This is a genomic window from Curtobacterium sp. MCLR17_032 (genome assembly GCF_003234795.2).
Taxonomy (GTDB): Bacteria; Actinomycetota; Actinomycetes; order Actinomycetales; family Microbacteriaceae; genus Curtobacterium.
Genome location: NZ_CP126268.1, coordinates 2,403,468 through 2,461,138 on the forward strand (window position 1 = coordinate 2,403,468; position 57,671 = coordinate 2,461,138).

The following is a 57,671-nucleotide window of genomic DNA, read 5'->3' on the forward strand; positions in this document are numbered from 1 at the left end:
CCTGCGTTCCCCACCGCTCCAGCGACATGCCCTGTCCCTTCCACCGCGCCGTCACCGCGGCGACGTCCGCAGGTACGTCCCCGAGCGAGCCGCGTGTGACGAGGAAGCGCCACTGCGCACCCGGCTCGCCGTTCGACAACCGGCAGTCCTCCGCGTAGTCGGGACCGGTCTCGTGCTGCCACGTGCCGCCCAACGCGGTGGTCACCCGGTCGACAGCCTCAACCATCTGCCGCTGCGCGGTGTCCGCGTCGAGCACCGGTGTCGCCGTCTCGCTCGGTGTCGGTGTGGGTGTCGGAGCGGGCGTTGCACAGCCGACGAGCGTGCCGACGACGAGCACGCCGACCGTGGCTGCGGCCCATCGGCGTGGGATGATCGCGTCAGAGCTCATCGGGGTCCCCGGGGAAGCACCGCGACAGCGCCTGGACTCCGTACTGGTCGTCGGTGACCGAGAGGCTCATCGAGTCGGTCGCCGCACCACCGCGGCCGACGAGGGTCGGATGAGCTGTCGAGCCCCACCGGTCGATGGCCATGCCCTGCCGCTTCCACTGCGCCTCGACCGCGGATAGGTCCTCCGCGACGTTCCCGACCGACGAACGCGTCCGGACGTCCACCCACTGCGCACCCGGCTGTCCGCCCGGCAGGGCGCACGCATCGGCGTAGTCCGGTCCCGTGCCCTGTTCCCAGTCCCCGCCGAGCCGTCCGGTGAGGTCGTCCACCGCACCGACCATCTGCTGCTTCGCGGCCGCAGCCGTCACCGCCGCCGTCGCGAGCGGGGTGGTCGTGACCGACGGGTGCTGCGCACAAGCGGCGACAATCAGTTCGATCGGAACGAGTACCAGTGCGCACACCGCGCTCCGACGCAGGCCGGAACTGCCGGTCATCCGTCAGTCCGGCAGCGCGTTCGTTCAGAGTTGGTCTGCATCACCCGGGAAGCAAAGCGAAACGCTCTGGATGGCGTAGAGCCCAGGCGCGATGGAGAAGCTGATGGAATCGGTGCGATCGCCGCCCCGCCCGATGACTGTCGGCTCCGTCTTCGTGCCCAGGTGTTCGATGGACATTCCCAGGGCCTTCCAACGCGCTTCGACCTTGGCTGAGTCGGCAGAGACGTCGCCGGTCTGCGCGCGGGTGAGGAAGTACGTCCACTTTGCTCCGGTGTCCCCGTCGGGTAATCGGCAGGCTTCTGCATAGTCCGGTCCAGACCGGACTTTCCAGTCACCACCGAGGCTCTCCGTCGCGTCCCTCACGACTTCGACCATTCGTTGCTGCGCGCTCTCGGAATCCACCGCGGGTGTCCTCACTGCTTGCGGTTCAGGGGCAGGACTTTGTGCACAGCCGACAGCCGATCCGCCGAACAGCGCGAGTAGGAGAAGCATCCCGGCCAACCGAACACCACGTGTACGCATCGACATCACTCTCCGCCGTCGGGATCTCTGACGCCCAACAGCCACTGGTCTCGCACGGTCGGAGGAGTCGGATCGAATTCCGTCAATTTGTCTTTCCGTCCGGTCGTCGCCGCGCCCACGTTGTAGAGCGTTTCGGTGTTCTGGTCGAGGTACCCGCCACCATCCGCGTTCAACGGATCGTGGTGCAAGACCGGGTTCGTCGTGGTGCCGTCAGCCGCAGTACCGCCGTTCGCCCCGAACGTCGTCGCACCGAAGCCCGGCTTCGACGGGTCGACGTGATGGCCATGGCTGAAGCTCCGGCCTACCGTCGCCCACTCGTCCCCCTTTCCGCCTTCGTCGAAGAGCACGTTCCGTGCCTGTCCGGCGTAAACCTCGCCGGCGTGGAGGTCGTCCGCCGAATCGACCGCGTCCGGCAGACCAGCGGAGGCCAGGGCAACAAATCTATCGACGTGGATGTCCGACCGGGAGAGCGCGACCCCCGCTGTCGTCGTGCCGTACGAGTGCGCGACGATGTTCGTGGTGGGCATGCCATCAGCCCGGACAGCGTCTAGTCCGTGTACGGACGCCGCCAGCTTCTCGGCACCGGCTTCCGCTTTGTCCATGCCGAGGACAGTCGTCTCTCCGGGGGTCTCGTACCCGATCCAGGAGATGACTGCACGCTCGCCTTCGCCAGCGGCCACGATCTGCTGGTTGTAGATGTTCTGTGCGGCGTTTGTCCACGACGACATGTCAGCCGTCGTGGTGTTCATCCCCGGCACCGCCCAGGTCACGTTGTCCGCCGTGTCGAGGTCACCGATCGAGACGGCTGCAAGCGGCGGGACGTCGTCGGTCAGAGACACCAGGGACCGAGCACCTTCGCCCTTCTTCCCCAGGGTTGCCTCGATGTTGAGCAAGGCCTTCAACTCCTTCTCGAGCGAGGCGATCTGCTGCTGGAACGGCGTGCCGTACTGACCCGACCAGGCGGACCCGGTCTGCGCGGTCGCCAGCTGGCTCTGGACCTGGTCGATGCGGAGACCGAGCACCGATCGGTTGGCCGCGTCTCGTGCCCAGTAGGCAACGCCCTCGAGGTTGCCCAGCTTCTCGAGTACTGACTGCGGTAGAGCGCGGAGTGCCGGCGCATCGGCCTTCGACAGCCCCAGCGCTGCCCACCGCTTCGCGACCTCGGCCGGGGTCAGGCCCTCCGCGAACAACGCATCGAGCACCGGTGGCGTCCGCCCGTTCGTGGCGACGGCGAGCACCATGTCGGGGAGCACTCCGGCGCCCCCTGCCTTCTCGAAGGCGCTGGCGACGTGCTCGCTCCACGTGCAGTCCGACTCGTTGTGCTGCAGGTACTGGCGGAACCCGGAGAGCGCGCTCTGCCCGTCCACGACCGCCCAGCTGCACGATGCCTTGAAGCTCGACCATGCGGTTTGCAGCCGCTGCAGCTCGGTGTCGGCGTCACTGTCGGCCGAGCGGGTGGTGGACACGAAGGTGCGCAGGTGGGTCGGGTCTGCCGAGCTCTTCCCGCTGCCATCGCCGCCGGCCGAGTGCGGACGCTGCCGTGCGTGGAAGGCCGCCGTCAGCGGCTTCGGGGTGATCGGCGTGGTCGAGGGTTCGTGGTCCGTGACGAACTCCCACAGCGGTACTGCCACCCCCACGCCGCCGCCGCCGGACGCCTGGACGAAAGCGTTGCGTTGTGCTTCTCGCTGCTTCCACGCATCGTGGTCGCTGATCCGCTGACGTTCCTCCACGGCCTGGCGACTCACTGCATCGATGTCATCAGCGAAGTCGGCGAGTACCCCGGCGAGCTTGCCCCGGTCCTCGGCCTCGATCACCGCGGCCTCTTGGAACCGCTTCGCGTAGGCCCCGGAGAAGTCCTGCAGACCTGTCGACACCGCCCCGGAACGTTTGCCCGCTTGCCCGCGTAGGACGCCATCCGCGGTACGCAGCGCACTGCTCAGCGATGACGCGTCCCCCGCGTCGTACTCGATGTCGACCATCTGCTCTCCCCAGGCTCCCCCGCAGCCCCCGCTGCGACCACCCACGATAACGCAGCTTGCCGCTCCTGGTCTCCGGATGGGTGCTCCTCAGAGCACGCCACCCCTCAGAGCACGTCGTCCCGCCCGCTGATCTTCAGCGCGTCCACCACACCCTTGACCCGCTGCGCGTTCGCGCTCGTGGTGACGAGCAGCGCGTCCGGGGTGTCGACGACGACGATGTCCTCGACCCCGATCAGCGAGATCAGCCGGTTGCTCTGCGACACGACGATGCCGCTCGCCGAGTCGGCCAGGATGCGGGCGTTGTCGCCGAGCACGGCCAGGTTGTTCTTCCGCCCGCCGGACTGCAGCTTCGCGAGCGAGGCGAAGTCGCCGACGTCGTCCCAGTCGAAGTCGCCGGGCACGACGGCCATGCGTCCGGCGGCGGCGGCCGGTTCGGCGACCGTGTAGTCGATGGCGATCTTCTTCAGCGACGGCCAGATGCGGTCGACGACGATCCCGCGCGCCGAGGTGTCCCACGCCGCGGCGAGTTCCTCGATGCCGGCGAGCAGCTCGGGCTCGTTGCGTCCGATCTCGGCGAGGAGCACGTCGGCGCGGCTGATGAACATGCCGGCGTTCCAGAGGTACGAGCCGTCGGCGACGTACTTCTTCGCGGTCCTCAGGTCGGGCTTCTCGACGAAGGACCGGACGGCGTGCGCGGTGGTCGCACCGTCGACCCCGAGCGCCTCGTCAGCGGCGTGGATGTACCCGAAGCCGATGGCGGGCTCGTTCGGCGTGATGCCGATGGTCGTGATGTAGCCGGCGCGGGCGGCGACGACGGCCTCGCGGACGGACCGGCGGAAGCCGCGGGCGTCGCCGATGACGTGGTCGGCGGCGAACGAGCCGATGACGACGTCGGGCTCGCGGCGGTGCAGGATCGCCGCGGCGAGGCCGATCGCCGCCGTGGAGTCCTTGGGCTCGCTCTCGAGGACGACGTTGTGGTCCTCGACCCCGGGCAGCTGGGACTCGACGGCGATGCGGTGCGCCCGGCCGGTGACGACCATGATGCGGTCGGGGCCGGCGAGCGGCTCGAGTCGGTCCCAGGTCTGCCGGAGCAGCGACGAGCCCGAGCCGGTCAGGTCGTGCAGGAACTTCGGGGCGTCGGCGCGCGAGAGCGGCCAGAGGCGCGATCCGATGCCGCCGGCCGGGATGATCGCGTAGAAGTCGTCGAGTGCGTCCGTCACGCGCCCACCGTACCGGCGCCCCCGTGCAGCGGCTGCACGACGTCTGGACGTGTCGTGGACGGCACCGGGATCCGCGCACGGTCTGTTCACCCCTCGCGCGTACCGCGTTCACGTCGTGCCCCCCGGTCGTCCACGCGTCGGCGTGAGCATGGGCCGTGCCATGAACGCACGCAGCCGCATGGAGCGAGGCACCGAGTCCCCCCGGACCGTCGCCGTCGTGACCGAGAGCTTCCTGCCTACCCTCAACGGCGTCACCACGAGCGTCCTCGCGGTGCTCGAGCACCTGCGGCGCCGCGGACACCAGGCCGTCGTCATCGCCCCGGACACGCCGGGCCTCGCCGCCTGGCGCTCGCGTTCCGAGCAGGAGCGGCACCACGGCTTCGACGTGCACCGGATCCCGGCGGTCGCGTACCGGCAGTTCCCGGTGGCGCTCCCGCACCCGGTCCTCGACACGATCCTCGCCGCCTCCGGGGCCGACGTGCTGCACGCCGCCAGCCCCTTCCTGTTGGGTGGGCGTGCGATCACGGCGGCCGGGAGGCTCGGCATCCCCTCCGTCGCCGTCTTCCAGACCGACGTGGCCGGGTTCGCACGCCGCAACGGCCTGTCCGCGGCGGCTCCGCTCGTCCGCCGGGTCCTCGGGCGCATCCACGCGGGAGCGTCGCTGACGCTGGCACCGTCGTCGGCGACGGCCGCGATGCTCGCCGAGGAGGGCGTCCCGCGGGTGGCCCGGTGGGGCCGCGGCGTCGACACGACCCTCTTCCACCCGGACCGTCGCTCCTCGTCCCACGTGCGGGCCCTGCGACGGCGCATCGCTCCGCGCGGCGAGACCATCGTCGGCTACGTGGGGCGGCTGGCACCGGAGAAGGAGGTCGAGCGGCTCGCAGAACTCGGCGGCATGCCGGGCATCCGGGTCGTGGTCGCCGGAGGGGGACCCTCCCGGGCGTTGCTGGAACGGCGCCTGCGCCACTTGGACGTGACCTTCACCGGCCCGCTGTGTGGCGACGCGTTGGCCGATGCCTACGCGATGCTCGACGTGTTCGTGCACACCGGGGCCGCCGAGACGTTCGGGCAGACCCTGCAGGAGGCGCACGCGGCGGGCCTGCCGGTGGTGGCCCCGGCCTCCGGCGGACCGCTCGACCTGGTGTCCCCGGGTCTCGACGGCGAGCTGTACGACCCGGAAGCACCGCTGGCCCTCCGCGCGGCGGTGGCGCGGCTGCACGCCGACCGTGCGCTGGCCGAGCGGATGGGTTCGGCGGGGCGGCTCCGGGTCGAGGGCACGACGTGGGAGTCGGTGGGCGACGAGCTGCTCGCGCACCACGAGACGGCGCGGACGATCGGCGCTCCGCCGGCCGCGACCCGCACGGCTCGCACCGGGTGGCACGAGAAGGTCGGTGCTCGGACGTAGGATGGTGTCGTTCCACACGAACACGACGGCAACGGCGCGCCGATCGGTGCGCCAGACCTACGGGAAGGCGAGCTCATGGCCGAGCAGACCGCAGGCGGGACGGCGACAGCCACCCCGCAGGTGACCATCGACGGGACGTCGATCGACGCACCTCGGACGCGCGCGCCGCAGGGCACGCTCTACCGCGGCTCGGTCGGGATGTGGTCGTGGGTGCTGCACCGGATCACCGGTGTCGCGATCTACTTCTTCCTGCTCGTGCACATCCTCGACACGGCACTCGTCCGGCTCTCGCCCGAGGCCTACAACGCCGTGATCGGCACGTACAAGACGCCGCTGATGAACCTCGGCGAGATCGCCCTGGTCGCCGCCATCGTGTTCCACGCGTTCAACGGGCTGCGGATCATCCTCATCGACTTCTGGTCGAAGGGGCCGAAGTACCAGCGGGCCATGTTCTGGGTCGTCCTCGTGCTCTGGGCAGTGGCGATCGCGGGCTTCCTGCCGCGTCAGCTCATGAACCTCGTCGCCGACTTCAACTGAACCGAGGGCTGTCATGACCACCGAGACCATCGCCCCGCCCCGCAGCGCCGACGCTGCCCGCCGCACCACCAACTGGGAGAAGTGGGGCTGGATCTACATGCGGGCGTCGGGCGTCCTGCTCGTCGTCCTCATCTTCGGCCACCTGTTCGTCAACATGGTCGCCGGCGAAGGCGTCAAGCAGATCGACTTCGCCTTCGTCGCCGGCAAGTGGGCGAGCCCCTTCTGGCAGATCTGGGACACGCTGATGCTCTGGCTCGCGCTGATCCACGGCTCGAACGGCATGCGCACGATCATCAACGACTACGTCGCGAAGCCCGGCGTCCGGAAGACCCTGCTCGTCGCCGTGCTCGCCGCGTGCGTCCTGCTGATCGTCCTCGGCACGCTCGTTTGTTGGACGTTCGACCCGTGCCCCGCCGGCGCTGCCGCCGCGGACCTGCCCTCGTTCTGCCCGGCGCAGTAGCCGCCGTCCGCGTCATCCCGCGCTGGCGACACGCTCTCGCTCGCTCCGCCTCCTGATCGAAAGACCCCAGTGACCGACATCACCGTGCACCACCACCAGTTCGACATCGTCATCATCGGCGCAGGAGGCGCCGGTATGCGGGCCGCCATCGAAGCCGGCCCGAAGGCGAAGACCGCCGTCATCTCGAAGCTGTACCCGACCCGCTCCCACACCGGTGCGGCGCAGGGCGGCATGGCGGCCGCGCTCGCGAACGTCGAAGAGGACTCGTGGGAGTGGCACACCTTCGACACGATCAAGGGCGGCGACTACCTGGTCGACCAGGACGCCGCCGAGATCCTGGCGAAGGAGGCCATCGACGCGGTCATCGACCTCGAGAACATGGGCCTGCCGTTCAACCGCACGCCCGAGGGCAAGATCGACCAGCGACGCTTCGGCGGCCACACCCGTGACCACGGCAAGGCCCCGGTCCGCCGAGCGTGCTACGCGGCGGACCGCACCGGGCACATGATCCTGCAGACGCTGTTCCAGAACTGCGTGAAGCTCGGCGTGAACTTCTTCAACGAGTTCTACGCGCTCGACCTCATCATGGTCGACGTGGTGGGCGACGACGGCGTCACCCGCAAGCAGCCGGCCGGCGTCGTCGCGTTCGAGCTCTCCACCGGCGAGCTGCACGTGTTCCACGCCAAGGCGATGGTCTTCGCGACCGGTGGCTTCGGCAAGATGTACAAGACGACCTCGAACGCACACACCCTGACCGGTGACGGCGTCGGCATCGTCTGGCGCACCGGCCTGCCGCTCGAGGACATGGAGTTCTTCCAGTTCCACCCGACCGGGCTCGCGGGCCTCGGCATCCTGCTGACCGAGGGTGCCCGCGGTGAGGGCGCCATCCTCCGCAACGCCTCGGGTGAGCGGTTCATGGAGCGCTACGCCCCGACCATCAAGGACCTCGCGCCGCGTGACATCGTCGCCCGCTGCATGGTGCAGGAGGTCGCCGAGGGTCGTGGTGCCGGGCCGAACAAGGACTACGTGCTGCTCGACTGCACGCACCTCGGTGCCGAGGTGCTCGAGACCAAGCTGCCGGACATCACCGAGTTCGCCCGCACGTACCTCGGGGTCGACCCGGTCGTCGAACCGGTGCCGGTGATGCCGACCGCCCACTACGCCATGGGTGGCATCCCGACCAACGTCAAGGCCGAGGTCCTCTCCGACAACGACACCGTCGTCCCGGGCCTCTACGCCGCCGGCGAGTGCGCTTGCGTCTCGGTGCACGGCTCGAACCGCCTCGGTACGAACTCGCTGCTCGACATCAACGTGTTCGGCAAGCGCTCGGGCAACAACGCCGCCGAGTACGTGCAGACGGCGGAGTTCCTGCCGCTGCCCGAGGACCCCGCGGCGAACGTGCGCGGCATGCTCGAGCAGCTCCGGGCCTCCACCGGCACCGAACGGGTCGCCGTGCTCCGCAAGGAGCTGCAGGAGGAGATGGACAAGAACGCGCAGGTGTTCCGCACCGACGAGTCGCTCGCCCGCGTGACCGAGACCATCCACACGCTCCGCAACCGCTTCATGCAGGTGTCGGTGCAGGACAAGGGCAAGCGCTTCAACACCGACCTGCTCGAGGCGGTCGAGCTCGGCTTCCTGCTCGACCTGGCCGAGGTCGTCGTCTACTCCGCACGGAACCGCAAGGAGTCGCGCGGTGGGCACATGCGCGACGACTACCCGAAGCGCGACGACGAGAACTACATGCAGCACACCATGGCGTACCTGACGGGCGATCCGCACTCGTCCCTCGCCGACGACCACATCACGCTCGACTGGAAGCCGGTCGTGATCACCCGGTACCAGCCGATGGAGAGGAAGTACTGAGATGACCGACACCCTGGTCTCCGAGGCACCCCGCACCGACACCGTGCAGGACGCCCCTCCCGGATCGTTCTCCGTCACGCTGATCGTCCGCCGGTTCGACCCGGACGTGGACGACGAGCCGCGCTGGCAGGACTTCGACGTGATGATGCTGCCGACGGACCGCATCCTCGACGCGCTGCACAAGATCAAGTGGGAGCAGGACGGATCCCTGACCTTCCGACGCTCCTGCGCACACGGTGTCTGCGGCTCCGATGCGATGCGCATCAACGGCCGCAACCGCCTGGCGTGCAAGACGCTGATCAAGGACCTCGACATCTCGAAGCCGATCTACGTCGAGGCGATCAAGGGCCTGCCGCTCGAGAAGGACCTGATCGTCGACATGGAGCCGTTCTTCAAGTCGTTCCGCGAGGTCCAGCCGTTCCTGCAGCCGAAGTCCGCGCCGGAGAAGGGCAAGGAGCGCATCCAGTCGGTGGCCGACCGTGCCCGCTTCGACGACACCACCAAGTGCATCCTCTGCGCCGCGTGCACCTCGTCGTGCCCGGTGTTCTGGACGGACGGGCAGTACTTCGGCCCGGCGGCGATCGTCAACGCGCACCGGTTCATCTTCGACTCCCGCGACGACGCGGCCGACGTGCGCCTGGACATCCTCAACGACAAGGAGGGCGTCTGGCGCTGCCGCACGACCTTCAACTGCACCGACGCCTGCCCCCGCGGCATCCAGGTGACGAAGGCGATCTCCGAGGTCAAGCAGGCCGTCATGCGCGGCCGGGCCTAGCACGCCGATGCCGACAGGAACGTCATGGGCGGGCGCGCTAGGCTCCCGCTCATGACGTTCGCGGACACCCGCCCCATCCTGGATCAGCTCGGCTACACGGTCCGGTACGTGCAGCTCCCCGGTGAGACGCTCCACGAGCCGCCGGTGGAGGGTGCGCTGCGCATCATCCCGGCCGACGGGGGCTCCTTCGCGCTGGAGGTCGTCGACTACGGCACGGCCCGTCGCCTGGCCACGGCCGGCAACGAGTCCGACGCCGTCGAGATGCTCCGACGCTTCCTCAACCGGCCGTTCCCGGACGCACGCGACATCCGTCGCAGCGACCTCGACCAGATGCGCGACCGGTCGGCGTCGACCTACCCGCAGCTGGCCCAGCAGGTCGCCTCGACCGGGGACGCCGGTCTGACGATCCAGATCCCCGCCGGCGTGCCCGTGGACCGCATCGGCGGACCGGACGGCTACCTCCTGCACCCGCTCGAGACGCCGCTGCCCGCCCGGTCGCTGCCGCCGCACACCGCCGCATCGCCCGAGGTGCACCGGTACGTCGTCGAGCGCCCGTTCCTCGTCACCGTCCGCTTCGTCCGGCCGTGGTTCGACCAGCCGGGTGGGGCGCTCCGCTTCGAGATCGCGAACCCGACGGCGACCGTCCGCGACCTGGTCGTCGACGGGTCCCTGGCCCGCGTCCGCGTGGTCTGAGCCGAGCCGGACCGTCCCACCACGACGAAGCCCTCCTCCCCCGATCGGGGCAGGAGGGCTTGTCGTGGTGCGGTGCGTCAGCCGCGCTCGGGGCGGTCGAAGCGCTGGCCCTCGGGCTTCGAGGGCATGAGGAACAGCACGAGCACGATGATCGGGCCGACGACCGGGATGAGGACGAGCAGGTAGAACGGCCCGGCGAAGTTCCCGTCATGCAGGCGTCGCCATGCCAGTGCCAAGGACGGCACCAGGATCGCGAGCGACAGCAGTCCGACCAACGAGTACGCGATGAGGTAGAGCGGCGACGGCGACGTCATCACGGACGTGTAGCTGTACCCGGTGCTGACGGTCTGCCGCTCGGACTGGGCGAAGCCGATGCCGACCAGGGTCCAGAGCACCGCGTAGACGACGGTGCTGACCAGGTACCACCACCAGAACTCGCTGCGGCTGGCACGGCCGTCGAACCGGGCGTACTTCTTGAAGAAGCGCTTGGCCGCGTTCGGGAGCGAGATGCCGTACCACGGGGCCCACAGCGGCGGTTCACCGTTCGGGCCGGTCTGGACGCCCTGACCGTAGCCCTGCGGCTGGCCGTACGGCTGCTGGCCGTACTGCTGCTGACCGTACTGCTGCTGGCCGTACTGGTCGGGCTGTCCGTACGGGTTCTGCTGCCCGTGCGGCTGCTGGCCGTCGGGCGTGCCGTACGGCTGCTGCGGGTTGTCGCTCACGGTGTCTCCCTGGTGTCGAGTGGTACTCGGCTCCGAGTCAACCAGGAACCCCGTCCCCCTGGACGACCGTGACCACCCCCGACCGAGGGGCCACTCCCGGAAGCGAACGACGGCCCCACCGCATGGTGGGGCCGTCGCAGGTGGTGGGGTCGCGCGGGCCGGAGCGGTCCGTGCAGCGCCGTCGGTCAGCCGCGCTCGGGCTGGTCGAAGCGGGCGCCCTCGCGGACGGACGGGATGCAACCGATGACGATGGCGAAGAGCGCCCCGATCGGCGGGATGATGAACAGCAGCGCCAGCAGGCCCGAGAAGTTCACGTCGTGCAGGCGTCGCACGGTGAGCGCGATGAAGCCGACGAACGTCGCGAGTGCCCAGAGGCCGCCGACCACGTTCGAGTCGCCGCTGGCACCGCCACCGATGACGGTGTCGATGATGCTGGTGGCGAAGTTGCCGATGACCCACCAGAGCGCCCAGAACCAGAACTCGCTGCGGCTGGCGCGGCCGTCGAAGCGCACGTACTTCTTCCAGAAGCGCGTGAAGGCCTTCGGGAACGGGATGCCGTACCAGGGTGCCCAGAGCGGCGGTTCGCCCTGCGTCGCGGCCTGCTGCCCGTAGGACCCCGGCTGGGCGAACTGCCCCGGCTGCTGTCCGTACTGACCCGGGTGCCCCGGCTGCCCGGGTTGACCCGGCTGCCCGTACGGCGACTGCTGCCCGTACTGACCCGGCTGGCCGCCGTACTGTCCGGACTGGCCGGGCTGGCTGTACGGCGACTGCGCCGGCGGCTGCTGACCGTAGGGCGACTGCGGCTGACCGTACGGCGACTGCGCGGGCGGCTGCTGACCGTACGGCGACTGCGCCGGCGGCTGCTGGGCTGGCGGCTGCTGACCGTACGGTGACTGCGGCTGCCCGTACGGCGACTGCGCCGGCGGCTGCTGGCCGGACGGCGCCCCCTGCGCCGGATCGGGCTCGTCACCCGGCCGCTTGGCGTACGGGTCCTGGGGGTACTGGTCGCTCACGGCGGTTCCTTCCGGGGTGCAGGGTCGGTGTGCCCACGGTGACCTCGGCGGCGGCCCCGGCGGCCGGGACACGTGCCCCGACCATCCTGCTCCCCCGCACGCTGACCCCGCGCGCTGGGACCCAGTGTGCCAGCACCGACGCCGCCGCGACAGCAGCGCCGCGGCAGGACGACGCCGGAGCGGTCAGGGCAGGAGTGCGATCTTCCCGCCCGGGTGCCCCGACTCGAGCAACTCGAGGGCCGCCCGAGCCTCGGCCAGCGGGAACGTCCGTGCGACCGGCACGACGAGCTCGCCGCGTCCGGCAAGGTCGATGAGTCGTGCGCGCACCGAGTCCCGGAACGCGGCACTGTCGGGCTGCGCACCGCCGATCGCGGTGATGCCGGCGTCCTCCGCCCGCCCGAACGCCGCGATCGTGGCGATGCGGCTCCGATCCGCCACCAGGGCCAGCGAGACGTCGACGGCCTCGTCGGACCCGACGCAGTCCAGGGCCACGTCGACTCCGGAGGCGGCGAGGTCACGGACCCGCGCCTCCAGGCCGTCCCCGTAGGCGACCCACGTACCGCCGAAGCCGCGGACGGTGTCGGCGTTGCCCTCGGAGGCGGTGCCGATCGCGTGCGCACCGAGTGCGCGGAGCTGCTGGAGCAGGCTGACGCCGACGGCGCCCGAGGCTCCGTGCACGAGGACGGTGTCGCCCGCCTGCACCGCGGTGACGCGGAGGAGGTCTGCCGCCGTCGTGCCCGCGAGGAGCAGGTTGGCCGCCTCCGGGAACCCGAGCGACGCCGGCTTGGCGAACACGTCCGCGGCGGGCAGCGTGATCTCCTCCGTCCAGCCGCCACGGACGCGGAACGCCAGGACCTCGTCCCCGACGGCGACCGGCCCGGAGGCGATCGTCGTGTCGGGCCCGACGGCGCTGACGACGCCGGCGACCTCGTACCCGATCGGCACCGGGAAGTCGGCTGGGTCGCCACGCTGCGTGTGCTTCGCGTCGGCGGGGTTCATGCCGGCGGCGCGGACACGGACGGTCACCTCACCGGGGCCGGGAACCAGCACCTCGACGTCGACCAGTTCGAACACGTCACTGCCGCCGGGACGCGGTGCCACCCACTGCTTCGTCATGCTCGCGACGGTACTCGCGGCCACGACCGCGGCTTCGAGCCGACCGCCGGACGGACGCCGGACGGACGGACGCCGGACGGACGGGAGGCCCGGTACCAGCTGGTACCGGGCCTCCCGTCCGTCAGGCTGTTGCGTCCGTCAGACGCGCGCCGCGCCGACCCGCCCCGTGAAGGAGGCGTGCAGCGGGTGCTCGCCGCCGAGACCGGTGATCTCGGACGCGATGTCGGCGTCCGAGCGGTCCGAACGCAGCAGCGCCTGCAGCTCGACGCTCTGCTCGTCGTCCGCGACGTCGAACCGCAGTGCGGCGCCCATCGCGTCGAGGAGCGCGGTCGGCTCGGTGCCGTTCTCGGCCAGCGCGGCGGCCGGCGAGACGAAGCGCTCGTCGCGGGACAGCTTCCGCAGCGGCTGGCGGCCGACGCGGGTGACCGTGTCGGGCAGGTGCGGGTTCTCGAAGCGACCGATGATCGCCTCGACGTAGGCGCGGTGCACCTCGGGGTCGAGCTCGTGACGACGGACGAGCAGGTCGCTCGTCTCGCCGAGCACCGACTCGAGCGCGGAGCGCACGGCGGGGATCGCGATCGCGTCGGAGATCTTGTCCGCGCCGGCGAGGAAGCCGTGGTACGCGACGGTGGCGTGCCCGGTGTTCACCGTGAAGAGCTTCCGCTCGATGGACGCGGCGAGGCCGTCGACGTAGTGCGCGCCGGGGATCGCCGGCTCGGTGCCGTGGAACGGCGTCCGGTCGATGGCCCACTCGAAGTAGGTCTCGACGGTGACGTCGAGGCCGCCGCCGGGCGCCTGCGCCGGCACGATGCGGTCGACGGCGGTGTTCGCGAACACGGCCTTCGCGAGGGCGTCCTCACGCTCGTCCGCCGGCAGTGCGTCCACGATGAACTCGCGGAGGCGGTCGGTGGCGTTGATCGCGTTCTCGCAGGCCATCACGGCGAGCGGGGCGGCGTCCGCGGAGCGCTGCTGCAGCCCCTTCGCGATGACCGGGGCGATGAACTTCAGGACGGTCGGTCCGACGGCGCAGGTGACGATGTCGGCGGTCGCGATCTCGGCGACGACACCGGCCTCGTCCTGGGCGCTGTTCACGGCACGGAAGCCGGTGACGACGTGGTCCTGGGCTCCGGCACCGACCTCGTGCACGGTGTACGAGTCGGCGGCGGCCAGCGCGTCGATCAGTGGGGCGGCGACGTCGGCGAAGACGACCTCGTACCCGGCCTGGTGGAGCAGCAGACCGACGAACCCGCGGCCGATGTTGCCCGCACCGAAGTGGACGGCGGTGCTCACTCGTTGACCTCACCGAGGATCGCGAGGATCGCGGCCACGTCGGGTGCGTCGGTCAGCGCCTGGACCTGGTCCTCGTCCGAGAACACGATCGCGATCTTGCTGAGGATGTCGAGGTGCTCGTTGTTCACGCCCGCGATGCCGACGACGAAGCGGACGTCGTTGCCGTCCCAGTCGATCGGGGTGGCGTAGCGGACGAAGGACAGCGCGGAGGCCTTGATGGCGTCCTTCGCGTCGTTCGTGCCGTGCGGGATCGCCAGGGAGTTGCCCATGTACGTCGAGACGCTCTTCTCGCGCTCGAGCATGGCGGGGTAGTAGTCCGCGGTGACCGCGCCGACCTCCTGGAGGATCGCAGCCGCCTCCTTCATCGCCTCCGACTTGGTCGGCGCAGCGTCCTCGGTGTGGATGCGGATCTGGCTCTCCTGCAGGACGGGCATACGGTTCTCCTTGTTCGTGGTGGACGGCGGAAGAGGGGACGGTCGCCCGTCCCCTCCCCCATCGTGCTCTTGTCTTACTGGTTCTTGAGCTGGTCGACGACCTGGTCGTACTGCGGTGCGTTCATGAAGTTACCGACCGACACGTGCTGGGCGTTCGGGTTCTTCTGCTTCGCGCGGTCCGTCAGCTCTTCCTGGGTGATGATGAGGTCCTCGTCACCCGAGAGGTTCGCGATCGCCTTGTTGGTGACCGTGACGTTCTCGATCCCGGCCTTCTTGATCTTGTTGCGGAGGACGCTGGCGCCCATCGCACTCGAACCCATGCCGGCGTCGCACGCGAACACGACGTTCTCGACGCGCGTCGCCGTGGCGGTGCTGGCGGAACCGACACCCCCGAGGGAGGCCTCGGCCTCTTCCTCGTTGGCCGGGGAGTTGTTGCCGAGCAGACCCGAGGTCGCGGAGTTGACGTCGCGGCCCTTGTTCTGCTGCAGCTTCGCCATCGCGGCGCTCATGTCGCCGCCGGTGCCGGAGGCCAGGTCACGCTTGCGGCTGGCGAGGAGGAAGAACGACGCCACCGCGAACGACACCGCTGCGGACAGGACGACCGAGAGGATGACGCCGACGTAGCTGTCCTTCGCCGTCGCGGTGAGGACCGCGATGATCGAACCGGGCGAGGCCGGCGCGACGAGGCCGGACTGGAAGGCGACGTTGGTGGCGACACCGGTCGCGCCACCGAGGATGACGGCGACGAACAGGATCGGCTTCTGCAGCACGTACGGGAAGTAGATCTCGTGGATGCCACCGAAGAACTGGATGAGGATCGCGCCGGGAGCGGTCGAGCGGGCGATGCCGACACCGAAGAAGGTGAAGGCGAGCAGGATGCCGAGGCCGGGGCCGGGGTTCGCCTCGAGGAGGAACAGGATCGACTTGCCGGATTCCTGGACCTGCTGCGCGCCCAGCTGGTCGAGCACGCCGTGGTTGATCGCGTTGTTGAGGAAGAACACCTTCGCCGGCTCGATGATGACGCTGGCGAGCGGCAGCAGCGAGCTGTCGACGAGGAACTTCACCGCGGCACCGAGACCCTCGGCGATGAGCTTGAAGAGCGGGGCCAGCCAGAAGAAGCCGACCAACGCGAGCAGGAACCCGAGGATGCCGGCCGCGTAGTTGTTGACGAGCATCTCGAAGCCGGGCTTGATCTTGCCGTCCCAGATCTTGTCGATCTGCTTGATGAGGTACGCACCGAGCGGACCACAGATCATCGCGCCGAGGATCATGATCGTGCCGTTGGCACCGATGATGACGCCCATGGCCATCACGGAACCGACGACGGCGCCGCGGGTCTCGTACACCATGCGGCCGCCCTGGAAGGCGATCGCGAGCGGGATGAGGTAGGTCAGGATCGGGCTGACGAGGCCGATGTTGGCGACGCCGTTGGTCTCCCCGAAGCCACCGAGGACGCCGACCGGCGTCCACCCGGTCTCGATGAAGAACGCGGTGATGAGGCCCCACGCGATGAAGATCGCGATGTTGGGCATCACCATGCCGGACAGGAACGTGCCGAACTTCTGGACGGCGACGCGAGCGCCACCCCGCGACTTGTCGCGGGTGTCTGGCGCTGCAACGGACGACGTTGTCATGTGCGTTGACTCTCTGTGTGGGGTGCTGCTGCAGGGATCGGGTGGGGTGCTGTGGGGCGTGGTGCGGGCTCAGACGGCGTGCGCTGCGGCCGCAGCGGACCTGGCGGTCGCTGCCGTGCTCGCGGCGAGTGCCGCCTGGGCCATCTCGCGGGCTTCGTCGAGGGTGTGCTTGCCGAGTTCGGCACGCACGTCGGCGAGGGCCGCGGGGGTCATCGAGAGGGTGGTGGCGCCGAGGCCGACGAGGACGACGGCGAGCAGCGGGTCGGCCGCGGCCTCACCGCAGATGCCGACCGCCTTGCCGGCGTCCGCTCCGGCCGCGCCGAGCTGGGCGACGAGGCGGAGTACGGCGGGGTGCCACGGGTCCTGGTAGTGCGCGACGGTGCCGAGCATGCGGTCGGCGGCCAACGTGTACTGGGTCAGGTCGTTCGTGCCGATGGACACGAAGTCGGCGGAGCGCAGGACCTGTTCGGCCATCAGCGCCAGGGAGGGCACCTCGGCCATCACGCCGGCGGTGCGGATCCCGAGTTCACGGGCGAGGTCGACGAAGTACTCGGTCTCCTCGGCGTCGGCGACCATCGGGGCCATCACCCAGAGGTCGGCCTCGGTCGCGGCGTCGGCCTGGGCCAGCGCGGTCAGCTGGTCGCGGAGGACCTGCTCGTGGTTCCGGAGCGCCCGGAGTCCACGACGGCCGAGCGCCGGGTTCTCCTCGTCCTTGTCCGTGAGGAACGGCAGCGGCTTGTCGGCACCGGCGTCGAGCGCACGGACGACGACCTTCTTGCCGGGGAACGCGGCGAGGAGCTGCTCGTAGGACGCCTGCTGGGACGCGACGGTCGGAGCGGTGGGCGAGTCGAGGAACAGGAACTCGGTGCGGAACAGGCCGACACCCTCGGCGCCGAGGTCGACGGCGGCCTGGGCGTCGGCGGGGCTGCCGAGGTTCGCGAGCAGGGGCACGACGTGTCCGTCGGCGAGGGCGCCGGCGGTGAGCGGTGCGGCCAGGGCGGCACGGCGGTCGGCGATGCGCTGCTCGACGTCGGCGACGAGCTCGTCGCTCGGCTCGGTGACGACGGTGCCCGCGCCCGCGTCGACGACCACGTGCTGGCCCTCGGCGAGGTCGTCCGCACCGGTGACGCCGACGATCGCGGTGATGCCCTTGGCGCGGGCCAGGATGGCGGTGTGCGAGGTCGGTCCGCCGTCACGGGTGACGAGGGCCAGGACCTTGTCGAGGTCGAGCAGGGCGGTGTCAGCCGGTGCGAGGTCGCGGGCGACGAGCACGAACGGGGTCGCCGACTCCGGCACGCCCGGGGCCGGGACACCGCGGAGCTTCGCGACGATGCGCTGGGCGACGTCGTCGAGGTCGGCGGCACGCTCCCCCATGTAGCCGCCCATGCCGACGAGCAGGTCGCGGAACTGGGCGAACGCCTCGTACACGGCGCGCTCGGCGTTCGTGCCGCCGTCGATGCGGGCGTGCACGTCGTCCAGGAGGGTCGGGTCCTGGGCCATCAGCGCCTGCGCCTCGAGCACGGCCTGGGCGTCGCCGCCGGCGAGCCGCCCGCGCTCGTTCAGTTCTTCGGCCACCGCGGCGAGCGCGGTGTGCACGGCCTGCTTGGCGTCGTCGGCCGAGCCCTCGAGCGGTGCGGTCGAGGGGGCTCCCAGCGGGTCCGCCATCCGGAGCACGGGGCCGTGGGCAACGCCGCGGCCGACGCCGGTTCCGAGCAGATCGGACATGGGGAGACTCCTTCATCTCACGCGCAGCAGCGGTGGGTGGTTCGGGGGCGGTGCGGTGTCCGGCGCGTGCTGCGTCCGGACGACTCTGCAGCACCATACATCGCGTCGCGTTGACAAACAAACACATCCGGGGATAAAAATGCAGAAACAGATGCCCGTTTGCGTTTGCCGTCCAGGACTGCAGCGGGCCGACCGGTCGGAACGTGCCCGAGCATGTCCGTTCCGCTCCACATCGCCCTCCCCGACCTGGTGCACAGCCCGGACGGACAGCCCCGACGCACAGCCCGACCCGAGCGATCCGCTCACCAGATGAGGCCCCATGTACGCACCAGAACGCCACCAGCGCATCGTCGAGCAGGCGCGCGCCCACGGCCGGGTCGACGTCAAGGACCTCGCCGAGCTGCTCGCCGTCACGCCCGAGACGATCCGCCGTGACCTGACGAGCCTCGAGCGTCGCGGGCTCGTCCGCCGCGCCCACGGCGGGGCGATCCCGGTCGAGCGGATCACCCTGCACCCGGGGGTCGGCGACCGTGGCGGCATCAACCAGACCGAGAAGATGGTGATCGCCGAGGCCGCTCTCGCCGAACTGCCGGAGAACGGCTCGGTGATGATCGACGCCGGTACCTCGACGATCTGCCTGGCCGAGATGCTGCCCACCGACCGGGGCCTGACCGTCGTCACGCACTCGCTGCCGGTGGCGATGGCCGTCGCGAACCGCCCGGGCATCGACCTGCACCTGCTGGGCGGCAACATCCGGAGCGACTCGCTCGCCGGGGTCGGCACGTGGACGCACCAGCTCATCGGCATGGTCAGCGTCGACGTCGCCTTCGTCAGCATCAACGGCATCACCCCGGAGCGTGGCCTGACGACGCACAACATGGCCGAGGCCGCCGTGAAGAGCGCCATGATCAAGTCCGCGCGCCGGAGCATCCTGCTCGCCGACCACACCAAGTTCGGACGCGAGGAGTTCGGCCGCGTCGCCCCGCTCGCCGCGATCGACACGATCATCACGGACCCCGGTGTCAACCTGGACCTGGTCCGCGAGGTCGAGGCCGCCGGCACCGAGGTCTTCTGGCCCGGCCGCGACTGACGCCCCGACCGCCGGACACGAACCACCAGACCCACCCCACAGGCGCTCGCTACCATGAGCGCACCACCCGTCGACAGGAGCCCATCGATGTCCGAAGCCACCCGCACCGTCACCGTCGCCAGCGCCTCCGGCCTGCACGCACGGCCCGCGTCGCTGTTCGTCCAGACCGTCACCGCGTCCGGCCACCAGGTCACCATCGCCAAGGGCGAGAAGTCGGCCAACGCCGGCAGCATCCTCGGCCTCCTCGGCCTCGGCGTCGAGAACGGCGACCAGGTCACGCTGACCGTGTCCGGCGACGACGCCGAGACCACCGCGGACAGCCTGGTCGACTTCCTGCAGACGGACCACGACGCGGCCTGACGCGCGCCGGTCGCTGCGCGACCACCTGACGGACGGGAGGCCCGGTACCAGCTGGTACCGGGCCTCCCGTCCGTCGTCGGGACCGTCGGGCGCCGCCGATAGGCTGGACCGCATGACACGCCTGCGCCTCGCGACCGTCAACGTCAACGGCATCCGTGCCGCGTTCCGGAAGGGGATGGGCGAATGGCTCGCCGACCGCGACGTCGACGTGCTCGCCCTCCAAGAGGTGCGCGCCTCCACCGAGGACCTGACCGGCCTGCTCGGCGACGAGTGGGACGTCGTGCACGACCCCGCGTCGGCGAAGGGCCGCGCCGGCGTCGCCATCGCCTCCCGCCACCGGGCACAGCTGCACCGCGTCGAACTCGGGGCCGCGGACTTCGACTCCGCCGGTCGCTGGATCGAGGCCGACTACGAGATCGGCGGACGCACCGTCACGGTCGTCTCCACGTACGTGCACTCGGGCGAGGTCGACACCCCCAAGCAGGACGAGAAGTGGAAGTTCCTCGACGCGATGACCGAGCGCCTGCCCGCCCTCCGCGAGCACAACCCGCTCGCCGTCGTCGTCGGCGACCTCAACGTCGGCCACGACCAGCGGGACATCAAGAACTGGAAGGGCAACGTCAAGCGCGCCGGGTTCCTGCCGCGTGAGCGTGCGTACTTCAGCCGCTTCTTCGGTGCCGACGGCGAACCGGTCGAGGGTGCCGACGGCAGCACCGGCCCCGGTCTCGGCTGGGTCGACGTCGGACGTGCGCAGGCCGGCGACGTCGACGGGCCGTACACCTGGTGGTCCTGGCGCGGGCAGGCCTTCGACAACGACTCGGGCTGGCGCATCGACTACCAGGTCGCGACGCCGGAGCTCGCCGCCACGGTGACCTCGTACACCGTCGACCGGGCCGCCGCCTACGACCAGCGATGGTCCGACCACGCCCCCGTGGTCGTCGACTACGAACTCTGATCCCCCACTCGCTCACGAGCACCAGGACTCCCGCATGACCAGCACGCGCATCTTCTCCGGCATCCAGCCCTCGGCCGGGTCCCTCCACCTCGGCAACTACATCGGCGCACTCATGCAGTGGCGCGACCTGCAGGACGACCACGACGCGATCTACTGCGTGGTCGACATGCATGCGATCACCTCCCCGCAGGACCCCGCCGAACTCCGGGCCAGCACGCGTGCCACGGCGGCGCAGTACATCGCGTCCGGCATCGACCCGTCGCGGTCGACGCTGTTCGTGCAGTCGCACGTCCCCGCGCACGCCGAGCTCGCCTGGGTGCTGAACACCCTGACCGGCTTCGGCGAGGCCAGCCGGATGACCCAGTTCAAGGACAAGTCCGCGCGTCAGGGCGCCGAGGCCGCCTCGGTCGGGCTGTTCACCTACCCGGTCCTGATGGCCGCCGACATCCTGCTCTACGACACGGCGGTCGTGCCCGTCGGCGACGACCAGCGCCAGCACGTCGAACTGACGCGCGACCTCGCGGGCCGCTTCAACTCGCGGTTCGGCGACACGTTCGTCGTGCCCGAGGCCCGGATCGGCGCCGAGACCGCGCGCATCTACGACCTGCAGGACCCCACGAGCAAGATGAGCAAGTCGGCGGCGTCCGACAGCGGCCTCATCCGCCTGCTCGACGACCCGAAGCGCACGGCCAAGAAGATCCGGTCGGCCGTGACGGACACCGAGCGGGAGATCCGCGCCGACCGGCAGGCGAAGCCGGGCGTGACGAACCTGCTCGCGATCCTGTCCGCGTTCACGCACACCCCGGTCGCCGACCTCGAGGCGTCGTTCGTCGGCAAGGGGTACGGCGATCTCAAGGGCGAGGTGGCGGACGCCGTCGTCGCCGAGCTCGAGCCGGTCCGCGCCCGCACGCTGGAGCTCCTCGACGACCCGGCCGAGCTGGACCGGCTGCTCGCCGTCGGCGCCGACCGTGCCGAGACGATCGCGAACGCCACCCTCGCCCGCGTGTACGACGCCATCGGCTTCGTCCCGCGCGCCCGCTGACCGACCGTGCTCCCCGTCACGCTCGAGTCGGCACGGGTCCGGCTCGACCTGCCGACGCGCGCGGACACGGTCGCGATCACCGAGGCCTGCCAGGACCCGGAGATCGCCCGCTGGACGACGATCCCGCAGCCCTACCGGGCGAAGGACGCGCAGGCGTTCGTCGACGCGCTCGTCGGCCCCGGGTGGGCGTCCGACCGTGAGTACACCTGGGCGATCCGGCGGCAGGGGTCGACCTGGCTCGACGGCGTGATCAGCTACCGGACCGCCCGCCGGGACCTCGGGTTCTGGTTGGCCCCGAGCGCTCGTGGTGCGGGCCTGGTGTCCGACGCCGTGGAGCTCGTGGTGGGCTGGGCCTTCGCACAGGGTGCCCCGGACGTGTACTGGGAGTGCTACGTCGGCAACACGGCCTCGGCCGCCGTCGCCCGTCGTGCTGGCTTCGCGTACACCGGCAGCGGGGACGCCCTCGTGCCGAACCGCGACGGCTCCCCCGCACCCGCGTGGAAGGGCCTGCGGCGCGCGGACGGGACGCCCGCGTCGGACCTGCCCTGGCCTCCCGGATCGAAGTCGGGGCCCGCCGGTAGTCTCGCTCCGTGAGCCACACCGCACCCGACACGACCCCGGCACCGTCCGGTCCGCCCGCCAGCGAAGCAGAGGTCCGGGCGATGCGCCGTGCCCTCGAACTCGCGGCCCGCGGCCCCGTCGTCGGTGACCACGCCCGGGTCGGTGCCGTCGTGCTCTCCCCCGACGGCCAGGTGCTCGGTGAGGGCTGGCACCGGGGTGCCGGCACCCCGCACGCCGAGGTCGACGCGATGGCGAAGGTCGACCCGGCGCACCTCCGTGGCGCGACCGCCGTGGTGACCCTCGAGCCCTGCGACCACGTCGGCCGCACCGGGCCGTGCTCCGTCGCGCTCATCGACGCCGGTGTCGCCCGGGTCGTGTACGCCGTCGACGACCCCGGCCCGGCCGCCCACGGCGGTGCAGACCGGCTGCGAGCCGCCGGCGTCGACGTCGTGCCGGACGTGCTCGCCGACCAGGCCGAGGCGTTCCTCGAGCGCTGGCTGCTCTCGGTCCGGCTCGGCCGCCCCTGGGTGACCGTGAAGTGGGCCGCCAGCCTGGACGGTCGTGCAGCGGCGGCCGACGGCACCAGCCAGTGGATCACCGGTGCCGCGGCCCGGCAGCACGTGCACGAGCAGCGTGCCGCGCACGACGCCGTCCTCGTCGGCACCGGCACCGCCCTGGCCGACGACCCGAGCCTGACGGCCCGCGGCGACGCCGGGGAGTTCCTCGCCGACCAGCCGCTGCCCGTCGTCCTCGGCGACCGGCCGTTGCCGGCCGACGCGGCCCTGCACCGCCATCCCCGCGGGGTCGTCACCATCCCCGGCCACGACCTCGACGCCGCCCTCCGCTCGCTCCGCCAGCGGGGCGTCCACAGTGTCCTCGTCGAGGGCGGACCGACCGTCGCGTCGGCGTTCATCGCGGCCGGACTGGCCGACGAACTGCTCGTCTACCTGGCCCCGGTGCTCCTCGGCGGACCCCGCGTCGCACTCGGCGACATCGGGGTGGGAAGTATCCACGCAGCGCGGATGTTGCGTGTAATGTCAACGTCCAGCCTCGGCCCCGACCTGCTGGTCCGCGCCCGCACGGTCCCGCAGCGGCCCGACGGCGCGGTCGACGGGGCCCCCACCGACCGGAGCACCACATGACCGACGCACTCACCTCCGCCACCCCCGGGAGCCCGGTCTCGTTCGAAGTCTCCACGAACGTCCCCACCACGCACGGGCTCTTCGAGATGCGCGCCTACCGGGACCTCGTGACGAGCGCCGAGCACGTCGCCGTGATCGCGAAGACCCCCGACGGGCAGGCCCCCTCGGACGGCGCCCTCGTCCGCGTGCACTCGGAGTGTCTGACCGGCGAGGCCTTCGGGTCGCTGAAGTGCGAGTGCGGCCCGCAGCTCGACGCCGCGCTCGACACCATCGCGGCCGAAGGCGGGGTCGTCGTCTACCTGCGGGGACACGAGGGTCGCGGCATCGGCCTCATCAACAAGCTCAAGGCGTACCGCCTGCAAGAGGACGGCCTGGACACGCTCGACGCCAACCTGGCGCTCGGCCTGCCCGCCGACTCCCGCGAGTACGGCGGCGCCGCCGGCATCCTCGCCGACCTCGGCATCACCCGCGTGCGGCTGCTCACGAACAACCCCGAGAAGCGTCGGCAGCTCGTCGAGCACGGCATCACGGTGGACTCCCTCGTGCCGCTCGTCGTCGGCATCTCCGCGCAGAACTCGGGGTACCTCGACACCAAGCGCGACCGGATGGGCCACACGCTGCCGTCGCACCTGGGTACCGGCGCGGCCTGACCCGGCACGACCGGCTCGGCCTGATCCGGCACGGCCGGCACGGCCTGACCCGGCACGGCGAACTGACGGCTCGCTCGGGGTCGATTCGCAGGTGTCCGACATCCGTCGTACACTGATGACCCCGTCACGAGCGGGACCACCACCTCCGAACGCACCCGACCCGGTGTCCGCGCCACCCCGCGCGAACCGCGTCGTCAGTCCGCCGTCCGGTCACCGCAGCGCTGTCCGAACGCGCGCGCACCTCGAAGGTCCTCACACGCATGTCCGCCGCACCGGCCACCACGACGTCCGCCCCGAAGACGAACCCGCGCTCGCGCGTCGTCGTCGCGAGCCTCGTCGGCACCACGATCGAGTTCTACGACTTCTACGTCTACGCGACGGCCGCCGTCCTCGTCTTCCCCACCCTGTTCTTCCCGAACGAGGACCCGACGGCATCGCAGCTGTCCTCGTTCGTCACCTTCGCGCTGGCGTTCTTCGCCCGCCCGGTCGGGTCGATCCTGTTCGGCCACTTCGGTGACCGGATCGGCCGGAAGACCACCCTCGTCGCGTCCCTGCTCGTGATGGGCATCGCGACGTTCCTCATCGGCTGCCTGCCGACCTTCGGCTCGGTCGGGGTCCTGGCGCCGGTGCTGCTCGGCGTCCTCCGCTTCGCCCAGGGCGTCGGCCTCGGCGGCGAGTGGTCCGGCGCGGCACTGCTCGCGACCGAGAACGCCCCCGAGGGCAAGCGCGGCGTGTTCGGTTCGATGCCGCAGCTCGGCGCCCCGATCGGCTTCCTGCTCGCCAACGGCCTGTTCATCATCATCAACGCCGCGCTGCCCGCCGGCGCCGACGGCACCCCGAACGCCGACTTCCAGGCGTGGGGCTGGCGGATCCCGTTCCTGGTCTCGTCGGTGTTCGTCCTGATCGGGCTCTACGTGCGCTTCCGTCTGGTCGAGTCCACGGTGTTCCGCGGCGTGCAGGACTCCGGTTCGGTCGCGAAGGTGCCGCTCGGCCGGGTGTTCCGCACCTCGTGGCGCGCGGTCGTCGTCGGCACCTTCGGCATGGTCGCCACCTACGTGCTCTTCTACTTCATGACGACCTTCACGCTGAACTACGGCACCACCGGCACCGTGGCCTCGAAGCTCGTCCCGCAGATCGGCCTCGGCTACTCCCGCGGCGAGTTCCTGTCGCTGCTCATGATCGGCGTCGTGTTCTTCGGCATCTGCACCCCCATCGCCGGCATGCTCGCCGACAAGTTCGGACGTCGGCGCACCCTCATCCCGACCACGATCGGCATCGCGCTGTTCGGCCTGACGTTCCAGTTCTGGTTCGCGGCGGCGCACGGACCGATCACCGTCGTCACGTTCCTCATCGTCGGCCTGTCGCTGATGGGGCTCACCTTCGGGCCGATGGGTGCCCTGCTGCCGGAGCTGTTCCCGACCAACGTCCGGTACACCGGCTCCGCCCTGGCGTACAACGTCGCGTCGATCCTCGGCGCCTCGCTGGCACCGTCGATCGCCCTGAAGCTGTGGCAGCCGGACGGCAACATCTTCCTCGTCGGCCTGTACCTGACCATCGCGGCGGTCGTGACGCTGGTCGCGCTGTTCCTCGTCCGCGAGACCCGTGGCAGCGACCTCGAGGACGCCGCCGACGACCAGCCGCTCCCGGAGCGGGTGGCTCGGTAGCGACGACCGCGCCGGCGCGCGCACCCGACGGACGGGAGGCTCCCCCACGGACCAGTGGGGAGCCTCCCGTCCGTCTGTCGGTCCTGCAGTGAGAGAATCCATGCACGATGAGCAACTTGTTCGCACGCCCGAAGAAGACCGACGGCCCCCGCGCCACCTTCGGCCGACTGCTGTCCTACCTGTTCGAGAACAAGCCGGCGATGGTCGTCATCATCGTGCTGAGCATCCTCGGGGCCGGGGCGTCCCTGGCGCAGCCACTGCTCGTCAACCAGGTCGTCACCGCCGTCCAGCAGGGCACCGGCATGTCGACGCTCGTGTGGATCCTCGTCGTCCTGGTGCTCGTCGCCGGGGTCCTCAACGGCGTGCAGCACTTCCTGCTGCAGCGGGCCGGCGAGGGCGTCGTGCTCTCCACCCGACGCAAGCTCATCGCGCGGATCCTCAACCTGCCGATCTCGGAGTTCGACGTCCGCCGCACCGGTGACCTGGTGTCCCGCGTCGGCAGTGACACGACGCTCCTCCGGGCCGTCCTGACGCAGGGGCTCATCGAGTCGATCGGCGGCGCGCTCACCTTCACCGGAGCCGTGATCGCGATGGCGGTCATCGACCCGCTGCTCCTCGTCGTGGTGATCGTCATCGTGATCGTCGCCGTGGTCGTCGTCGGCGGGCTCAGCCGGCGCATCCGGGTCGCCTCGAAGGCCGCCCAGGAGAAGGTCGGCGACCTCACCGCCGCCGTCGAACGCGGCATCGGCGCCGTCCGCACCATCCGTGCCGCGGGTGCCACCGCGCGTGAGGTCAGCGAGGTCGACCAGCACGCGACCGAGGCGTACCAGCGCGGCCTCGTCATCGCCCGGATGTCGGCGTTCGTCGTGCCGGTCGCGAGCATCGTCATGCAGGTCGCGTTCATCGCCGTGCTCGGCATCGGCGGTGCGCAGGTCGCGGCGGGCACGATCACCATCGCGACCCTCATCACGTTCATCCTGCTGCTCTTCATGATGATCATGCCGCTCGGTCAGGCGCTCGGCGCGGTCGTCGCCGTGGCGCAGGCGCTCGGCGCGCTCGGACGCATCGAAGAGGTCCTACACCTGCCGACCGAGAACCAGGACGACGCCGCCGTGCGGCCGGCCGCGGCGATCGCGACCGGTGACGCCATCACGTTCGAGCGCGTCACCTTCCGGTACGCGGCAGCCCCGGACGCCGTGGGCGCGGACGGCGCGCGGGCGTCCGGTGCGGATGCGGATGCGGGTGCCAGTGCCGGTGCGGGCGCTCTGGCCCTCGGGGTCGGTGACGACCCGGCCGTGCTGCACGACGTGTCGTTCAGCGTCCCCCGCGGCGCTCGGGTCGCCCTGGTCGGACCGTCCGGTGCCGGCAAGTCGACCACGCTCGCGCTCATCGAACGGTTCTACGACCCGACCGAGGGTGTCATCCGACTCGGTGGTCTGGACGTCCGGGGCCTCGACCGCGGCGAGCTGCGGGCGCAGATCGGGTATGTCGAACAGGACGCCCCGGTGCTCGCCGGCACGATCCGGGCGAACCTGCTGCTCGGGTCACCGGACGCCTCGGAGTCCGAGTGCGTCCGGGTGCTCGAAGCCGTGAACCTCGGCGACGTCCTGCACCGCGACCCCCGCGGCCTCGACGCGCAGGTCGGCGAGGACGGCGTGATGCTCTCGGGCGGTGAACGGCAGCGCCTGGCCATCGCGCGGGCCCTGCTCGCCGCCCCCCCGATCCTCCTGCTCGACGAGTCGACGTCCTCGCTCGACGGCGTGAACGAGCAGAAGATGCGCCTGGCCATCGACGCGGTCGCCGAGGACCGCACGCTGCTCGTCATCGCCCACCGGCTGTCCACCGTGGTGGACTCGGACGTCATCGTCGTGCTCGAGCACGGCCGCGTCGTCGGTGTCGGCACCCACTCCGAGCTCGTGCAGAGCACCCCGCTCTACCGGGACCTGGCGAAGCACCAGCTCCTCGTCTGAGGCCCTCCCGCAACACGCAACGTGGGCGGCGCCACGCGACGGAGTACCGCTGCGAGGAACCGCCCACGTTGCGTTTCGCGGCGGTGTCAGGCGGCGAAGGGGTCGGGCGTCAGGACGTAGACCGTCTCGAGGTACTCCTCGAGGCCCTCGTGCGAACCCTCGCGGCCGAGCCCGGAGGCCTTCACGCCGCCGAACGGGAACGCCGCGTTCGACACGACGCCCGTGTTCCACCCGAGCATCCCCGTCTCCAGGCGCTCGGCCAGACGCTGCCCACGACGCATGTCCTCGGTGAACGCGTAGGCGACCAGGCCGTACTCGGTGTCGTTGGCGAGGCGGATGCCCTCCTCCTCGGTCGCGAAGCGCGTGATCGACACCACCGGGCCGAAGATCTCGGTCGTCAGGATGTCGGACCCGGGCTGCACGTCGTCCAGCAGCGTCGGCGCGTAGTAGGTGCCCTCGCGCTCGACCCGCTGCCCGCCGGAGACCAGTCGGGCGCCCCGCTCGACCGCGTCGTCGACGAGCCCCGCGGCCTTGTCGACCGCGCGGGAGTCGATGAGCGGCCCGATGTCCGTGCCCTCCTCAGTGCCCCGGCCGATCCGCAGCGCGTCGATCCGCTCGGCGAGTGCCGCCGTGAACGCGTCAGCGATGCCGTCCTGCACGAAGAAGCGGTTCGCCGCAGTGCAGGCCTCGCCGACGTTGCGGAACTTCGCCTGCATGGCCGCGTCCACCGCCGGTCGAGGTCGGCGTCGTCGAACACCAGCAGCGGGGCGTTGCCGCCGAGCTCCATGCTCGTCTTCAGCACGTTGTCCGCCGCCTGCTTGAGCAGCGCCGAACCGACCGGGGTCGAGCCGGTGAACGTGAGCTTGCGGAGCCGTCGGTCCGCGATCACCGGTGCGGACAGGGCCTTCGCGTCGGAGGCTGGCACCACGTTGAGCACCCCGTCCGGCAGCCCGGCACGACGGAACAGCTCGACCAGGTACAGCGTCGTCAGCGGGGTGAGGTCGGCGGGCTTCAGGACGACCGTGCACCCGGCGGCCAGGGCCGGTGCGATCTTCCGTGTCGCCATCGCGAGCGGGAAGTTCCACGGCGTGATCGCGTACACCGGACCGACCGGGCGCTTGAGGACGATGCCGCGACCGGTGCCCTCGGGGTTCGTGCGGTAGTCGCCGCCGATCCGGACGGCCTCCTCCGAGAACCAGCGGAGGAACTCGGCGCCGTAGACGACCTCGCCGCGGGACTCCGCCAGCGGCTTGCCCATCTCGAGCGTCATGATCGCGGCGATGTCGTCCGCATGCTCGTGCACGAGGTCGAACGTCCGCCGGAGCAGGTCGGAGCGACGCCGCGGTGCGGTCGCGGCCCAGTCCTCCTGCGTGGCGACGGCGGCGTCCAGGGCGGCGATGCCGTCCTCCGGGGTGGCGTCCGCGACGCTCGCGAGCACCGCGCCGGTGGACGGGTCACGCACGTCGAAGGTCGCGCCGCCGCTGGCCGGACGCCAGGAGCCGCCGATGAACAGGCCGGTGGGGACGTCCGGGACGCTGACGTGCGCGTCCCCGACCGTGGTGCTGGTGGCTGCGGTGTCCGTCGTGCTGGCGGTGTTGCTGGTGGTGGTCTGGTCGGTCACAGGACCGCTCCTCCCGGGCGCTGACGCCCCTCGTCCATGTCGCTGTGCCCGGTGTGTCCGCCCTCGTCGCGGACCTCCTCGAGCGCAGCCTCGCTGTTCGCCGGGTCGATGCCCACCACGAGGTCCTCGTACACGAAGACGTCGAGGCCCGCGTGCACCCCGTCGAGCGCGGACGCCCGGACGCAGTGGTCGGTGGCGATGCCCACGATGTCGACGGCGTGCACGTCGCGGTCGAAGAAGACGTCGACGAGGTCCGCCCCCGCTTCCGTCGTGCCCTCGAACGCCGAGTACGCCGGCTCGCCCTGGCCCTTGCGGACGTGGACGTCGACGAACGACAGGTCGAGTGCCGGGTGGTACTCGGCCCCCGGCGTGTCGGCGACACAGTGCGCCGGCCACGTCGTCCGGAAGTCCGGGCCGTCGGCGCCGTCCGGGCTGTCGGTCACGGCGAAGTGTCCACCGTTGTCGCCGGTGGCGTCGTGCCAGTCGCGGGAGGCGACCACGAGGTCGTACTCGTCGGCGTGCCGGCGGAGGAACGCGGTGATGCGCTCGGCGAGTACCGCTCCCCCGTCGACCGCGAGCGCGCCGCCCTCGGTGAAGTCGTTCTGGACGTCGGTGATGAGCAGTGCCCTGGCCATGCCTCCATCCAACACCCGTCGGGTCAGGAGCCGGTGAGCGAGCCTCCGCACCGGTAGACGGCGGCCGTGACGGTGTCGAGTGCCGGCAGCGCGGCGGCCCGCGGCGACCCGATGGCGTAGAAGGCGAAGGTCAGCTTCGTGCCGTCGGCGGCGTCGATGTAGCCGCCGAGGGTGTTCGCGCTGTCGATCCACCCGGTCTTCGCGTGCACCTTGCCACGGGCGACCGCGTTCGCCCCCGTGAACCGGCTCGACAGCGTGCCGGACACCCCGGCGACCGGCAGGACCTGTGCCAGGATGCCGAGGCCCTTGTCGCCCCGCGTCACCGGGACCATCAGGTGGGCGACGAACGACGGCGACACGGCGTTCGACGCGCTCTCACCGGAGCCGTCGACGATGCGGATGCCGGACGGGTCGACGCCGTACCCGCGGAGGGCGTTGCTGTAGACACTGGTCAGCGAGGCCGCGGTCCCACCGGCGCCAGCCTGCTTCGACGAGACCCGGGCGAGCATCTCGGCGAGGGTGTTGTCCGAGTTCGGGATCATCTGCCCGATCAGCGTCGACACCGGCTGCGACTGCACCTGGGCGATGGTGTTCTGCGAGGTCGTCGCGCGCTGCGTCACCTGGGCGGTGGACGCACCGACCACACCGGCGTCGGCGAGCGCCGCACGGAAGGCCACGCCCGCCCGGCCGATCGGGTCCGTGGACCGCGGGGAGGTCGCGGCCGCCGGGTTCGCGCGGTCACCATCGACCATGAGCGCAGTCACGTTCGGCTGGTACCCGATGGTCCGCTCGCTGATCGGCCAGGTCGGGTCCCAGGCGTCGGCCGCGCTCCACCAGGTGCCGTCGGCGACGATGGTCGTCACCGGCGTGTTGCCGAGTCGCGCCTTCACCTGCTGCGCGAGCTGCCCGAGGCTCGGGGCCCCCGGGTAGACGGAGCCGCGGCCCGCCGTCAGGGTCGCGTCGCCGTGCCCGACGAGGGCGATGCTGCCGTTCCCCTCGTCGGTCACGGTCGTCGGGATGGTGTGTGCGCCTCCGAGGACCGCCAGGGCGGTCGCGCTCGTCAGGGTCTTCATCACGCTGCCGGTCTGCGCGGGCGTCCCGCCCTCACGGGAGAACAGCTCTTCCCCGGTGGCCGCGTTCATCACGTAGCCCTCGAAGCGGCCGAGACCGCTGGCCGAGGCCGCAGCGGCGACCGAGCAGGTCCGAGCGGCCGCCTGCGCCGACGCGGTCGGTGTCGGCGTCGCGGTCGGCTTCGCGGTCGGTGTGGCCGCCGGGGTCCGCGTCGGTGTCGCGGACGACGTCGGTGTCCGGGTGGCGAGCGGCGTTCGGGAGGCGCTGGCCGACCCCGCAGCGCTCGGCTGGTCCGCAGTCGCCGCGTTCACCGCGACCACCCCGCCCGAGGCGACCGCGAGGACCACGACGAGTCCACCGACCGCCCACGGCACGGGCTTCCGGCGGACGGAGGCGCGCAGGGCAGCCACGGAACGGTGGACGGGGCCGCCGACGGGCGGCTGGGGTGACTGCGGAGACATCCAGGCGATCCTACGAGACGCGGGCCCGAGCCTCCAGGCCCAGGGTCGACAGCGGGCCGTCGTCAGACGGGGTCAACCGTGGCACTCAGTCGACGTCGTCGGCCGGGTAGCGGACGCCGACCTGCCGCCGGGCTTCGTCCATCACCGCCATGATCGCGATGGTGTGGTCGAGGTGCGTGCTGCTGTCCGCCGGCACCCCGGCGGTGATCGCCGATTCGAAGCCGCGGGCCTCGTGGTGGTAGCCGGCCAGTTCCTCGCGCCCGTCGAACTCCTCCACCACCGCGCCGTCGGCGTCGCGGATGCGCCAGGTGGTCGGCGTGCACCAGGTCGGGTCGAGGTCGATGCGCCCCTCGGTACCGATGATCGACGCACTGTTCGGGCTGCGCAGGTCGAGGGCGAAGTGCACCGTGGACTGGGCACCGCCCGGATGCGTCAGGACGATGCCCATCTGCGTATCGACGCCCTGGTCGCTCAGCGTGCCGGAGGCTGCGACACCGGTCGGCGCGCCCAGCACGTCGACCGCGAACGACACCGGGTACACCCCGAGGTCGAGCAGGGCGCCGCCACCCAGCTCGGGGTCGTTGAGTCGGTGCCGCGGGTCCGTCGGCAGCGCCTGGTGGTGCGTCGCCTGCACCAGCCGGGGTGTGCCGATCCGGCCCTCGGCGAGGACCCGGCGCATCATCGCGGTCTGCGGCAGGAAGCGCGTCCACATCGCCTCCATCACGAGGACACCGCGCTCCTGCGCGGCGTCACGCACCCGTCGGGCCTCTGCCGCGGTGATCGTGAACGCCTTCTCGACCAGGACGTGCTTGCCGGCGGCGATCGCGAGCAGGGCATCCTCGGCGTGTCGGGAGTGCGGCGTCGCCACGTAGACCGCGTCGACCTGGTCGTCCGCCACCAGGGCGGCGTAGTCACCGTGGGCACGCGGGATGCCGTGTTCGTCAGCGAAGGCCCGAGCGGACTCGTCGGTCCGGGAACCGACCGCGGTGAACACCACCCCCGCGGCACGGCAGTCGCGGACGAAGGACCGGGCGATGCCGCCGGTCCCGAGTACTCCCCATCGGATGGCCATGCGTCGTGTCTACCAGCAGCGCCCGCCCCGGTCGTGGCGAGATCGGCGACCTGTGGACAGATCCGTGCTGCACAGGTCGCACTCTCCACAGGTCGTTCCGTGCGCGGGTCGTTCCGTGCGCAGGTCCTCCGTGCACCGGCCGTCAGGACGCGGAGCGTACCGTGCGGGTCACCAGCCGGCACGACTGGAGGCCCGACACCGGAACGCGGGACGGGCCTCCAGTCCGACGCACTGGTGGGCACGCGCGCCGGGGGCGCGCACCGACGCGAGGAGGCGCCGTGACCGGACCGGAACCGTGGTGGACAGGAGCCGTCGTCTACCAGGTGTACCCGCGGAGCTTCGCCGACGGGAACGGCGACGGGGTCGGCGACCTCGCCGGCCTGCGACGCCGCCTGGACCACATCGCAGAGCTCGGCGTGGACGTCGTCTGGCTGTCGCCGGTGTACCGGTCGCCCCAGGCCGACAACGGCTACGACATCGCCGACTACGAGGACATCGACCCGCTGTTCGGCACCATCGACGAGTTCGACGCGCTGCTGGTCGAGGTGCACCAGCGCGGCATGAAGCTCGTCATGGACCTCGTCGTCAACCACTCCAGCGACCAGCACCCCTGGTTCCGTGCCGCCCGGCAGTCCCGCACCTGCCCGAAGCACGACTGGTACATCTGGCGCGACCCGGTCGACGGCCACGAGCCGAACAACTGGCGTGCCGCGTTCGGTGGCCCGGCCTGGTCGTGGGACCCCGGCACCGGTCAGTACTACCTGCACATGTTCACGCCGCAGCAGCCGGACCTGAACTGGGAGAACCCGGACCTCCGCGCCGCCGTGTACGACATGATGAACCGCTGGCTGGACCGCGGTGTCGACGGGTTCCGGATGGACGTCATCAACCACATCGCCAAGGACGACGACGCCCTCTCCGGCGACAGCGACGCGTACGTCATGCAACCGCGCATCCACGAGCACCTGCAGGAGATGCACAAACGCGTCTTCGCCGGTCGGGAGGCCCTGCTCACCGTCGGCGAGATGCCCGGTGTCACCGTGGAGGACGCCGCGCTCTTCACCGACCCGGAACGCCACGAGCTCGACATGGTGTTCCAGTTCGAGCACGTCGGCCTCGACCACACGCCCTCGTCGAAGTTCACCCGACAGGAGACCGACCTGCCCGCGCTCAAGCGCTCCCTGGCCCGGTGGCAGACCGGGCTCGAGGAACGCGGGTGGAACTCGCTGTACCTGTCGAACCACGACCAGCCACGGCCGGTGTCCCGGTTCGGCGCCGGGCTGTCCGACCCCTTCGCCTTCCGCTACGAGTCGGCCACGCTGCTCGCGACCGTGCTGCACCTGCACCGCGGCACCCCGTACGTCTACCAGGGCGACGAGATCGGCATGGTGAACGCCGGCTTCACCAGCCTGGACGAGTACCGGGACATCGAGTCGCTGAACTGGTTCCGCGGAGCCGTCGGCGGCGGGATGCCCGAGCCCGAGGCGATCGAGGCCCTCGCCTTCCGCAGCCGCGACAACGCCCGCACGCCCATCCCCTGGGACGACAGCGAGCCCGCCGGCGGGTTCTCCACCGCCGAACCGTGGATCGGCATGGGGCAGGGCTGGCCGCAGGTCACCGTCGCGGGTGACCGGGCCGCCGGGGACCGCTCGGTCTACGAGCACCACCGTCGGCTCATCGACCTGCGGCACCGCTCCCGCACCGTGCGGCTCGGGAGCTTCGCGCTGCTCGAGCCCGAGCACCCGGCGCTGTGGGCGTTCACACGGGCGCTCCCCGACGCGGACGAGGCACCGCTCGTCGTGGTCGCGAACCTGTCGGCGTCGGACCTGGAGCTGCCGGAGTCGGTCCGGAGGCGCGTGGGGGCGTTGGTGCTGGGGAACCTCGGTGAGCCGGCGGTCGCCGGGCGGTTGCGTCCGTGGGAGGCGCGCGTGCACGAGTGCCGGTGACGGGCCTCCCGGGGTGGGGCCGGGTGATCGTCGACGTGCGTGCGGGTTGCGCGCTGCACTGGTGCGGGCTGCACTGCTCCGGGCTGCACTGCTGTGCACTGAGCCGCTCCGGGAACGGAGAACCCCCTCGCTCCGGGAGGAACGAGGGGGTTTCGGAGCCGCCTGTCGGAATCGAACCGACGACCTATTCATTACGAGTGAATCGCTCTACCGACTGAGCTAAGGCGGCGGACGCTTCGGAGATCCGGAGCGGCACGAGAAATCACTGTACAGGATCAGACGAGGGAGCGCGAAACGAGCGCGCCGAGATCGGCGAAGGACCGCGCGAGTTCGTCGACGAGGTGCGCGTCGGCATCCCCCTCGGACCACTCCCACCAGGCGTGCCGCAGAGCGGCCATGCCCACGAGCGACGCCAGCCGGGCGCGGCGACGGACCTCGTCGTCTGCCGGCGTCGCGGGCGCGCTGCTCTCGTCCGGCAGGCCGTCCTCGCGCCGCAGCCGTCGCTCGACGACCGACTGGACAGCGGCCTGGAACTCCTTCATCGACGCCATCCGCTGACTGAAGAGCTCCGGGTTCGCGCGGAGGACCTGCTGCCGCTCGCCGATCAGCCCGCGCTCGTCGATGAGTTCGTGTGCGGAGTGCACGAGCAGGGCGCCGAGGTCGGCGAGCAACTCCCCCGACGGGCCGCCGGCGACGAAGGTCTCGACGTCCTCACCCTGGGGCAGGGTCGGGTCGTCGCCGAGGATCGCCTGCTCCTTGCTCGGGAAGTAGTTGAAGAACGTGCGCGGCGAGACGTCCGCGCGACGGGAGACCTCGTCGACCGTGACCGCCGAGAGCCCGTGCTCGATCGCGATGCTGAGCGCGGCCTGCTGGATCGCCAGGCGGGTGGCGCGGCGCTTCCGTTCGCGGAGGCCCGGTGCAGCGTCGGTCATGGGGCGATCCTCCCACGTCGACCATCGCGCCCAGCATGAGAACCCTGTCGGGATCCCCAGGCTGCGTCGAGGTCCCGTCCGCTCATGTGCCGGTCCTCAGCGGACCGCGCGGGCGACCGTGACGAGCAGCGCCTCGAGGGCCAGGAGCGCTGCGACGTTCGCCCCGATCCGCTGCCGGGCCGTCGCGATGGCATCGAGTACCTCGAGCGCCGCCGCGGGCGGGACCGACGGCAGAGCCCGCTCGAGCTCGTGTCGGATCGCCAGGTTCACCGGCTCGGTCGGCGCACCGAGTCCGAGCAACAGCAGGTCGCGGTACAGCGAGGACACGTCGACCAGGATGCGGTCCAGACCATCGCGGAGGCTGCGGGTCGCCCGGCGCTTCTGGTCCTCCTCGAGCACGCGGAGCTGCGAGCGGAGGGCCGGGGGGACGGTGCCGCCCGGCTGCACGCCGAGGGACCGGAGGGCGGCATCGCGCTCTTCGGCGTCCCGTTCGAGGGTGATCGCCTTCGCGTCCTCGTCCGCCACGGCCAGCAACGCGGCCGCGGCGTTCACGGCGTCGCCGACGCTGCGGATCGCGAGGACCGTGGTCAGTGTCCGTCGGCGACGGTCGCGGGCGTCCTCGCTCGTGGCCAGGCGCTGCGCCATGCCGATGTGACTCTGGGCCTGACGGGCGGCATCGGTCGCGAGGCCGCGGTCCACACCGGTCCGCGCCACGATCAGGTCGGCGACCGACTCGATGCCCGGCACCCGCAGTCGGACCGAACGCACGCGCGACCGGATCGTCGGCAGCAGGTCGGCCTCACTCGGGGCGCACAGGATCCACACGGTGCGCTCCGGCGGTTCCTCGAGCGCCTTGAGCAGGAGGTTCGAGGTCCGTTCGGTCATCCGGTCGGCGTCCTCGACGATCAGCACGCGGTACCGGCCCACCGAGGGCGAGAAGTGCGACGAGGTCACCAGCTGTCGGATCTCGTCGATCGTGATGATGACGCGCTGGGTCGTCAGTCGGGCGACGTCGGGGTGCGTGCCGGCGCTGATCAGCCGGAGCGTGTGGTCGTCGTCCGGGCCGTTGCCGACCAGGGCGGCGGCGAAGGCCGCGGCGACGTTGGAGCGACCAGAGCCGGGCGGGCCGGTGATCAACCACGAGTGGGTCATGCCACCCGTGCCGTCGGTCGACTCGGCGGCACTCCGCAGCGCGGCGACGGACTCTTCCTGCCCGGTCAGGCCATCCCACACACTCACGCGACGATCCTCGCAGGACCCACTGACGGGCCGGACGCTCGGCCCGCTGACGGGCGCGTCACTGCCTCGCGGGGCATCAGGCAGCGCCGATCAGGGCGGCGACGGCCGTTCGGATGCGCTCCTGCACCAGGTCGGCCGACTCGGCGGCGTCGACGACCAGGAACCGGTGCGGCTCGGCACGGGCCATGTCGAGGAACGCCTGCCGGACGGTCTCGTGGAAGGTCGCCGCCTCGGACTCGAGGCGATCGAACACGTCACCGCGAGCGGCGGCGACACGTTCGCGCCCGATGCTGACGTCGAGGTCGAGCAGCACCGTGAGGTCCGGCGTCATGCCGTCGGCCGCCCAGTCCGACACCGAACGGATCTGGTCGGCGCCGAGGTCACGCGCCACGCCCTGGTACGCCACCGACGAGTCGATGTACCGGTCCTGCAGGACGACGTCACCGCGGGCCACGGCAGGACGGACGACCGTCTCGACGTGGTGTGCGCGGTCGGCGGCGTAGAGCAGCGCCTCAGCACGGGGTGTCACGTGGCCGCGGTCGTGCAGGACGATCTCGCGGATGCGCTGCCCGAGGTCCGTGCCACCGGGCTCCCGGGTCCGGACGACCCGCCGACCGTGCGCCCCGAGCCACTGCTCGAGACGCTCGGCCTGCGTGGTCTTGCCTGCGCCGTCACCGCCCTCGAGGGTGATGAACCAGCCGCGGTCGGCGCCGTCCGTCGTCACTTCTTCTTCGCGGGGGCGCGACGGGCCGGGGCCTTCTTCTTGACCGGGCCCTTGGCGCGCTTGTCGGCGAGCAGCTGGACGGCTCGCTCGAAGTCGACCGTCTCGACCTCTTCACCGCGCGGGATCGTGGCGTTCGTCTCACCGTCGGTGACGTACGGGCCGAAGCGGCCGTCCTTCACCTTGATCGGCTTGCCGGACACCGGGTCCGCGTCGAACTCCTTGAGCGCAGCGCTGGCGGCACGCTTGGCTCCGTACTTCGGCTGCGCGAACAGTTCGAGGGCCCCGGGCAGGTCCACGTCGAAGATGGCGTCCTCGCTCGGGAGGGTCCGGGTGTCCGTGCCCTTCTTGAGGTAGGGCCCGTACCGCCCGTTCTGCGCGGTGATCTCGTCGCCGGACTCCGGGTCCTTCCCGACGGTGCGCGGGAGGTCCAGGAGCTTCAGCGCGGTCTCGAGGTCGACCGAACCCGGGTCCATCGACTTGAAGAGGGATGCGGTGCGCTCCTTCGGCGCGGCGGCCTTCTTGGCCGTCGTCTTCTTGGCGGGCGCCTTCTTCGCGGCCGCGGTCTTGCTCGCGGCCGTCTTGGTGGTGGTCTTCGTGTCGGCTGCCGCTGCTGCCGGCTCGGGTTCGGCCGCCAGGACCTCTCCCGTGGCCGGGTCGACGGTCGGCTCGGGCTCAGGGGTGCGCTCGGTCACGTACGGACCGAAGCGGCCGTCCTTCGCCAGGACCTCTTTGCCCGTCTCCGGGTTGATGCCGACCACGCGGTCGCTGACGACCGGGGCCTCGACCAGTTCACGGGCCTTGTCGAGGGTGAGCTCGTCCGGCGCGATGTCCTCGGGCACGTTGACGCGGCGCGGCTTCTCCGGGTCGTCGCTCGGGGTCTCGATGTAGGGGCCGTACCGACCGATGCGGAGGGTGAGGCCCGGCGCGAGTTCGACCGAGTTGATCTCGCGGGCGTCGATCTCGCCGAGGTTGTCGATGACCGTGCGGAGACCGCGCTGGTCACCGCCACCGAAGTAGAACTCCTTGAGCCAGTCGACGCGGTCTTCCTCGCCGTTGGCGATCCGGTCGAGGTCGTTCTCCATCTCGGCGGTGAAGTCGTACTGCACCAGGTCGCCGAAGTAGTCCTCGAGCAGTCGGACGACGCTGAACGCGATCCAGTTCGGCACCAGAGCGGTACCGCGCTGCGTCACGTACCCACGGTCCATGATCGTGGAGAGGATCGCGGCGTAGGTCGACGGGCGTCCGATGCCGAGCTCTTCGAGCGTCTTCACCAGGCTGGCCTCGGTGTAGCGCGGCGGAGCGGAGGTGTCGTGTCCCTTGGCAGCGACGTCTGAGACGCCCAGGTGGTCGCCCTCGGCCATCTGCGGCAGCTTCGCGTCGTCGGCGGAGTCGCTCGAGGCGCGTTCTTCGTCCCGGCCCTCTTCGTAGGCGTTGAGGAAGCCGCGGAACGTGATGACGGTACCGGAGGCGGTGAACTCGACGTCGGTGCCGTTCGCGGTGCTCGCGAGGCCCTCGACCGGTTCGGTCGACGCGATGCCGAGCACGACCGACGCGGTCGAGCCCTTCGCGTCGGCCATCTGCGACGCGACGGTGCGCTTCCAGATGAGGTCGTAGAGACGGAGGTCGTTGCCTCGGAGGACACCCTCCATCTGCGACGGCGTCTTGAACGTGTCACCGGCGGGACGGATGGCCTCGTGGGCCTCCTGCGCGTTCTTGCTCTTGCCGGCGTAGGACCGGGGCTTGGCCGGGATCGAGTCCGCTCCGTAGAGCGTGGTCGCCTGCTTCCGAGCAGCGGAGATCGCCTGCTGCGACAGCGACGCGGAGTCGGTACGCATGTAGGTGATGTGGCCGTTCTCGTACAGCGACTGCGCGACGCTCATCGTCTGGCGAGCGGAGAAGCGGAGCTTGCGCGCCGCTTCCTGCTGCAGCGTCGACGTGGTGAACGGAGCGGCCGGTCGCCGCGTGTACGGCTTCGACTCGACGCTGCGGACGACGGCGTCGCCGGCCCGGTCGAGGACCGCGGACAGCGAGCTGGCGGAACCCTCGTCGAGACGGACGACGTCGGACGTGGTCTGGCCCTGGTCGTCGAAGTCACGACCGGAGGCGACGCGCTTGCCGTGGATCCGGGCGAGGCGAGCCGTGAAGCCGCCCTGCTCGGGCTTCTCGAAGCGGGCCGTCAGGTCCCAGTAGTTGGCGGAGACGAACGCGAGACGCTCGCGCTCCCGGTCGACGACCAGGCGGGTGGCGGCGGACTGCACACGACCGGCGGAGAGCCCGGGGCCGACCTTGCGCCAGAGGACCGGCGAGACCTCGTACCCGTAGAGACGGTCGAGGATGCGGCGGGTCTCCTGGGCGTCGACCAGCGCGGTGTCGAGTTCACGCGTGGCTTCCTGGGCGCGCTGGATCGCTTCCTTGGTGATCTCGTGGAACACCATGCGCTTCACGGGCACCTTGGGCTTCAGCACCTGGAGCAGGTGCCACGCGATGGCCTCGCCTTCGCGGTCTTCATCTGTTGCGAGGTAGAGCTCGTCGGCGTCCTTCAGGGCGCGCTTGAGGTCGGCGACGGTCTTCTTCTTCGCATCGGAGACGACGTAGTACGGCTCGAAGCCGTTGTCGACGTCGACCGAGAACTTGCCGAGGGAGCCCTTCTTGAGCTCGGCCGGGAGGTTCTTGGGCTCGACGAGGTCACGGATGTGTCCGACGGAGGCCTGGACCTCGTATCCGTCGCCGAGGTATTGCGCGATCGTCTTCGCCTTCGCGGGGCTCTCGACGATCACGAGCTTCTTCGTGCCTGGCACGTGTCTCCTTGATCGATGGTGCTGATCGGCCGACGGACGTCGTGGAAGCGTCCGGGTCGACCGGGAATTCGGTGACCGGCGGGCCGACAGGCACACCATACACACTCCGGTGGGGATGGCCGGTGGAGCCGGAGCCGGTCCGCCACACATGACCGGACCGCTCGGACTGCCGTCGGCGCGTCGCCGATCACGGCCGCGGACCGGCGACGGCGACCGCGTGGGCGGACAGCGGACCGGTGCCGACGGAGACCTCGACCCGGGCGCGCGCGCCGTCGACACCGCAGCCGACGAGGACGGCTGCGTTGACCCGAGCGAGTCGTTCAGCGGCGACGCAGGGTGGGTCCGTCACGAGGCCGACGGTCGCTGCCGCCGCGGCGAGCGCCGCCGCGTCAGCTGCGCCTCGGGCACGCGCGGCCGCGACCCGGTGGCCGGCGGCACCGAGCAACGCGGCCGTCACGATGCTGGTCGTCGCCAGGACCGCGATGAGCACGACCGTCGCGGAACCACGCTCACCGACCGGCCGCATCGGCTTCGTCCGTTGCGCAGCTGTCCCCCTGCAGGACGATGCCCGAGAAGGGCCCCGTCCCGGCGGGACGCCCGGCGTGGACGCAGACGAGGCCGGCAGCGTGCTCGACCCGGACGGACTCGGCGTCCGCCTGGTCGAGCGCCTGCCGAGCAGCCGGCTCGTCCCCGCGAGCGGTGGCCCGGGCAGCGACGGCAGCGGCGGTCTGCAGCCGCCCCTGCCCGTCGACGGCGAGCACCCCGGCGATCCCGACTGTCAGGACGACCGCGACGACGGGCAGTGCGAGGGCGAACTCGACCGTGACCGAGCCGCGGTCGCGCCCGGGGCCGCACCCGACACGATGTACTGCTCTCATGGGGCCAGGTCTCATGGAGTCAGTTCTCATGGGGTCAGTTCTCATGGAGTCAGCGCCGTCCGGACCAGGTCGGTCAGGATCGCCTGGACCTCTCCGGAGCGCATCACTGCGACGAGCACCCCGGCGAAGGCGACCGCGGCGAGGATGACGACCGCGTACTCCGCCGTGGCGGATCCCCGCTCCTCGGCGATCCGGCTCCGCAGCGCCGTCCAGTGCACCCGATGGTGTTCCCGCATCTCTTCGTTCCTCTCTACTGTGGCGCCGGCCGCTCCGGCGCTCTGGGCGGACCCGGCAACGAGGTGGTCCGTCGTTCCCTGCCCTGGATCCACCTTCGGCGAGGACGACCTCGGGCAGGAGAGCCACGATCCGGTCCGTGCAGAGGTCAGCGGAGTCCGGGAGATGTGGAGGAGAGGATCCCGAGCACGACGGGCACCACCCCGACGCACACGAACGCCGGCAGCACGCAGACCCCGAGCGGCAGCACCAACCGCACCCCGAGTCGTTCGGCCCGCACCAGACCCTCGGCAGCGGCGTCAGCGCGTCGGTCGACGGCAGCGGCGCGGAGGAGCCCGGCTGCCGGGACGCCGGCGTGGTCTGCCAGGGCGAGGGTCTCGGCGAGCCGCCGCCGGTCCACCTCGGGCCAGTCGCGGTCGCCGTAGACCGCCGCGACCGTCCGATCAGCGTCGGACCAGGCGCCGCCGCCGGACAGCGCGACGGCCCAGACCTCGAGGAGCAGGCCGGGCGCTCCCCCGGTGTCGGCCGCCGCGGCGGCGAGCAGGTGCCGGCTCCAGCGCACGGCCACGGCCACGAGCAGTGCTGCGACGACGACGCAGGACCACCCAAGCGGCGTCCTGGTGAGGACGCCGACGGTGTCGACGCCCCATGCCGAGCCGAGCAGCACACCGAAGGCCGGCAGTGCCAAGACCACCCGGGCGCTGGCCCGTGGACCGGCGAGGGCCGTGCGCACCGCTCGCTCCGCTGCGGCCCGGTCACGCAGGGCTCCGGCGAGGGCGCGGAGTGCGGGGACGACGGGCGATCCGGTCCGGGCAGCCACGGCGAGCACGCCGTCGACCTCGGACTCACCGGGGCTGGGCGGCCTCCCGACGGACGACGACCGGCGTGGTCCGGAGCCGGCGCCGGCTCCGGCGCCGGCTCCGAGTTCGGCCACCAGCGTCAGCGCCCGGGGCGGCGGCACCCCGGCCGCCACCAACACCGCGACGCGATCCACCGCGCGCGCCACGGCGAGCGCATCATCCGGCGGCGTCACGCTCCGCGGGTCCGTCGATGGGCGCCGCTGGCGGCGCGAGGTCGCTGGCGCGCCACACCGCCGTCACCGGTGTCGGCGTCGTGCACTCCAGCGGGACCGACACCACCGCCGGCGCCACCGCCGGGACCGCCGGGAGCGCCGGGACGGTCGGGAGGGCCGGTGACGCCACGATCGACCCCGCTGGCGTTCCCGCTGGTGGGCAGAGGACCGACACCGTCGTCGCTGTCACCGTCGACACGCGCGGGCGCCACCCTGGCGCGGCGTGCCCGCTCCCCGCCGGACGCCCCCGCGGGCGAACCGGACCGCCCGCGCCCCTCGAACCCCGTGCTCGCTCCGACCGACACCGCCGCAGGCCCACGCCCGGGCCCGGGCCCGGGCCCGAGTCCAGCCCCGGACTCCGCCACCGCCACCACCTCGAGCCGCCCCTGCCGGTCCACGCCGAACCGCCCGACCTCCGCGAGCCGCCGGACCCCGTTCCGGCGCTCCACGTGCAGGACGAGGTCGAACGCACTCGCCGCCTGCCGTGCCAAGGACTCCGGACCCAGCCCGGCGAGCGCCCCGAGCGCCTCGAGCCGCGCCGCGACGTCGCCGACCCCGTTCGCGTGGACCGTCCCCGCTCCCCCGTCGTGCCCGGTGTTCAGCGCCGAGGTGAGCTCGCGGATCTCGGCGCCCCGACACTCCCCCACGACGATGCGGTCGGGCCGCATCCGCAGCGCTTCGCGGAGCAGCCGTTCCGTCCCGAGCGCACCCGCGCCCTCTGCGTTGGCCTGCCGCGCTTCGAGGGCGACGACGTGCGGGTGGTCGATCCGGAGTTCGGCGACGTCCTCGACCGTGACGATCCGTTCGTTCGTCGGGACCGACCCGAGCATCGCTGCGAGCAGGGTCGTCTTGCCGCTGCCGGTCGCCCCGGTGACGAGGACGTTCCGTCGTTCCTGCACGGCCCGTTCGACGACGGCCCGCGGCACGTGCTGGAAGAAGCCGCCGTCGGCGAGCCGGTCGATCGTCGGGAGTGCGTTCTGTGGCAGTCGGATCGAGATGGTGGTGCCGAGGACGCTCACCGGCGCCAGGACCACGTGGACCCGGATGCCGTCGCCGTGACGGACGTCCGCGCACGGTGTGGTCTCGTCGACGTGGCGACCACCGCGGGCCACGAGGGCTCGAGCGAGGTCACGGGTCCGCCGTTCCGAGAGGACCAGGCCGCTGACCGCGGTGAGCGCACCGCCACGGTCGGTCCAGACCCCGCGTCCCCCGAGCACCAGGACGTCAGTGACGCGGTCGTCGGCGACGAGGGGTGCGAGTTCCTCGAAGTCGACGAGCGCGGCGGCCTGACGACGGTGCTCCGGACGTGGGGTGCCGGGGAGGAACGGTGCGCGATGCCGGTGCATGTCGACGACGGTACGGACGGGGCGGGCCCGGCCAGTGCCTCCAGGACGGACCGGTGGAGAACGCAACCACCGCTGGCGAGAGTGCGGGACTTGTACCCCGAACTTGTCGGCCGTACCCCGCCGTCGAGCCCCGGATCCCGAGGATTCCGGGGCTCTCGCCGGTCCGCAATGAGGGGGACACTCGAAGATCGGTCGGTGCAGTCCGTGTGGTTGCAGGAGCACGATGCGTCATCCTGCCGGTGGACCGCTCTGTCCACCGTTCCGCGTACCTGCGCGGATCGAGCAGGTCTGAGCGGGCCTCACGGAGGGCCCGGGAGATGCGGGCGCCGCGGGAAAAAGAAGAGGCGGCACCTGTTGGGGGGAACGGGTGCCGCCAGGACACCGGCGGATTGGGGGGAATCTTGGCCGGCGCCACCGGGAACGAGCCCGGCAGGAACAACTGTACCCCAGGAACCGGATCCGACGACACCTCTGACCGGAGAACGCGATCGAGTGCGTGGATCGACCATCCGGCCGTGCGGGACCGGAGCCGAGCATCCGCGGTGAGCGAGTTGTCCACAGGCGCCTCGGCGGCGTCGGCGCTCGGAGTAGTCTCCGGAGGCGCCCGGTCATCGACTGCCTCGGTGGCCCGACCGCGACCCCGGCGGACGAGACGAGAGGACATCGATGACGATTCCGCAGCAGGACCAGACCCGTGCCGACCAGACCGGTGCCGGCCAGAACCCGGCCGACCAGAACCAGACCGACCACACCCCCGGTGACGCCACGACGTTCCCGCCGTCGCCGGAGTTCGTGGCCGACGCGGTGGCCGACCGAGCCCTGCACGACGCCGCCAGCGCGGACCGGGTGGCCTTCTGGGCCGAGCAGTCCCGCGCCCTGCTGGAGTGGCGGACACCGTTCACGAGCACGCTCGACTGGTCCGCAGCCCCGTTCGCCCGCTGGTTCGCTGACGGCGAGTTGAACGTCGCCGAGAACTGCCTGGACCGGCACGTCCGCGCGGGCAACGGCGACCGCGTCGCGATCCACTTCGAGGGCGCGAACGGCGACACCCGCACCATCACCTACGCGCAGCTGACCGCCGACGTGCAGCGTGCGGCGAACATGCTCGCGGGCCTCGGCGTCACGCAGGGCGACCGCGTCGTCGTCTACCTGCCGCTGATCCCGGAGGCCGTGGTCACGATGCTGGCGATCGCCCGCCTCGGTGCGATCCACTCGGTCGTCTTCGGCGGCTTCAGCGCAGAGAGCCTGCGCGCCCGCATCGAGGACGCCGGCGCCAAGGTCGTCGTGACGGCCGACGGCGGTTGGCGCCGGGGTGCCGTCTCGCCGCTCAAGCCCGCGGTCGACGAGGCCCTGCAGGGCGAGGGCACCGAGAGCGTCGAGCACGTGCTGGTGGTCCAGCGCGGCGGCAACGACGTCGAGTGGACCGACCGGGACCGCTGGTGGCACGACGAGTTCGCCGCAGCCGCCCCGGAGCACGAGGCGCAGGCGTTCCCCGCCGAGAACCCCCTCTTCATCCTGTACACGTCCGGCACGACCGGCAAGCCCAAGGGCATCGTGCACACCTCAGGCGGCTACCTGACCCAGGCGGCGTACACGCACAAGAACGTGTTCGACATGCACCCAGAGAAGGACGTCTACTGGTGCACCGCCGACATCGGCTGGATCACCGGGCACACCTACGTCGTCTACGGCCCGCTCGCGAACGGCGTGACACAGGTCCTGTACGAGGGCACCCCCGACGAGCCGAAGCCCGGCCGGTGGTGGGACCTCGTCGACGCGTACGGCGTCACGGTCCTCTACACCGCACCCACCGCGGTGCGCGCGGCGATGAAGGCCGGCCGGCAGATCCCGGAGGCACGCAGCCTCGAAAGCCTGCGCCTGCTGGGCAGCGTCGGGGAACCGATCAACCCCGAGGCCTGGCAGTGGTACCGGCAGGTCATCGGTCACGACCGCACCCCGATCGTCGACACGTGGTGGCAGACCGAGACCGGCGGCATCATGATCTCGGCCCTGCCCGGCGTCACGAAGCTCAAGCCCGGCGCCGCCCAGACTCCGCTGCCCGGCATCGTCGCTGAGATCGTCGACGACGACGGCAACCGCGTCGGACCGGGTGGCAGCGGCTACCTCACGATCACCGAGCCGTGGCCTGCGATGGCCCGCGGCATCTGGGGTGACCAGGACCGCTTCGTCGAGACGTACTGGTCACGCTTCCCCGGCCGCTACTTCGCCGGCGACGGTGCCCGTCTGGACGGCGAGGGCGACATCTGGGTGCAGGGACGCGTCGACGACGTCATGAACGTCTCCGGGCACCGGTTGTCCACGGCCGAGATCGAGTCGGCACTGGTCGGTCACGAGGGCGTCGCCGAGGCAGCGGTCGTCGGTGCCGCCGACGAGACGACCGGACAGGCGGTGGTCGCGTTCGTGATCCTCACCGCCGACGCCGCGGCGGACGTCGACCGCGTGTCCGCGGCGACCGAACTGCGCAACTGGGTCGGCAAGCGGATCGGCCCGATCGCGAAGCCCCGCCAGGTCGTCATCGTCCCCGAGCTGCCGAAGACGCGCTCGGGCAAGATCATGCGCCGCCTGCTCCGCGACGCCGCCGAGGGCCGACGCATCGGCGACACGACGACGTTGGCCGACCCGACGGTGATGGCGACCATCGCGGAACTGATGTGACGCGGTGAACGTGCGGAGAGCCTCCAGGCCGGTCGGTCTGGAGGCTCTCCTGCTGTCCGCGGACCGGTCACGTCCGCCGGTGGTTCAGTCCGTCAACTCGACGATCAGCTCCACCTCGACGGGGGCGTCGAGCGGGAGCACCGCGACGCCGACGGCGCTGCGGGCGTGGATGCCCGCTTCACCGAAGACGTCGCCGATGAGCTGCGAGGCGCCGTTCGCGACGCCGGGCTGACCGGTGAAGGAGGGGTCCGAGGCGACGAAGACGGTCACCTTGACGACCTTCGCCACCCGGTCGAGCGACCCGGCGACGCTCTGCACGGCGGCGAGGCCGTTCAGTGCGGCCTGCCGAGCCTGCGCGGTCGCGGTCTCGGCGTCGACCGCGGACCCGACCTTGCCGGTGACCGGGAGGGCGCCGTCGACGAAGGGCAGCTGCCCCGCGGTGAAGACGTGCGAGCCCGAGACCACGGCCGGGACGTACGCCGCGACGGGCGCGGCGACGGCCGGGATCGTGAGGCCGAGCTCGCGCAGGCGGTCCTCGATGCTCATGCGTCGGCCTTCGGACGCTTCAGGTAGGCGACCAGGCCGCCCTCCGGGCCGGTGACGACCTGGACCAGCTCCCAGCCCTGGTCACCGAAGTTGTTCAGGATGGCAGTGGTGTTGTGGATGATCAACGGAGTCGTGAGGTATTCCCAGCGGCGCATGCGGTTCCTTGCCAGCCTTTCAGTCCGAGGTGTCGTTTAGGCTGCATCCTATGTCTGCCCAGAAGACGTCTGCCCGTCGGACCAAGCCCGTCTCCGCAGTCGGCGCCTTCATCGGTTTCGTCGGCTTCAGCGCACTCGCCGGTCTGCTCGTCACGATCGGGGTCACCCCGGCCATCGCGGTCGCCGGTGTGACGACGACCTCGACCATCGGGGTGTTCGAGTCCCTGCCCGAGTACATCGAGCTCGGCGACCTGCCCCAGCGCAACGAAGTGCTGGCGTACCAGGGCGGCAAGCCCGTGCACCTGGCGACGGTCTACGACCAGAACCGCCAGGAACTGAAGTACGACCAGATCAGCGACAACCTGAAGAACGCGGCCATCGACGGCGAGGACAAGCGCTTCTGGGACCACGGCGGGGTCGACATGACTTCGCTGGTGCGAGCTGGTGTGGGGACGGTCGCGGGCGGTGGCCTCGGTGACTCGGGCGGTGGCTCGACCCTGACCATGCAGCTGGTCCGCAACATCAAGATGCAGCAGGCACTCGAGCTCCCGACACAGGAAGAGCGCCTCAAGGCCTACAACGAGGCCACGAAGGTCTCGGTCTCCCGCAAGCTCGAGGAGATGAAGCTCGCGATCGGGCTCGCGAAGAAGTACTCGAAGAAGGACATCCTCACCGGGTACCTCAACATCGCCTTCTTCGGCGACCAGACCTACGGCGTGCAGGCCGCGGCCCAGCACTACTACGGCAAGAACGCCACGGACCTGACCCCCGCAGAGGGCGCGTCGATCCTGGCCATCGTGCAGTCGCCGAACACCCGCAACCTGTCGGACCCCAAGTTCTACGAGGCCAACGTCGCCCGACGTGACGTCATCCTCAAGTCGATGTACGCGCAGAAGCACATCGACAAGAAGCAGTTCGACGAGGCCATCGCCTCGAAGCCGGCCGACTACGTGCACCTGACCGACCCGACCCAGGGCTGCAAGGCTTCCGCCGGCAACGGTTCGCAGTTCTTCTGCGACTACGCCGTGCAGATCGTCAAGCAGATGTCGCAGCTCGGTGCGACGCAGAAGCAGCGCGACGCAGCCTGGCGCAACGGCGGGTACACGATCCAGACCACGCTGAACCTGGACCTGAACAACGCGCAGAAGGACCTGATCAACCAGTACGCACCGAACACCGAGTCCAGGTTCGCCCTGGGTGGCGTGCTGAACTCGGTCGAGGCCGACACCGGCCGTGTGCTGACGATGGTGCAGAACAAGAACTACAACCAGCTGGCCAAGTGCGGCTCGCAGGGCGCAGACCCGAACGCCTGTGCGCCGGCCACCGACACGGGTCTGAACCTCAGTGTCGACCAGCAGTACGGCGGCGGCGAGGGCTTCCAGACCGGTTCGACGTTCAAGCCGTTCACGCTGCTGAACTGGCTGCAGAACGGCCACGGCCTGCAGGAGATCGTGAACGGGACGCCGCGGACGTTCTCGAGCTTCACGCAGTGCAAGTCGCCGATCTACACGCCGTACCCGGTGCGGAACGACGCACCGGGCGAGGGCGGCAACATGACCGTCGAGAACGCGACCTACCGCTCGATCAACAACTCGTACGTCCAGATGGCCCAGAAGCTCGACTTCTGCGACATCCGCGACACGGCCGAGAGTCTCGGCGTGCACCTGGCGAAGCCGCGCGCAACTTCGACCGAGTACGCGGACGACATGTCCAAGAAGACGACGAGCGACGTCCGGACGAACCCGTCGTTCGTCCTCGGTACCAACTACATCGCACCGCTGACGATGGCTGCCGCGTACGCGGGCATCGCGAACAAGGGCACGTTCTGCCGGCCGATCGCGATCGACAACGTCACGAACGCCGACGGCAAGTCGCTCGGCGGCCAGCCGAAGGACTGCACCCAGGCGATCGACCCGCAGGTCGCGGCCACCGCGATCTACGCGCTCAAGAAGGTCCTGACCATCGGTACCGCGGTCAACGGCCGGACGCCGGACGGCTTCGACGAGTTCGCCAAGACCGGTACCACCGACGAAGCAGACCAGATCTGGCTCGTCGGCGCGACCAGCAAGGCCGCGACCGCTGCGTGGATGGGCAACATCGAGGGCAAGCAGAGCCTCCGGTTCGTCTACGGTCCGAACGGCCAGTACGCCGGCTCCCGCACCGCGCTCTGGCGCCAGGCGCAGGCCGTCGTGAACACCCAGTACCCGGGCGGCGAGTTCGAGACCCCGTCCGCGGCGGCCATCCGCGGCAACAGCATCACCGTCCCGAACGTGGCCGGGCAGACCCCCGACGCGGCACGGGCAGCGCTCGCGAACGTCGGCCTGACCTACGTCGACGGCGGAGTGCAGTCCGGCGGCGGAACCGCGGGGACGGTCTCGTCGACCAGTCCGGCAGCCGGACTCCAGCTCTCCAAGGGCTCGAGCGTGACGGTCTACACCACCGACGGCTCGCAGGCCTCGGTCCCCGATGTCGGCGGCAAGAAGGTCGACGACGCGAAATCGACCCTGTCCGATGCCGGGTTCACGAACGTGGCCGTCGCGGGCGACTACGAGCGCGGCAACGGCAAGAACGAGTGCACGGTCGCCGCGGTCGCTCCGGGCGCCGGGACGGCCACGGCGAAGACCACCGGGGTGACCCTCAAGCTGTTCGGCAACAAGGACGGCAAGGCGCCGAAGGACTGCCGATGAGCCGCGGCCGCGGTGCCCTCGGCGTCCTGGCCGCGGGTGCCGCGGTCGGTGTCGCCTCGGCAGCCTGGGGCGCACTGGTCGAACGCCGGCGGTTCGGCATCCGGTGGGAGACGGTCCCCGTCCTGCCCGCCGGTTCCCGTGACGTGACGGTGCTGCACCTCTCCGACATCCACATGGCGCCGTGGCAGGCCGACAAGCAGCAGTGGATCCGCGACCTCAGCCTGGTCGAGCCGGACTTCATCGTGAACACCGGCGACAACCTCGGGCACGAGACCGCCAACGCCGCCGTCGAGTACACCCTCGAGCCGTTCCGCGGCATCCCCGGAGCGTTCGTGTACGGCTCGAACGACTTCTTCGCCCCGTCCCCGCGGAACCCGGCGCGCTACCTCTCCGGTCCGAGCACGATGCGGCCCGAGGCGCCTCCGGCGAAGCTCGACGTCGATCGGCAGACGGCCTTCTTCGAGTCACTCGGCTGGCTCGACCTCAACAACCGCGCCCGTGCGATCGAGGTCCGCGGCTCACGCTTCGAGCTCTTCGGCACCTCCGACGCGCACCGCGGCTGGGACCGTCTCGATCTGCTGCCGGCCAACGTCGACGAGATGCGCTCCGAGGTCCCCTGGTCCGAGGACGAGACCGGCCCCTCCCCCGTCTCCATCGGCGTCACGCACGCGCCCTACCGTCGAGTGTTGGACGCCTTCGTCACGCAGGGCGCGGACGTCGTGTTCGCCGGGCACACCCACGGCGGCCAGGTCGCCGTCCCCGGAGTCGGGGCACTGGTGACGAATTCGGACCTCCCCCGTCGGTACGCCAGCGGACTGCACCAGTGGCAGAACCGGACGCACTGGTCGTGGCTCAACGTCTCGGCCGGCCTCGGCACCTCGATCTACGCCCCGATCCGGTTCGCCGTACGCCCCGAGGCCGTGGTCGTCACTCTCACCGCCCGAGTCTGAGCCACACCGGGGTCCGCATCGGAGGTCGGCCGCCCGGCTGTCACCTGTGCACCTGGTGGTCACGTGCCTCCCGATCGGGTCCGCCGAGGACCTCTCCGCCGGAGCGACAGCCGGGCGCCGGAGGGGATCGTGGGCCGGTCGCCCGCACGTCCTGGTTCCCACGACAGCTGCGGTCGCGGGCCGGTTGCGCGCATCTCCTTGTTCCCGCGCCGCGTCGGTAGGCGCCAGGCCGGTCCTCGGGCACCCCGCCGCTCAGCGTGCGCCCGCGCGGGTCGGTGGGTGCCGGTCCGGGGGGACGCCGGTCCGGGGGGCGCGCCGGTCTGCGGCCGCAGCCGTGTGCGGAGGCCCGGCCGTGTGGTCCGACTCAACGCGGCGAATCGCGACGCGCCCGGCCGACATCGCGTGGTCGTGAGCACCCCCGAACATCGGATAGACTTCTGGGGTTGCTCCGGGAACGGAGTGATCACACCGCGGGGTGTGGCGCAGCTTGGTAGCGCGCGTCGTTCGGGACGACGAGGTCGCAGGTTCAAATCCTGTCACCCCGACAGCCACGGCCCTGGTTCCACTCGGAACCAGGGCCGTTCTGCATTTCCGCGGGCTCTCCTTGTTTCCGGATCAGCCGTCGTCCCGCCCGGCGGCCGAACGGGTCGCCGCACAACGAGAACCGGTCCGCACCAGGGCCTCCCCCGGTGCGAATCGGTTCCGGTAGTGCATCTCCACCCCGCACCCGCACCGGCACGGTGCAAGCCAGGTCGGCGTGCCGCTGGCCGGGTCGACGCACAACAAGAACCGGTCTGCACCAGGGCTTCCCGCGGCGCAAACCGGTTCCGGTAGTGCCTGTCCAGGCCGAACCGGCGCAGGGCGAGCCAGGCCGGCGTGCCGAGCAGCCGGCAACCGGCTGGGTCGCCGCACAACGAGAACCGGTCCGCGCCAGGGTTTCCCGCGGCGCGAACCGGTTCCGGTAGTGCTTGTCCATGCCGAACCGGCGCAGCGCGAGCCAGGCTGCGTGCCGGCCCGCGCCCGCCAGCGGCGCCGGCCGCTCCCCTACGCCACCGCGACGCCCGGGCGGACCAGACGCCCCTCGGCGTGCAGCCCGGCGACGACCTCGAGCGCCTGGTGCCGGTAGCGCGCCTGTGCGGCGCCCGGAGCGACGATGACACCGTCCGCCCCGGTCGACTCGACCAGGTCGTTGATCTTCGCTGCGACCTGCTCACGCGTGCCGTACGCCTGACGCTCGGTGCGGGCGGCGATGAACCGACGCTCGCGGTCCGAGAACTGGTAGGCGCGCGCCTCGTCCATGGACACCGGCTCGGGCTTCGTGCCCTGACGCATCCGGATGAAGGAGATCATGCCCGGGGCGCTCTGCTCCTCGACCACGGCGGGGTCCTCGTCGGTGACGACCTGCACGCCGATCAGTGCGAGGGGCTCCGACCGGAAGCGGGACGGCCGGAACGACTGGTGGTAGAGCGCCAGTGCCGCTTCGGTGTTGTCCGAGGCGAAGTGGTGCGCGAACGCGAAGGCGATGCCGAGTGCACCGGCGACCTGCGCGCTGTACCCGGAGGAACCGAGCAGCCAGAACTCGGGCACGTCGCCGTAGCCGGGGACGGCGCGGATCCGGGAGAGCGGGTTCGACTCCTCCATGCCGGTGAAGAACCCGATCAGGTCGGCGAGCTGCTGCGGGAAGTCGTCGACGTCCAGGCGGTCGGTGCGACGCAGCGCCATCGCGGTCGCCCCGTCCGTACCGGGTGCGCGACCGATGCCGAGGTCCACGCGGTCGCCGTACAGGGCGCGGAGGGTGCCGAACTGCTCGGCGATGACGAGGGGTGCGTGGTTCGGCAGCATCACACCACCGGATCCGATGCGGATGGTGGAGGTCGCGGCTCCGACGGCGCTCAGCAGCACGGCAGGTGCGGACGACGTGATGCCCGGCATGCCGTGGTGCTCGGCGACCCAGATCCGTTCGTAGCCGAGCTGCTCGGCTCGGACGGCCATGTCGATCGAGCCCTGCAGGGCTTCGGTGTTCGACTGGCCGTACTCGCGCGTGGCGAGGTCGAGGACGGAAAGGTGCAGGGGTGCGTCACTCATGTCGGAGCCAACGTGAGCCGCCCCGAGACCATTCCGCGCCTCCAGTCCGGGACGGAGCGTCAGCAGTCCGGGACGGAGCGTCAGCAGTCCGGGACGGAGCGTCAGCAGTCCGGGACGGCGCGTCAGCGCTCGGCGGCGCCGTCCAACCGCCCACCGGACTCGGTGAGGTAGCAGTTGGCGCAGAGCGACTCGTACTCGACGTCCGTGCCGTCGATGGCGACCTGTGACCCGTCGAAGACGAACTGCCCGTGGATCTTCCGCGCGTTGAACACCGCCTTGCGTCCGCAGCGGCAGATCGTCTTGAGCTCTTCCAGGGAGTGCGCGACCTCGAGCAACCGCCGGCTGCCGGGGAACGCCTCGGTGCGGAAGTCGGTGCGGATGCCGTACGCCAGGACCGGGATCTGGTCGAGGACGGCGATCCGCAGCAGGTCGTCGACCTGCCGGGGGGTGAGGAACTGGGCCTCGTCGACGAGCACGCAGCTGACCGGTCGGACCATGCCGTCCAGGCGCGCGGACTCCGGGTCGGTGGCACCGGCCTCGGCGACGGCGGCACGGACGTCCACGTCGGCGGGCAGCACCACGTCGACGGTCCGGGTCACACCGAGCCGCGAGACGATCTCACGGTCGCCCTTCGTGTCGACGGCGGGCTTCGCGAGCAGGACCCGCTGACCGCGCTCCTCGTAGTTGTAGGCGGCCTGCAGGAGTCCGGTGCTCTTGCCGCTGTTCATCGCGCCGAAGCGGAAGTAGAGCTTCGCCACTACGCGAGGAACCCGTCCTCCGCCGCACGACGGATCAGGTCGGACTTCTTCGACGCCGGGCGACCGACCTTCGCGTACTTCTCGCGGACGCGGCGCAGGTAGGTCTTCGCGGTCTCGTACTGCACGTTCATCTGCGCGGCGACCTCGTTGGTGGAGTAGCCGGAGACGTACAGGCGGAGCGCTTCTTCTTCACCGTGGCTGAGCTTGGGCCGCTGGTGGGCGCTCGCGCCGGTGGGCAACGGCCGCCACTCGCGCTGCGCGGGGGTCTCGCGGGCGACGCCCATGACCTCGCGCGCGATGTCCATGACCTCGCGCATCGGCAGGGACTTCGACAGGAACGCGGCCGCGCCGGCGGCGAGCGACCGGTCGCGGGACTCGCGGGCGTCGACGCTGGAGAGCACGATGACCTTCGCACCGGCGGCACGGCAGGTGCGCACCCGGGCTTCGATGGAGACGGGCTCCTTGAGCTGGAAGTCGAGGAACACCAGGTCGGTCGGGAAGCTGTCGCTGTGCACCATCTCGAGCCAGGTGTGTGCGGTGAGGGCCAGGTCGAAGTCGAAGGCGTTCACCGCGATCCAGCTCGACAGGCTGTCGAGCAGGACCTCGTGGTCGTCGAGGATGGCCAGGCGCACCCGTCGCGAACCCGGGGTCGGCATCGACGGACCGCCCTCCGCGAGACGGTTCGGGTCAGTGCTGGTCATACGAGAACCTTAATGTCAGTGACGATGGTCGGACGGCGACGTCGGTGTCGGGGAACGTCACGCGGAGCACGGCGAAGTAGGGATCGAACGTCCGGTGGATCCCGACGTCGGAGTCCGCGACCACGACGTCGAAGGTCATCCCGACCCGCGGCGTCGTCGAGCCCGCGGCACCGGCCGTCGGTCTGGCCGCTGGCCCGTCCGCACCCAGGCCGGGCGCGAGCGCGCCGACGGGGGCGACCGTGACCCGGACGCCGGCCGGGTCGACCGTCGCGGAGCCGAGCAGCGCCCGGACGAAGGTCCGGACGACGGTCCGCTGGTCCGCGTCCATGGCCGACGCCAGCCCCTCCGGGTCGTGGACGGTCGCCGCGGCGTCGCCCGACACCCGGACGGCGTACTCGAGCCAGGTCCGGTCCGCCTCGGCGACCATCGCCTGGCGTATGCCGTCGGCGATCGCGCGTGCTCGAGCACGGTCGGCGTCGGTGATCGAGGCGCGGGTCCGGAGCTCGGCGAAGAACGGTGCGACGTCGCGCGCCAGGATCGTGGACCGGTCCTGCTGGACGCTCGCGGTGATGCCGTCGCGTTCAGCCCGCTCGACGGAGTAGGACCCGGCACGGATCTGGACCCGTTCCGCCAGACCGGCGAAGGTCCGCGCGAACACGGCGGCCGCGGCGGTCAGGACCAGGGTCGGCGCAGCCGCCAGGAACGCGGCCACGGACACCGGGACGCCGGCCGGGTACACCGCGGCGACCGTCCCGGCGGTCACGCCGTTGACAACCGCCAGGACGAGCCCGCCGACGACCAGGTCCACCCACGGCCGGTACGGCGCGACCTCGACGATGCCGACCGCGCACAGCAGGACCATGAAGTCGTTGACGAGGGAACGGTCCGGCCCCCACTGCGCCGCCGAACTGGTCACGGTCGCGGCCGCGAGCAACGCGACGTGGGCGACGAACGACCAGCGCGGGAACGGCGCACGGAACGGACTGGAGGCGCTGATCACCACCACCGCGGAGGCCGCCAGCAGCAGGACGGTCAGGGCACTGACCGTCGGGGTGCCGACGACGTCGCGGTCGAACAGGGACACCAGGCTCGCCCAGAGCACCCCGCCGGCGCCGATCACGACCGCGAGGGGTCGGGACCCCATCGCGCCGAGCGGGTCGTACTGCTGAGCGGTCCGGCGGCCGCTGCCGCTGCCGCTGCCGCGGTCCGCGCGGCCGGCGGTCACGACGCACGCTCCACGTCGTCGTCACCGGCGAGGTGCACGACCGGCGCGGAGCCGATCGTCGCCGCGTACGGGACGCTCATCATCACGCTCGTGCCGGAACCGGGCGACGACCACACCTGGACGTCGCCGCCGACGCGGCCGATGCGTTCGCGGACGGAGTTCCGGAGGCCCATCCGGTCGGCGCCGGTCGCCTGCTCGTCGAACCCGCGCCCGTCGTCGACCACCATCACGGTGCAGGCCGCACCGTCGTCGAAGACGCTGACCTCGGCGGTGTCGGTGCCGGCGTGCTTGAGGACGTTCGCCAGGCACTGCCCGACGGCGCGGACGACGGCGGTCATGGCCCGCGGATCCAGGCGCCCGACGGACGACGGGTCGCCCGTCACGGCGACCTGGAGGCCCGCGGCCCGCTGCTCGTCGATCATCCGCTCGAACGCGGTGACCGCTTCGGACGCGGCGTCGGCCGCATCGGCGCCGTCCGACGCGGCGGCGTCCCCTGCGAGCCAGGCCCGGCCGGTGAGCATCGCGACGTCGGACTCCATGGTCCGGGCGAGGTGCTCGTCCATCGGTCCGGCCGGTGCGAGGGCGATGGCGTTGAGGTGGTTCAGGACCGTGTCGTGCAGGATCGCGGCGGCTTCTGCCTCGATGCCGGCGCGGTACGCGGTGACGTGTTCTTCCCGGGCGGACCGCAGCAGTTCGGGTTGGACGCGCTCGGACCGCGCGGTCGACCGGCTGACCGCGACGACGAGCGCGATGACGAAGCCGAGCGTCACCCAGGCGAGCACGAGGGGGTGGTCAGGGCCGCCGGACCGAGCAGCTGCGACGGAGGTCACGACCCTCCCGACGGTGAAGCCGGACACCGACCAGAGGACGACACGGAGGGTGCCACTCCCCGATCCGCCGATGAGGACGAGCGGCACGACGACCAAGGACAGCAGGTAGGAGCTGACCCAGGGGACGTCGGCGAGTTCACGTTGCACGACCGTGGCGAACCACCACGCGCAGATGCCCCCGACGACGAGGAAGGCCGCGCCGGACCGCCAGGTACCGACATGCGTGTGCACGGCGATCATGACGAGCATCGGCACGACGGCCAGGACGGCGCCGAGGACGTGGTCGTTCGGGGCGTCGAGACGGTAGAGGACCAACAGCAGCGCCGCGGCCACGAGGGAGCCGATCGCCGCCGCGTGGAAGGCGCGCACCGTCGACCACGCGTTCACCCGAGGGGCGAGATGCGTGGGGATGCCGAGCACCGGGGCTGTCCTTCCGTGCGGTCGAGGGGTCACGGAGCACCCGGACAACGAGTGCTCTCCACAGCCGACGACCGTTCGGGAGGTCGTTCAGCGGCGGGGGCGCCACCATCGATCCAACCACGATGCACGAGGTGGTGTACCCCGATCAGGTCCTCAGGCGGCAGACCGGACCATGGTACCGGCGACCACCGACCCTCTGCTGTCCCCCGGACACGGGCTCGTGGACCTCCGACGAGTCAGAACAGCCGCGGCCCGCCGGGACCGGACGACGTCCGCCGGACCGGGGCCGACGTCGGCGACGGCGCCAGCGACGGCGACGACGAAGCAGCAGTCCGCGCTGGCTGCCGCCCGTTCGTCGGTCGGTACTCGGCCCGGTGGGCGTACCCGGGGTCGGCGCGCTTCAGTGGCGACTGGTCGGACGTGCGCGGGACGGCGTCGTCCGAGAAGCCCATCGACCCGGTAGCGGGGTCGACCTGCCCGAGGGACAGCCCGTGCTCACGGAGGATGGGGCGGACCCGCTCAGCCAGCCACCGCCGGTAGTCCTTCGGCGCGTAGGTGTTGTCGAGGTACATCGCCCGGTACCGGCCGACCAGGTCCGGGTGGGTGCGGCCGAGCCACTCGTACCACCACGGCTTGATGCCCGGCTTGAGGTGCAGCGCGGAGTACATCAGGCTCGTGGCACCCGACGCCGCCGCGCGTCCGACCGCGTCCTGCAGGTGGGCCCGGGTGTCCGTGATGTAGGGCAGGACCGGCATGAGGAAGACCGAGCAGTCGAGTCCGGCGTCTCGGACCGCACGGACGGTCGCCAACCGGGCCGAGGTCGTCGGCGTCCCCGGTTCGACGGACTGCTGCAGGTCGTCGTCGTACACTGCGATCGACATGGCGATGTCCACCGGCACGGACTTC

At 71.1% G+C, this 57,671-nt stretch carries 50 protein-coding genes, 2 tRNA genes and 2 pseudogenes (2 of these 54 cut by a window edge); 20 read left to right on the forward strand and 34 right to left on the reverse strand.

Annotated elements, in window-relative coordinates; translation table 11 throughout:
- The 5 genes from DEI97_RS11275 to DEI97_RS11295 form a co-directional block, all read right to left on the reverse strand.
- Positions 1–388, reverse strand: partial view of a hypothetical protein gene (locus DEI97_RS11275; protein ID WP_146248090.1) — the 5' portion only. Its footprint begins 125 nt before the window's first position; 388 of the gene's 513 nt are visible here — the first part of the coding sequence; it begins with the start codon at positions 386–388; its stop codon lies beyond the left edge, outside the window.
- Positions 378–881: a hypothetical protein gene (locus DEI97_RS11280; protein ID WP_111074274.1), complete on the reverse strand. Its 504-nt coding sequence runs from the start codon at positions 879–881 to the stop codon at positions 378–380. The genes DEI97_RS11275 and DEI97_RS11280 overlap by 11 nt, the downstream gene beginning before the upstream one ends.
- A gap of 24 nt (positions 882–905) precedes the next feature.
- A complete protein-coding gene (locus DEI97_RS11285) occupies positions 906–1,283 on the reverse strand; it encodes a hypothetical protein (protein ID WP_111074275.1) in 378 nt (125 codons plus the stop codon).
- A 125-nt stretch (positions 1,284–1,408) separates the two neighbouring features.
- Positions 1,409–3,277, reverse strand: a complete 1,869-nt coding sequence (locus DEI97_RS11290; protein WP_181439181.1) for an alpha/beta hydrolase — start codon at positions 3,275–3,277, stop codon at positions 1,409–1,411.
- 209 nt (positions 3,278–3,486) lie between these two features.
- Positions 3,487–4,602 (reverse strand): mannose-1-phosphate guanylyltransferase, encoded by a 1,116-nt coding sequence (locus DEI97_RS11295; protein ID WP_111074277.1) that lies wholly within the window; start codon positions 4,600–4,602, stop codon positions 3,487–3,489.
- A 160-nt stretch (positions 4,603–4,762) separates the two neighbouring features.
- Between DEI97_RS11295 and DEI97_RS11300 the strand changes: the two genes are divergently transcribed.
- The 6 genes from DEI97_RS11300 to DEI97_RS11325 all read left to right on the forward strand — a co-directional run bounded on the left by DEI97_RS11300 (position 4,763) and on the right by DEI97_RS11325 (position 10,335).
- Positions 4,763–6,007, forward strand: a complete 1,245-nt coding sequence (locus DEI97_RS11300; RefSeq protein ID WP_258376659.1) for a glycosyltransferase family 4 protein — start codon at positions 4,763–4,765, stop codon at positions 6,005–6,007.
- Positions 6,008–6,082: 75 nt separating this feature from the next.
- Positions 6,083–6,544, forward strand: a complete 462-nt coding sequence (gene sdhC, locus DEI97_RS11305; protein WP_111074279.1) for a succinate dehydrogenase, cytochrome b556 subunit — start codon at positions 6,083–6,085, stop codon at positions 6,542–6,544.
- 13 nt (positions 6,545–6,557) lie between these two features.
- Positions 6,558–7,004, forward strand: coding sequence for a succinate dehydrogenase, hydrophobic membrane anchor protein (gene sdhD / locus DEI97_RS11310; protein WP_111074280.1), 447 nt, complete (start codon positions 6,558–6,560; stop codon positions 7,002–7,004).
- 69 nt (positions 7,005–7,073) lie between these two features.
- Positions 7,074–8,867: a succinate dehydrogenase flavoprotein subunit gene (gene sdhA / locus DEI97_RS11315; protein ID WP_111074281.1), complete on the forward strand. Its 1,794-nt coding sequence runs from the start codon at positions 7,074–7,076 to the stop codon at positions 8,865–8,867.
- Between the two features lies 1 nt (position 8,868).
- A complete protein-coding gene (locus tag DEI97_RS11320; RefSeq protein WP_111074282.1) occupies positions 8,869–9,642 on the forward strand; it encodes a succinate dehydrogenase iron-sulfur subunit in 774 nt (257 codons plus the stop codon).
- 51 nt (positions 9,643–9,693) lie between these two features.
- Positions 9,694–10,335 carry a TNT domain-containing protein gene (locus DEI97_RS11325; RefSeq protein WP_181439182.1) on the forward strand — a complete coding sequence of 214 codons (642 nt, stop codon included), beginning with the start codon at positions 9,694–9,696 and terminating at the stop codon, positions 10,333–10,335.
- 77 nt (positions 10,336–10,412) lie between these two features.
- Here the strand turns inward: DEI97_RS11325 and DEI97_RS11330 are convergent, their stop codons facing one another.
- The 7 genes from DEI97_RS11330 to ptsP all read right to left on the reverse strand — a co-directional run bounded on the left by DEI97_RS11330 (position 10,413) and on the right by ptsP (position 18,269).
- Positions 10,413–11,057, reverse strand: a complete 645-nt coding sequence (locus DEI97_RS11330) for a DUF805 domain-containing protein (RefSeq protein ID WP_111074284.1) — start codon at positions 11,055–11,057, stop codon at positions 10,413–10,415.
- Between the two features lie 185 nt (positions 11,058–11,242).
- The gene (locus tag DEI97_RS11335) at positions 11,243–12,070 is read right to left on the reverse strand and encodes a DUF805 domain-containing protein (protein ID WP_220039185.1); all 828 of its coding nucleotides are present in this window, start codon (positions 12,068–12,070) and stop codon (positions 11,243–11,245) included.
- Positions 12,071–12,253: 183 nt separating this feature from the next.
- Positions 12,254–13,186, reverse strand: a complete 933-nt coding sequence (locus DEI97_RS11340; RefSeq protein ID WP_111074415.1) for an NADP-dependent oxidoreductase — start codon at positions 13,184–13,186, stop codon at positions 12,254–12,256.
- Positions 13,187–13,324: 138 nt separating this feature from the next.
- Positions 13,325–14,476 (reverse strand): mannitol-1-phosphate 5-dehydrogenase, encoded by a 1,152-nt coding sequence (locus DEI97_RS11345; RefSeq protein ID WP_111074285.1) that lies wholly within the window; start codon positions 14,474–14,476, stop codon positions 13,325–13,327.
- Positions 14,473–14,910, reverse strand: coding sequence for a PTS mannitol transporter subunit IIA (locus DEI97_RS11350; protein WP_111074286.1), 438 nt, complete (start codon positions 14,908–14,910; stop codon positions 14,473–14,475). The genes DEI97_RS11345 and DEI97_RS11350 overlap by 4 nt, the downstream gene beginning before the upstream one ends.
- Before the next feature lie 74 nt (positions 14,911–14,984).
- Entirely contained in the window at positions 14,985–16,544 is a 1,560-nt protein-coding gene (locus tag DEI97_RS11355; RefSeq protein WP_111074287.1) for a PTS mannitol transporter subunit IIBC, read from the reverse strand.
- 69 nt (positions 16,545–16,613) lie between these two features.
- Positions 16,614–18,269 (reverse strand): phosphoenolpyruvate--protein phosphotransferase, encoded by a 1,656-nt coding sequence (gene ptsP, locus DEI97_RS11360; RefSeq protein WP_111074288.1) that lies wholly within the window; start codon positions 18,267–18,269, stop codon positions 16,614–16,616.
- A 319-nt stretch (positions 18,270–18,588) separates the two neighbouring features.
- On the opposite strand from ptsP, the gene DEI97_RS11365 reads away from it, so the two are divergent.
- The 9 genes and pseudogenes from DEI97_RS11365 (at position 18,589) to DEI97_RS11405 (ending at position 27,703) form a co-directional block, all read left to right on the forward strand.
- Positions 18,589–19,359, forward strand: a complete 771-nt coding sequence (locus DEI97_RS11365; protein ID WP_110902695.1) for a DeoR/GlpR family DNA-binding transcription regulator — start codon at positions 18,589–18,591, stop codon at positions 19,357–19,359.
- Between the two features lie 87 nt (positions 19,360–19,446).
- The gene (locus tag DEI97_RS11370) at positions 19,447–19,719 is read left to right on the forward strand and encodes an HPr family phosphocarrier protein (RefSeq protein ID WP_111074289.1); all 273 of its coding nucleotides are present in this window, start codon (positions 19,447–19,449) and stop codon (positions 19,717–19,719) included.
- A gap of 112 nt (positions 19,720–19,831) precedes the next feature.
- On the forward strand, positions 19,832–20,674 hold the full coding sequence (locus DEI97_RS11375; protein ID WP_111074290.1) for an exodeoxyribonuclease III: 843 nt from the start codon (positions 19,832–19,834) through the stop codon (positions 20,672–20,674).
- Between the two features lie 34 nt (positions 20,675–20,708).
- Complete coding sequence (gene trpS, locus DEI97_RS11380; RefSeq protein ID WP_111074291.1) at positions 20,709–21,716, forward strand: tryptophan--tRNA ligase; 1,008 nt, start codon at positions 20,709–20,711, stop codon at positions 21,714–21,716.
- Between the two features lie 6 nt (positions 21,717–21,722).
- On the forward strand, positions 21,723–22,310 hold the full coding sequence (locus DEI97_RS11385) for a GNAT family N-acetyltransferase (RefSeq protein WP_111074292.1): 588 nt from the start codon (positions 21,723–21,725) through the stop codon (positions 22,308–22,310).
- A gap of 68 nt (positions 22,311–22,378) precedes the next feature.
- Positions 22,379–23,419, forward strand: a complete 1,041-nt coding sequence (gene ribD / locus DEI97_RS11390) for a bifunctional diaminohydroxyphosphoribosylaminopyrimidine deaminase/5-amino-6-(5-phosphoribosylamino)uracil reductase RibD (RefSeq protein ID WP_111074416.1) — start codon at positions 22,379–22,381, stop codon at positions 23,417–23,419.
- Between the two features lie 29 nt (positions 23,420–23,448).
- A pseudogene (ribA, locus tag DEI97_RS11395) lies at positions 23,449–24,069 on the forward strand (GTP cyclohydrolase II); the annotation flags it as partial.
- A gap of 260 nt (positions 24,070–24,329) precedes the next feature.
- Complete coding sequence (locus DEI97_RS11400; RefSeq protein WP_111074294.1) at positions 24,330–25,733, forward strand: MFS transporter; 1,404 nt, start codon at positions 24,330–24,332, stop codon at positions 25,731–25,733.
- A gap of 107 nt (positions 25,734–25,840) precedes the next feature.
- The gene (locus DEI97_RS11405; RefSeq protein WP_111074295.1) at positions 25,841–27,703 is read left to right on the forward strand and encodes an ABC transporter ATP-binding protein; all 1,863 of its coding nucleotides are present in this window, start codon (positions 25,841–25,843) and stop codon (positions 27,701–27,703) included.
- 86 nt (positions 27,704–27,789) lie between these two features.
- Here DEI97_RS11405 and DEI97_RS11410 read toward each other — a convergent pair.
- From DEI97_RS11410 to DEI97_RS11425, 4 genes and pseudogenes are all read right to left on the reverse strand, one after another.
- Positions 27,790–29,216 (reverse strand): annotated as a pseudogene (locus DEI97_RS11410) (NAD-dependent succinate-semialdehyde dehydrogenase).
- 104 nt (positions 29,217–29,320) lie between these two features.
- Positions 29,321–29,959 (reverse strand): isochorismatase family protein, encoded by a 639-nt coding sequence (locus tag DEI97_RS11415; RefSeq protein WP_111074296.1) that lies wholly within the window; start codon positions 29,957–29,959, stop codon positions 29,321–29,323.
- 23 nt (positions 29,960–29,982) lie between these two features.
- Positions 29,983–31,491 (reverse strand): D-alanyl-D-alanine carboxypeptidase/D-alanyl-D-alanine endopeptidase, encoded by a 1,509-nt coding sequence (gene dacB / locus DEI97_RS11420; RefSeq protein ID WP_111074297.1) that lies wholly within the window; start codon positions 31,489–31,491, stop codon positions 29,983–29,985.
- A gap of 85 nt (positions 31,492–31,576) precedes the next feature.
- Complete coding sequence (locus tag DEI97_RS11425; protein ID WP_111074298.1) at positions 31,577–32,563, reverse strand: Gfo/Idh/MocA family protein; 987 nt, start codon at positions 32,561–32,563, stop codon at positions 31,577–31,579.
- Positions 32,564–32,841: 278 nt separating this feature from the next.
- Between DEI97_RS11425 and DEI97_RS11430 the strand changes: the two genes are divergently transcribed.
- On the forward strand, positions 32,842–34,509 hold the full coding sequence (locus tag DEI97_RS11430) for a glycoside hydrolase family 13 protein (protein WP_111074299.1): 1,668 nt from the start codon (positions 32,842–32,844) through the stop codon (positions 34,507–34,509).
- A gap of 156 nt (positions 34,510–34,665) precedes the next feature.
- On the opposite strand, the gene DEI97_RS11435 is transcribed toward DEI97_RS11430, so the two are convergent.
- From DEI97_RS11435 to DEI97_RS11480, 10 genes are all read right to left on the reverse strand, one after another.
- Positions 34,666–34,738: transfer RNA gene (locus DEI97_RS11435), tRNA-Thr, on the reverse strand.
- Positions 34,739–34,784: 46 nt separating this feature from the next.
- On the reverse strand, positions 34,785–35,441 hold the full coding sequence (locus DEI97_RS11440) for a TetR/AcrR family transcriptional regulator (RefSeq protein WP_111074300.1): 657 nt from the start codon (positions 35,439–35,441) through the stop codon (positions 34,785–34,787).
- Positions 35,442–35,537: 96 nt separating this feature from the next.
- Positions 35,538–36,680, reverse strand: a complete 1,143-nt coding sequence (locus DEI97_RS11445) for a DNA polymerase III subunit delta' (protein ID WP_111074301.1) — start codon at positions 36,678–36,680, stop codon at positions 35,538–35,540.
- 76 nt (positions 36,681–36,756) lie between these two features.
- Complete coding sequence (gene tmk, locus DEI97_RS11450) at positions 36,757–37,404, reverse strand: dTMP kinase (protein WP_111074302.1); 648 nt, start codon at positions 37,402–37,404, stop codon at positions 36,757–36,759.
- On the reverse strand, positions 37,401–40,202 hold the full coding sequence (gene topA / locus DEI97_RS11455) for a type I DNA topoisomerase (RefSeq protein ID WP_111074303.1): 2,802 nt from the start codon (positions 40,200–40,202) through the stop codon (positions 37,401–37,403). The genes tmk and topA overlap by 4 nt, the downstream gene beginning before the upstream one ends.
- Positions 40,203–40,389: 187 nt before the next feature.
- On the reverse strand, positions 40,390–40,728 hold the full coding sequence (locus DEI97_RS11460) for an Rv3654c family TadE-like protein (protein ID WP_111074304.1): 339 nt from the start codon (positions 40,726–40,728) through the stop codon (positions 40,390–40,392).
- A complete protein-coding gene (locus tag DEI97_RS11465) occupies positions 40,712–41,080 on the reverse strand; it encodes a TadE family type IV pilus minor pilin (protein WP_181439183.1) in 369 nt (122 codons plus the stop codon). Before DEI97_RS11465 ends, DEI97_RS11460 begins: the two co-directional genes overlap by 17 nt.
- Before the next feature lie 41 nt (positions 41,081–41,121).
- Positions 41,122–41,316, reverse strand: a complete 195-nt coding sequence (locus DEI97_RS11470; protein ID WP_111074306.1) for a DUF4244 domain-containing protein — start codon at positions 41,314–41,316, stop codon at positions 41,122–41,124.
- 146 nt (positions 41,317–41,462) lie between these two features.
- Entirely contained in the window at positions 41,463–42,347 is an 885-nt protein-coding gene (locus DEI97_RS11475; protein WP_111074307.1) for a type II secretion system F family protein, read from the reverse strand.
- Positions 42,344–43,732: a TadA family conjugal transfer-associated ATPase gene (locus DEI97_RS11480; protein WP_220039186.1), complete on the reverse strand. Its 1,389-nt coding sequence runs from the start codon at positions 43,730–43,732 to the stop codon at positions 42,344–42,346. The genes DEI97_RS11475 and DEI97_RS11480 overlap by 4 nt, the downstream gene beginning before the upstream one ends.
- 666 nt (positions 43,733–44,398) lie before the next feature.
- On the opposite strand from DEI97_RS11480, the gene acs reads away from it, so the two are divergent.
- Complete coding sequence (acs, locus tag DEI97_RS11485) at positions 44,399–46,408, forward strand: acetate--CoA ligase (RefSeq protein ID WP_111074308.1); 2,010 nt, start codon at positions 44,399–44,401, stop codon at positions 46,406–46,408.
- An 84-nt stretch (positions 46,409–46,492) separates the two neighbouring features.
- Here the strand turns inward: acs and DEI97_RS11490 are convergent, their stop codons facing one another.
- Positions 46,493–46,954, reverse strand: a complete 462-nt coding sequence (locus DEI97_RS11490) for a RidA family protein (protein WP_111074309.1) — start codon at positions 46,952–46,954, stop codon at positions 46,493–46,495.
- Positions 46,951–47,109 carry a Sp36 family protein gene (gene sp36 / locus DEI97_RS11495; RefSeq protein ID WP_181431068.1) on the reverse strand — a complete coding sequence of 53 codons (159 nt, stop codon included), beginning with the start codon at positions 47,107–47,109 and terminating at the stop codon, positions 46,951–46,953. Before sp36 ends, DEI97_RS11490 begins: the two co-directional genes overlap by 4 nt.
- 50 nt (positions 47,110–47,159) lie before the next feature.
- Between sp36 and DEI97_RS11500 the strand changes: the two genes are divergently transcribed.
- The 3 genes from DEI97_RS11500 (at position 47,160) to DEI97_RS11510 (ending at position 51,291) form a co-directional block, all read left to right on the forward strand.
- Positions 47,160–49,796: a transglycosylase domain-containing protein gene (locus DEI97_RS11500; RefSeq protein ID WP_111074310.1), complete on the forward strand. Its 2,637-nt coding sequence runs from the start codon at positions 47,160–47,162 to the stop codon at positions 49,794–49,796.
- Entirely contained in the window at positions 49,793–50,746 is a 954-nt protein-coding gene (locus DEI97_RS11505; protein WP_111074311.1) for a metallophosphoesterase, read from the forward strand. The genes DEI97_RS11500 and DEI97_RS11505 overlap by 4 nt, the downstream gene beginning before the upstream one ends.
- A 471-nt stretch (positions 50,747–51,217) precedes the next feature.
- Positions 51,218–51,291 (forward strand) — tRNA-Pro (locus DEI97_RS11510).
- A 499-nt stretch (positions 51,292–51,790) separates the two neighbouring features.
- On the opposite strand, the gene DEI97_RS11515 is transcribed toward DEI97_RS11510, so the two are convergent.
- The 6 genes from DEI97_RS11515 to DEI97_RS11540 all read right to left on the reverse strand — a co-directional run.
- Positions 51,791–52,831, reverse strand: a complete 1,041-nt coding sequence (locus DEI97_RS11515; RefSeq protein WP_111074312.1) for an LLM class flavin-dependent oxidoreductase — start codon at positions 52,829–52,831, stop codon at positions 51,791–51,793.
- A 122-nt stretch (positions 52,832–52,953) separates the two neighbouring features.
- On the reverse strand, positions 52,954–53,589 hold the full coding sequence (locus DEI97_RS11520; RefSeq protein ID WP_111074313.1) for a thymidine kinase: 636 nt from the start codon (positions 53,587–53,589) through the stop codon (positions 52,954–52,956).
- Positions 53,589–54,290 carry a DNA-binding response regulator gene (locus DEI97_RS11525; protein ID WP_239539788.1) on the reverse strand — a complete coding sequence of 234 codons (702 nt, stop codon included), beginning with the start codon at positions 54,288–54,290 and terminating at the stop codon, positions 53,589–53,591. Before DEI97_RS11525 ends, DEI97_RS11520 begins: the two co-directional genes overlap by 1 nt.
- On the reverse strand, positions 54,277–55,515 hold the full coding sequence (locus tag DEI97_RS11530) for a hypothetical protein (RefSeq protein WP_111074314.1): 1,239 nt from the start codon (positions 55,513–55,515) through the stop codon (positions 54,277–54,279). Before DEI97_RS11530 ends, DEI97_RS11525 begins: the two co-directional genes overlap by 14 nt.
- On the reverse strand, positions 55,512–56,765 hold the full coding sequence (locus DEI97_RS11535; protein ID WP_111074315.1) for a sensor histidine kinase: 1,254 nt from the start codon (positions 56,763–56,765) through the stop codon (positions 55,512–55,514). The genes DEI97_RS11530 and DEI97_RS11535 overlap by 4 nt, the downstream gene beginning before the upstream one ends.
- A 236-nt stretch (positions 56,766–57,001) precedes the next feature.
- Positions 57,002–57,671, reverse strand: the 3' portion of a protein-coding gene (locus DEI97_RS11540) for an Rv2578c family radical SAM protein (protein ID WP_258376660.1). 521 nt of this gene lie beyond the right edge of the window; only the last 670 of its 1,191 coding nucleotides appear in the window; the start codon falls outside the window, past its right edge; its stop codon occupies positions 57,002–57,004.

What these genes read in the sequence shown, in the direction of transcription:
- DEI97_RS11280 (WP_111074274.1), bottom strand. Translation starts at nt 881, where the DNA reads ATGACCGGCAGTTCCGGCCTGCGTCGGAGCGCGGTGTGCGCACTGGTA.
- DEI97_RS11300 (WP_258376659.1), top strand. Translation starts at nt 4,763, where the DNA reads ATGAACGCACGCAGCCGCATGGAGCGAGGCACCGAGTCCCCCCGGACC.
- sdhC (WP_111074279.1), top strand. Translation starts at nt 6,083, where the DNA reads ATGGCCGAGCAGACCGCAGGCGGGACGGCGACAGCCACCCCGCAGGTG.
- sdhD (WP_111074280.1), top strand. Translation starts at nt 6,558, where the DNA reads ATGACCACCGAGACCATCGCCCCGCCCCGCAGCGCCGACGCTGCCCGC.
- DEI97_RS11320 (WP_111074282.1), top strand. Translation starts at nt 8,869, where the DNA reads ATGACCGACACCCTGGTCTCCGAGGCACCCCGCACCGACACCGTGCAG.
- DEI97_RS11325 (WP_181439182.1), top strand. Translation starts at nt 9,694, where the DNA reads ATGACGTTCGCGGACACCCGCCCCATCCTGGATCAGCTCGGCTACACG.
- DEI97_RS11340 (WP_111074415.1), bottom strand. Translation starts at nt 13,186, where the DNA reads ATGACGAAGCAGTGGGTGGCACCGCGTCCCGGCGGCAGTGACGTGTTC.
- DEI97_RS11350 (WP_111074286.1), bottom strand. Translation starts at nt 14,910, where the DNA reads ATGCCCGTCCTGCAGGAGAGCCAGATCCGCATCCACACCGAGGACGCT.
- DEI97_RS11355 (WP_111074287.1), bottom strand. Translation starts at nt 16,544, where the DNA reads ATGACAACGTCGTCCGTTGCAGCGCCAGACACCCGCGACAAGTCGCGG.
- ptsP (WP_111074288.1), bottom strand. Translation starts at nt 18,269, where the DNA reads ATGTCCGATCTGCTCGGAACCGGCGTCGGCCGCGGCGTTGCCCACGGC.
- DEI97_RS11365 (WP_110902695.1), top strand. Translation starts at nt 18,589, where the DNA reads ATGTACGCACCAGAACGCCACCAGCGCATCGTCGAGCAGGCGCGCGCC.
- DEI97_RS11370 (WP_111074289.1), top strand. Translation starts at nt 19,447, where the DNA reads ATGTCCGAAGCCACCCGCACCGTCACCGTCGCCAGCGCCTCCGGCCTG.
- DEI97_RS11375 (WP_111074290.1), top strand. Translation starts at nt 19,832, where the DNA reads ATGACACGCCTGCGCCTCGCGACCGTCAACGTCAACGGCATCCGTGCC.
- trpS (WP_111074291.1), top strand. Translation starts at nt 20,709, where the DNA reads ATGACCAGCACGCGCATCTTCTCCGGCATCCAGCCCTCGGCCGGGTCC.
- ribD (WP_111074416.1), top strand. Translation starts at nt 22,379, where the DNA reads ATGCGCCGTGCCCTCGAACTCGCGGCCCGCGGCCCCGTCGTCGGTGAC.
- DEI97_RS11400 (WP_111074294.1), top strand. Translation starts at nt 24,330, where the DNA reads ATGTCCGCCGCACCGGCCACCACGACGTCCGCCCCGAAGACGAACCCG.
- DEI97_RS11405 (WP_111074295.1), top strand. Translation starts at nt 25,841, where the DNA reads ATGAGCAACTTGTTCGCACGCCCGAAGAAGACCGACGGCCCCCGCGCC.
- DEI97_RS11415 (WP_111074296.1), bottom strand. Translation starts at nt 29,959, where the DNA reads ATGGCCAGGGCACTGCTCATCACCGACGTCCAGAACGACTTCACCGAG.
- dacB (WP_111074297.1), bottom strand. Translation starts at nt 31,491, where the DNA reads ATGTCTCCGCAGTCACCCCAGCCGCCCGTCGGCGGCCCCGTCCACCGT.
- DEI97_RS11425 (WP_111074298.1), bottom strand. Translation starts at nt 32,563, where the DNA reads ATGGCCATCCGATGGGGAGTACTCGGGACCGGCGGCATCGCCCGGTCC.
- DEI97_RS11440 (WP_111074300.1), bottom strand. Translation starts at nt 35,441, where the DNA reads ATGACCGACGCTGCACCGGGCCTCCGCGAACGGAAGCGCCGCGCCACC.
- DEI97_RS11460 (WP_111074304.1), bottom strand. Translation starts at nt 40,728, where the DNA reads ATGCGGCCGGTCGGTGAGCGTGGTTCCGCGACGGTCGTGCTCATCGCG.
- DEI97_RS11465 (WP_181439183.1), bottom strand. Translation starts at nt 41,080, where the DNA reads ATGAGAGCAGTACATCGTGTCGGGTGCGGCCCCGGGCGCGACCGCGGC.
- DEI97_RS11470 (WP_111074306.1), bottom strand. Translation starts at nt 41,316, where the DNA reads ATGCGGGAACACCATCGGGTGCACTGGACGGCGCTGCGGAGCCGGATC.
- DEI97_RS11480 (WP_220039186.1), bottom strand. Translation starts at nt 43,732, where the DNA reads ATGCACCGGCATCGCGCACCGTTCCTCCCCGGCACCCCACGTCCGGAG.
- acs (WP_111074308.1), top strand. Translation starts at nt 44,399, where the DNA reads ATGACGATTCCGCAGCAGGACCAGACCCGTGCCGACCAGACCGGTGCC.
- DEI97_RS11490 (WP_111074309.1), bottom strand. Translation starts at nt 46,954, where the DNA reads ATGAGCATCGAGGACCGCCTGCGCGAGCTCGGCCTCACGATCCCGGCC.
- sp36 (WP_181431068.1), bottom strand. Translation starts at nt 47,109, where the DNA reads ATGCGCCGCTGGGAATACCTCACGACTCCGTTGATCATCCACAACACC.
- DEI97_RS11500 (WP_111074310.1), top strand. Translation starts at nt 47,160, where the DNA reads ATGTCTGCCCAGAAGACGTCTGCCCGTCGGACCAAGCCCGTCTCCGCA.
- DEI97_RS11505 (WP_111074311.1), top strand. Translation starts at nt 49,793, where the DNA reads ATGAGCCGCGGCCGCGGTGCCCTCGGCGTCCTGGCCGCGGGTGCCGCG.
- DEI97_RS11515 (WP_111074312.1), bottom strand. Translation starts at nt 52,831, where the DNA reads ATGAGTGACGCACCCCTGCACCTTTCCGTCCTCGACCTCGCCACGCGC.
- DEI97_RS11525 (WP_239539788.1), bottom strand. Translation starts at nt 54,290, where the DNA reads ATGACCAGCACTGACCCGAACCGTCTCGCGGAGGGCGGTCCGTCGATG.